General features: G+C 72.9%; 52 protein-coding genes and 1 tRNA gene (1 of these 53 only partly in view). 22 read left to right on the forward strand and 31 right to left on the reverse strand.

Annotated elements, in window-relative coordinates:
* Positions 1 to 158 precede the first annotated feature (158 nt).
* The 4 genes from mshC to ABZX75_RS27670 form a co-directional block, all read right to left on the reverse strand.
* Positions 159 to 1388 (reverse strand): cysteine--1-D-myo-inosityl 2-amino-2-deoxy-alpha-D-glucopyranoside ligase, encoded by a 1230-nt coding sequence (mshC, locus tag ABZX75_RS27655; RefSeq protein WP_355415157.1) that lies wholly within the window; start codon positions 1386 to 1388, stop codon positions 159 to 161.
* A gap of 110 nt (positions 1389 to 1498) precedes the next feature.
* Positions 1499 to 2347 (reverse strand): SCO1664 family protein, encoded by an 849-nt coding sequence (locus tag ABZX75_RS27660; RefSeq protein ID WP_355415159.1) that lies wholly within the window; start codon positions 2345 to 2347, stop codon positions 1499 to 1501.
* Positions 2311 to 2901 carry a DUF3090 domain-containing protein gene (locus ABZX75_RS27665; RefSeq protein ID WP_355415161.1) on the reverse strand — a complete coding sequence of 197 codons (591 nt, stop codon included), beginning with the start codon at positions 2899 to 2901 and terminating at the stop codon, positions 2311 to 2313. The genes ABZX75_RS27660 and ABZX75_RS27665 overlap by 37 nt, the downstream gene beginning before the upstream one ends.
* A 98-nt stretch (positions 2902 to 2999) precedes the next feature.
* On the reverse strand, positions 3000 to 3734 hold the full coding sequence (locus ABZX75_RS27670; RefSeq protein ID WP_355415163.1) for a histidine phosphatase family protein: 735 nt from the start codon (positions 3732 to 3734) through the stop codon (positions 3000 to 3002).
* Positions 3735 to 3835: 101 nt separating this feature from the next.
* Here ABZX75_RS27670 and ABZX75_RS27675 point away from each other — a divergent pair, with 101 nt between their 5' ends.
* Entirely contained in the window at positions 3836 to 4828 is a 993-nt protein-coding gene (locus ABZX75_RS27675; protein WP_355415258.1) for a magnesium and cobalt transport protein CorA, read from the forward strand.
* Here the strand turns inward: ABZX75_RS27675 and ABZX75_RS27680 are convergent.
* Positions 4825 to 5613 (reverse strand): ferritin-like domain-containing protein, encoded by a 789-nt coding sequence (locus ABZX75_RS27680; protein ID WP_355415165.1) that lies wholly within the window; start codon positions 5611 to 5613, stop codon positions 4825 to 4827. The two genes, ABZX75_RS27675 and ABZX75_RS27680, sit on opposite strands and share 4 nt — an antisense overlap.
* A gap of 288 nt (positions 5614 to 5901) precedes the next feature.
* Complete coding sequence (locus ABZX75_RS27685) at positions 5902 to 6951, reverse strand: LLM class F420-dependent oxidoreductase (RefSeq protein ID WP_355415167.1); 1050 nt, start codon at positions 6949 to 6951, stop codon at positions 5902 to 5904.
* Between the two features lie 100 nt (positions 6952 to 7051).
* Between ABZX75_RS27685 and ABZX75_RS27690 the strand changes: the two genes are divergently transcribed.
* Entirely contained in the window at positions 7052 to 8035 is a 984-nt protein-coding gene (locus ABZX75_RS27690; RefSeq protein ID WP_355415169.1) for an aldo/keto reductase, read from the forward strand.
* 128 nt (positions 8036 to 8163) lie between these two features.
* On the forward strand, positions 8164 to 10266 hold the full coding sequence (locus tag ABZX75_RS27695) for a helix-hairpin-helix domain-containing protein (RefSeq protein WP_355415260.1): 2103 nt from the start codon (positions 8164 to 8166) through the stop codon (positions 10264 to 10266).
* Positions 10267 to 10335: 69 nt separating this feature from the next.
* On the opposite strand, the gene ABZX75_RS27700 is transcribed toward ABZX75_RS27695, so the two are convergent.
* Positions 10336 to 11043 carry a hypothetical protein gene (locus tag ABZX75_RS27700; protein WP_355415171.1) on the reverse strand — a complete coding sequence of 236 codons (708 nt, stop codon included), beginning with the start codon at positions 11041 to 11043 and terminating at the stop codon, positions 10336 to 10338.
* Between the two features lie 47 nt (positions 11044 to 11090).
* On the opposite strand from ABZX75_RS27700, the gene ABZX75_RS27705 reads away from it, so the two are divergent.
* Positions 11091 to 11279, forward strand: a complete 189-nt coding sequence (locus ABZX75_RS27705; RefSeq protein ID WP_073774709.1) for a DUF5703 family protein — start codon at positions 11091 to 11093, stop codon at positions 11277 to 11279.
* A gap of 39 nt (positions 11280 to 11318) precedes the next feature.
* Here the strand turns inward: ABZX75_RS27705 and ABZX75_RS27710 are convergent, their stop codons facing one another.
* The 3 genes from ABZX75_RS27710 to ABZX75_RS27720 all read right to left on the reverse strand — a co-directional run bounded on the left by ABZX75_RS27710 (position 11319) and on the right by ABZX75_RS27720 (position 13975).
* Positions 11319 to 12086 carry a chaplin gene (locus ABZX75_RS27710; protein ID WP_355415175.1) on the reverse strand — a complete coding sequence of 256 codons (768 nt, stop codon included), beginning with the start codon at positions 12084 to 12086 and terminating at the stop codon, positions 11319 to 11321.
* Between the two features lie 200 nt (positions 12087 to 12286).
* Positions 12287 to 12520 (reverse strand): chaplin, encoded by a 234-nt coding sequence (locus tag ABZX75_RS27715; RefSeq protein ID WP_355415177.1) that lies wholly within the window; start codon positions 12518 to 12520, stop codon positions 12287 to 12289.
* Positions 12521 to 12649: 129 nt separating this feature from the next.
* Complete coding sequence (locus ABZX75_RS27720) at positions 12650 to 13975, reverse strand: M20/M25/M40 family metallo-hydrolase (RefSeq protein ID WP_355415179.1); 1326 nt, start codon at positions 13973 to 13975, stop codon at positions 12650 to 12652.
* Between the two features lie 164 nt (positions 13976 to 14139).
* Between ABZX75_RS27720 and ABZX75_RS27725 the strand changes: the two genes are divergently transcribed.
* Positions 14140 to 14227, forward strand: a tRNA-Leu gene (locus ABZX75_RS27725).
* Positions 14228 to 14336: 109 nt separating this feature from the next.
* Here ABZX75_RS27725 and ABZX75_RS27730 read toward each other — a convergent pair.
* From ABZX75_RS27730 to ABZX75_RS27740, 3 genes are all read right to left on the reverse strand, one after another.
* Positions 14337 to 15776, reverse strand: a complete 1440-nt coding sequence (locus ABZX75_RS27730) for an amino acid permease (RefSeq protein ID WP_355415181.1) — start codon at positions 15774 to 15776, stop codon at positions 14337 to 14339.
* A 216-nt stretch (positions 15777 to 15992) separates the two neighbouring features.
* Positions 15993 to 17537: an APC family permease gene (locus ABZX75_RS27735; protein ID WP_355415183.1), complete on the reverse strand. Its 1545-nt coding sequence runs from the start codon at positions 17535 to 17537 to the stop codon at positions 15993 to 15995.
* Positions 17538 to 17635: 98 nt separating this feature from the next.
* Complete coding sequence (locus ABZX75_RS27740) at positions 17636 to 18583, reverse strand: hypothetical protein (protein WP_355415185.1); 948 nt, start codon at positions 18581 to 18583, stop codon at positions 17636 to 17638.
* A 318-nt stretch (positions 18584 to 18901) separates the two neighbouring features.
* On the opposite strand from ABZX75_RS27740, the gene ABZX75_RS27745 reads away from it, so the two are divergent.
* On the forward strand, positions 18902 to 19333 hold the full coding sequence (locus ABZX75_RS27745; protein WP_355415187.1) for an ASCH domain-containing protein: 432 nt from the start codon (positions 18902 to 18904) through the stop codon (positions 19331 to 19333).
* Positions 19334 to 19402: 69 nt separating this feature from the next.
* On the opposite strand, the gene ABZX75_RS27750 is transcribed toward ABZX75_RS27745, so the two are convergent.
* A complete protein-coding gene (locus ABZX75_RS27750) occupies positions 19403 to 21058 on the reverse strand; it encodes an FAD-binding dehydrogenase (protein ID WP_355415190.1) in 1656 nt (551 codons plus the stop codon).
* 74 nt (positions 21059 to 21132) lie between these two features.
* Between ABZX75_RS27750 and ABZX75_RS27755 the strand changes: the two genes are divergently transcribed.
* The 7 genes from ABZX75_RS27755 (at position 21133) to ABZX75_RS27785 (ending at position 26430) form a co-directional block, all read left to right on the forward strand.
* A complete protein-coding gene (locus ABZX75_RS27755) occupies positions 21133 to 21663 on the forward strand; it encodes an NUDIX domain-containing protein (protein ID WP_355415192.1) in 531 nt (176 codons plus the stop codon).
* Positions 21664 to 21675: 12 nt separating this feature from the next.
* On the forward strand, positions 21676 to 22086 hold the full coding sequence (locus ABZX75_RS27760) for a DUF202 domain-containing protein (protein WP_355415262.1): 411 nt from the start codon (positions 21676 to 21678) through the stop codon (positions 22084 to 22086).
* Positions 22083 to 22418: a DUF202 domain-containing protein gene (locus tag ABZX75_RS27765; RefSeq protein WP_355415194.1), complete on the forward strand. Its 336-nt coding sequence runs from the start codon at positions 22083 to 22085 to the stop codon at positions 22416 to 22418. The genes ABZX75_RS27760 and ABZX75_RS27765 overlap by 4 nt, the downstream gene beginning before the upstream one ends.
* An 83-nt stretch (positions 22419 to 22501) precedes the next feature.
* Positions 22502 to 22795, forward strand: coding sequence for a hypothetical protein (locus ABZX75_RS27770; protein ID WP_355415195.1), 294 nt, complete (start codon positions 22502 to 22504; stop codon positions 22793 to 22795).
* Between the two features lie 266 nt (positions 22796 to 23061).
* Positions 23062 to 23973, forward strand: coding sequence for an MBL fold metallo-hydrolase (locus ABZX75_RS27775; protein WP_355415197.1), 912 nt, complete (start codon positions 23062 to 23064; stop codon positions 23971 to 23973).
* Positions 23974 to 24114: 141 nt separating this feature from the next.
* Positions 24115 to 25167 carry a phosphotransferase family protein gene (locus tag ABZX75_RS27780; RefSeq protein ID WP_355415199.1) on the forward strand — a complete coding sequence of 351 codons (1053 nt, stop codon included), beginning with the start codon at positions 24115 to 24117 and terminating at the stop codon, positions 25165 to 25167.
* 9 nt (positions 25168 to 25176) lie between these two features.
* A complete protein-coding gene (locus tag ABZX75_RS27785; RefSeq protein WP_355415201.1) occupies positions 25177 to 26430 on the forward strand; it encodes an acyl-CoA dehydrogenase family protein in 1254 nt (417 codons plus the stop codon).
* Between the two features lie 122 nt (positions 26431 to 26552).
* Here ABZX75_RS27785 and ABZX75_RS27790 read toward each other — a convergent pair whose 3' ends face one another.
* The 3 genes from ABZX75_RS27790 to ABZX75_RS27800 form a co-directional block, all read right to left on the reverse strand.
* A complete protein-coding gene (locus tag ABZX75_RS27790; RefSeq protein WP_355415264.1) occupies positions 26553 to 27158 on the reverse strand; it encodes a TetR/AcrR family transcriptional regulator in 606 nt (201 codons plus the stop codon).
* Positions 27159 to 27223: 65 nt separating this feature from the next.
* On the reverse strand, positions 27224 to 29062 hold the full coding sequence (locus ABZX75_RS27795) for an AMP-binding protein (protein WP_355415203.1): 1839 nt from the start codon (positions 29060 to 29062) through the stop codon (positions 27224 to 27226).
* A complete protein-coding gene (locus ABZX75_RS27800; RefSeq protein ID WP_355415205.1) occupies positions 29059 to 29832 on the reverse strand; it encodes an SDR family oxidoreductase in 774 nt (257 codons plus the stop codon). The genes ABZX75_RS27795 and ABZX75_RS27800 overlap by 4 nt, the downstream gene beginning before the upstream one ends.
* Positions 29833 to 30200: 368 nt before the next feature.
* Here ABZX75_RS27800 and ABZX75_RS27805 point away from each other — a divergent pair, with 368 nt between their 5' ends.
* From ABZX75_RS27805 to ABZX75_RS27815, 3 genes are all read left to right on the forward strand, one after another.
* Positions 30201 to 31487, forward strand: a complete 1287-nt coding sequence (locus ABZX75_RS27805; protein ID WP_355415207.1) for a serine-threonine protein kinase — start codon at positions 30201 to 30203, stop codon at positions 31485 to 31487.
* Positions 31488 to 31604: 117 nt separating this feature from the next.
* The gene (locus ABZX75_RS27810) at positions 31605 to 32270 is read left to right on the forward strand and encodes a hypothetical protein (RefSeq protein WP_355415209.1); all 666 of its coding nucleotides are present in this window, start codon (positions 31605 to 31607) and stop codon (positions 32268 to 32270) included.
* A 290-nt stretch (positions 32271 to 32560) separates the two neighbouring features.
* Complete coding sequence (locus ABZX75_RS27815; protein WP_355415211.1) at positions 32561 to 33307, forward strand: 3-keto-5-aminohexanoate cleavage protein; 747 nt, start codon at positions 32561 to 32563, stop codon at positions 33305 to 33307.
* A gap of 9 nt (positions 33308 to 33316) precedes the next feature.
* Here the strand turns inward: ABZX75_RS27815 and soxR are convergent, their stop codons facing one another.
* On the reverse strand, positions 33317 to 33760 hold the full coding sequence (gene soxR, locus ABZX75_RS27820; RefSeq protein ID WP_355415213.1) for a redox-sensitive transcriptional activator SoxR: 444 nt from the start codon (positions 33758 to 33760) through the stop codon (positions 33317 to 33319).
* A gap of 109 nt (positions 33761 to 33869) precedes the next feature.
* Here soxR and ABZX75_RS27825 point away from each other — a divergent pair, with 109 nt between their 5' ends.
* Complete coding sequence (locus ABZX75_RS27825; protein ID WP_355415215.1) at positions 33870 to 34331, forward strand: MaoC family dehydratase; 462 nt, start codon at positions 33870 to 33872, stop codon at positions 34329 to 34331.
* Here ABZX75_RS27825 and ABZX75_RS27830 read toward each other — a convergent pair.
* The 3 genes from ABZX75_RS27830 to ABZX75_RS27840 form a co-directional block, all read right to left on the reverse strand.
* On the reverse strand, positions 34322 to 34972 hold the full coding sequence (locus ABZX75_RS27830; RefSeq protein ID WP_355415218.1) for a TetR/AcrR family transcriptional regulator: 651 nt from the start codon (positions 34970 to 34972) through the stop codon (positions 34322 to 34324). The genes ABZX75_RS27825 and ABZX75_RS27830 overlap by 10 nt on opposite strands.
* 97 nt (positions 34973 to 35069) lie before the next feature.
* Positions 35070 to 35357 (reverse strand): YiaA/YiaB family inner membrane protein, encoded by a 288-nt coding sequence (locus ABZX75_RS27835; protein WP_355415220.1) that lies wholly within the window; start codon positions 35355 to 35357, stop codon positions 35070 to 35072.
* Positions 35358 to 35463: 106 nt separating this feature from the next.
* On the reverse strand, positions 35464 to 36615 hold the full coding sequence (locus tag ABZX75_RS27840) for an acyl-CoA dehydrogenase family protein (protein ID WP_355415222.1): 1152 nt from the start codon (positions 36613 to 36615) through the stop codon (positions 35464 to 35466).
* A 75-nt stretch (positions 36616 to 36690) separates the two neighbouring features.
* Between ABZX75_RS27840 and ABZX75_RS27845 the strand changes: the two genes are divergently transcribed.
* The gene (locus ABZX75_RS27845) at positions 36691 to 37332 is read left to right on the forward strand and encodes a TetR/AcrR family transcriptional regulator C-terminal domain-containing protein (RefSeq protein WP_355415224.1); all 642 of its coding nucleotides are present in this window, start codon (positions 36691 to 36693) and stop codon (positions 37330 to 37332) included.
* A gap of 258 nt (positions 37333 to 37590) precedes the next feature.
* Here ABZX75_RS27845 and ABZX75_RS27850 read toward each other — a convergent pair whose 3' ends face one another.
* The 8 genes from ABZX75_RS27850 to ABZX75_RS27885 form a co-directional block, all read right to left on the reverse strand.
* The gene (locus ABZX75_RS27850) at positions 37591 to 38673 is read right to left on the reverse strand and encodes a Zn-dependent alcohol dehydrogenase (protein ID WP_355415226.1); all 1083 of its coding nucleotides are present in this window, start codon (positions 38671 to 38673) and stop codon (positions 37591 to 37593) included.
* A 114-nt stretch (positions 38674 to 38787) separates the two neighbouring features.
* A complete protein-coding gene (locus tag ABZX75_RS27855) occupies positions 38788 to 40200 on the reverse strand; it encodes an aldehyde dehydrogenase family protein (RefSeq protein ID WP_355415228.1) in 1413 nt (470 codons plus the stop codon).
* A gap of 98 nt (positions 40201 to 40298) precedes the next feature.
* Positions 40299 to 41819 carry a citrate:proton symporter gene (locus tag ABZX75_RS27860; RefSeq protein WP_355415230.1) on the reverse strand — a complete coding sequence of 507 codons (1521 nt, stop codon included), beginning with the start codon at positions 41817 to 41819 and terminating at the stop codon, positions 40299 to 40301.
* Positions 41820 to 41892: 73 nt separating this feature from the next.
* Positions 41893 to 44196 (reverse strand): molybdopterin oxidoreductase family protein, encoded by a 2304-nt coding sequence (locus tag ABZX75_RS27865; protein WP_355415232.1) that lies wholly within the window; start codon positions 44194 to 44196, stop codon positions 41893 to 41895.
* Between the two features lie 223 nt (positions 44197 to 44419).
* Positions 44420 to 45040: a TetR/AcrR family transcriptional regulator gene (locus ABZX75_RS27870; protein ID WP_355415266.1), complete on the reverse strand. Its 621-nt coding sequence runs from the start codon at positions 45038 to 45040 to the stop codon at positions 44420 to 44422.
* Positions 45041 to 45074: 34 nt separating this feature from the next.
* Complete coding sequence (locus ABZX75_RS27875; protein WP_355415268.1) at positions 45075 to 46376, reverse strand: hypothetical protein; 1302 nt, start codon at positions 46374 to 46376, stop codon at positions 45075 to 45077.
* A gap of 223 nt (positions 46377 to 46599) precedes the next feature.
* Positions 46600 to 47421 (reverse strand): hypothetical protein, encoded by an 822-nt coding sequence (locus ABZX75_RS27880; protein ID WP_355415270.1) that lies wholly within the window; start codon positions 47419 to 47421, stop codon positions 46600 to 46602.
* A 361-nt stretch (positions 47422 to 47782) separates the two neighbouring features.
* A complete protein-coding gene (locus tag ABZX75_RS27885) occupies positions 47783 to 49903 on the reverse strand; it encodes a right-handed parallel beta-helix repeat-containing protein (protein WP_355415234.1) in 2121 nt (706 codons plus the stop codon).
* Positions 49904 to 50245: 342 nt separating this feature from the next.
* Between ABZX75_RS27885 and hmgA the strand changes: the two genes are divergently transcribed.
* Together hmgA and ABZX75_RS27895 are read left to right on the forward strand one after the other, a co-directional pair.
* Positions 50246 to 51574, forward strand: coding sequence for a homogentisate 1,2-dioxygenase (gene hmgA, locus ABZX75_RS27890; RefSeq protein ID WP_355415236.1), 1329 nt, complete (start codon positions 50246 to 50248; stop codon positions 51572 to 51574).
* A gap of 75 nt (positions 51575 to 51649) precedes the next feature.
* A complete protein-coding gene (locus tag ABZX75_RS27895; protein WP_355415238.1) occupies positions 51650 to 52399 on the forward strand; it encodes a GntR family transcriptional regulator in 750 nt (249 codons plus the stop codon).
* Between the two features lie 120 nt (positions 52400 to 52519).
* On the opposite strand, the gene ABZX75_RS27900 is transcribed toward ABZX75_RS27895, so the two are convergent.
* A complete protein-coding gene (locus tag ABZX75_RS27900; RefSeq protein WP_355415240.1) occupies positions 52520 to 52708 on the reverse strand; it encodes a hypothetical protein in 189 nt (62 codons plus the stop codon).
* 131 nt (positions 52709 to 52839) lie between these two features.
* On the opposite strand from ABZX75_RS27900, the gene ABZX75_RS27905 reads away from it, so the two are divergent.
* Positions 52840 to 53970, forward strand: coding sequence for a type ISP restriction/modification enzyme (locus ABZX75_RS27905; RefSeq protein WP_355415272.1), 1131 nt, complete (start codon positions 52840 to 52842; stop codon positions 53968 to 53970).
* A gap of 12 nt (positions 53971 to 53982) precedes the next feature.
* Here ABZX75_RS27905 and ABZX75_RS27910 read toward each other — a convergent pair whose 3' ends face one another.
* Positions 53983 to 54723, reverse strand: coding sequence for a TetR/AcrR family transcriptional regulator (locus ABZX75_RS27910; protein WP_355415242.1), 741 nt, complete (start codon positions 54721 to 54723; stop codon positions 53983 to 53985).
* A gap of 73 nt (positions 54724 to 54796) precedes the next feature.
* On the opposite strand from ABZX75_RS27910, the gene ABZX75_RS27915 reads away from it, so the two are divergent.
* Positions 54797 to 55023 carry the 5' portion of an ATP-binding cassette domain-containing protein gene (locus ABZX75_RS27915; protein WP_355415244.1) on the forward strand. Its footprint extends 754 nt past the window's final position, so only the first 227 of its 981 coding nucleotides appear in the window; it begins with the start codon at positions 54797 to 54799; the stop codon falls past the right edge of the window.

Raw genomic sequence — 55023 nt, forward strand, 5'->3', positions numbered from 1 at the left:
CGGGCGGGGCCGGTGCCGCCCTCCGGCCACCCCCCCCCGCCACCCAATCACGACCGCCCCGCCCGCCCCCCCGGCGGCCGCCCCGCCTTCCTAATTTGCGTCGCGCGGGGGCGCGGGGTGCGCGGGTCCGGGGCAGCGCCCGGACCCGGCGCCGCAGGCTACAGGGCCACGCCCAGGAGGGCGTCCACCGTCCGGGAGACCAGGCCGGGGGCCGACTCGTCGTCGCCCCCCGAGGCGAGCTGACGCTCCACCCAGCGGTCGACGGCCGCCAGCGCGGCGGGGGCGTCCAGGTCGTTCGCCAGGGCCTCGCGGACCTCCTCGACCAGGGCGTCGGCCTCCAGGCCGTCCGGCCGGGACACGGCCGCGCGCCAGCGCTCCAGGCGGGCCACCGCATCGGCGAGGACGGAGTCCGTCCACTCCCAGTCGTCCCGGTAGTGGTGCGACAGCAGGGCGAGGCGGATCGCCGCCGGGTCGACGCCGGCCCGGCGCAGCGCGGAGACGAAGACCAGGTTGCCCTTCGACTTCGACATCTTCGCGCCGTTCAGGGCGACCATGCCGGCGTGGACGTACGCCTTGGCCATCGGGAACTCGCCCGTCAGCACCTGGGCGTGCGAGGCGCCCATCTCGTGGTGCGGGAACGCCAGGTCCGAGCCGCCGCCCTGGATGTCGAAGCCCATGCCCAGGTGGTCCAGGGCGATCGCCACGCATTCGATGTGCCAGCCCGGCCGGCCCCGGCCCAGGGAGGCGCCGTCCCAGCTGGGCTCGCCCGGACGGGCGGCCATCCACAGCATCGGGTCCAGCGGGTTCTTCTTCCCCGGGCGGTCGGGGTCGCCGCCCCGCTCCGCGGAGAGCAGGCGCATCGCCTCGGCGTCGAGGTTCGAGACGCCGCCGAAGTGCGGGTCCGATTCGACCGAGAAGTAGACGTCGCCGTCGAGTTCGTACGCCGCGCCCGCGTCCCGCAGCCGCTCCACCAGCGGCACGATGCCGGGTATGGCTTCGACGGCTCCGATGTAGTGCTGCGGCGGCAGCATCCGCAGGGCGGTCATGTCCTCGCGGAAGAGGGCCGTCTCGCGTTGGGCGAGCTCGGTCCAGTCGTGGCCGTCGCGCAGTGCCCGCTCCAGGAGCGGGTCGTCCACGTCCGTGACGTTCTGGACGTAGTGGACCTGCCGCTTGGTGTCGAGCCACACGCGCTGTACGAGGTCGAACGCGTTGTAGGTCGCCGCGTGACCGATGTGGGTCGCGTCGTACGGGGTGATTCCACAGACGTAGATACGGGCGACGGGACCCGGGGCGAGGGTGATCGTCCCCCGGGTCGCGGTGTCGTGGATCTGGAGGTCGCGGCCCTTGCCGGGCAGGGCGGGGACCTCAGAAGCGGGCCAGGCATGCATGTCTCGAGACTAACCGGACGCATGTTCCGGGAACGAACCGGACCTGCACTGTTGGCTTGATCGACACTCTTGCGATCCGGCCGGTTCTGTGCTTGGCGCGGCGGGCGGGTTCAGACCGGCGGCCAGGGGATCGCCGGCCACTGCCCGGAGGGCTGCGGGTGCGTTCCGGTGCGCAGCAGCTGCGCCACCCGCTCCCGTACGGCGGCCAGCTCGACCGTGGTGATCAGTTCGGCCAGGCGGGTGGCGAGCGGTGCTCCCTCGGCCAGCTCGGCGGCGAGCGAGGCCAGCACCTCGCGTGCCTCGTCCGTCAGCGGCTCGCCCGCCCACCCCCACAGGAGGGTGCGCAGTTTGTCCTCGGCGTGGAAGGTCACGCCGTGGTCGATTCCGTAGAGCCGCCCGTCGGGGGCGGGCAGCAGGTGGCCGCCCTTGCGGTCGCCGTTGTTGATCACGGCGTCGAGCACGGAGAGCCGGCGCAGCCGCGGGTCGTCGGCGTGCACGAGCAGGGCGCTGCGGCCCTCCCCGACCTCGGCGAAGGCGACGGGCTTCCAGCCTTCCCCCGCCTCCTCGCCCTCGACGAGTGCGAGGAGGCCGCCGGCCGGGGAGTCGCCTTCGGGTTCCGCCGATGCGATCCACTGCTGGACCATGCCCTCGCCGTAGGGGCCCTCGCGCAGCACGGTGGTGGGGACCAGGCCCCATCCGGTGGCTTCGGAGACCAGGTAGGCGGCGACCTCGCGCCGGGCGAGGTTCCCGTCGGGGAAGTCCCACAGCGGCCGCTCGCCCTTGACCGGCTTGTACACGCAGTCGGCGCTCACGCCCTCGTACGTGACCGTGCACAGCAGGACGGCGTTGGAGGCCTCGCGGATCTGGCCGACGACGGTCAGCTCACCCTTGGTGAGCAGCTGTTCCCGTTCCCCCGTGGCGCTCACGCCTGGCGCCGGTAGCCGTTCTGGCGGGGGCACACATGGCCCTCGGGGTCCAGCGGCAGGCTGCAGAGCGGGCACGGCGGGCGGCCGGCGTTGACCACGTCCAGGGCCCGCTTGGCGAAGGCCCGGGCCTGGGCGCCGGTGAGGCGGACCCGCAGCATGGGCGGTCCGTTCTCCTCGTCCTGGAGCAGCCGCTCCTCCGCCTCGACGAGGTCCTCGTCCGAGTCGGCTTCGAGTTCCACGAGCGCCTGGGCCTCGACGATCATGCGCTGTTCCTCGCCGTCCCAGGCCAGGGCCATGGTGCCGACGCGGAACTCCTCCTCGACCGGCACGTCCAGGGGCGCGGTGTCGGTGGCTTCGGCGGGGGCGACGGCGGGCACCGGGGCATTGCCGCCGGTGCGCCGTACGACCTCGTCCAGCAGCTCGTCCATCCGCTCGGCCAGCGCCGCGACCTGGGTCTTCTCCAGGGAGACGCTGGTGACGCGGGGGCCGGAGGAGGCCTGCAGGAAGAACGTACGGCGTCCCGGCAGACCGACCGTGCCGGCCACGAAACGGTCCGGCGGGTCGTAGAGGAACACCTGACGGGGCACGTCCAGTCTCCAAGTCTCGGCGGCAGAGGCGGGGGCAGAGCTGCGCGCGTGTGGCTGTTGGTGTCTTTGGGGCCAGTCCACCCTACTGCGCCGTTCGATCACGCCGCTCCCGCGCCGCCCCCCACAACGGCGTTCCCGGCGTCTTCGGCCATTCTTTCCGATGTCACGGCCTCCGCGGCCACCGCGTCGGGCGCCGGCGGGCTCGGAATGAGCGAGCCGAAGTCCCCGGTGTCGCCGAGCCGGAACAGGAACGGCCGGGTGGGCGTGTAGCGGATGGCGGTGACCGAGCAGGGGTCGACATGGATCCGCTGGAAGAGGTCCAGGTGCATTCCGAGTGCGTCCGCGACGAGGGACTTGATGATGTCCCCGTGCGAGCACATCAGGAAGACGGCGTCGCTCCCGTGCTCTTCCTCGATCCGCGCGTTCCACTCCCGTACGGCGTCCACGGCGCGCGCCTGCATGGCGCGCATGGACTCGCCGCCGGGGAAGGCGGCGGCCGACGGATGCTGCTGGACGATCTTCATCAGCGGCTCGTCGGACAGCTCGGAGAGTTTGCGGCCCGACCAGTCGCCGTAGTGGCACTCGCCGATCCGCTCGTCGGTGTGCAGCGCCAACTCCGGCCGGGCGGCCAGCAGCGGCGCGAGGGTCTCCCGGCAGCGTTGCAGCGGGCTGGTGACGGCGGCGGCGAGCGGCACCCCCACCAGCCGCCCGGGCAGCGCGGCCGCCTGCTCGGCGCCGCGGTCGTCGAGGGCCACTCCCGGGGTCCATCCGGCGAGCAGTCCAGCGGTGTTGGCGGTGGACCGCCCGTGTCGTACGAGGATCAGCGTGGCCATGGGGTACAGCCTAGGCCCGTCCCTTTCGGATCATGCCCGGCCTGCCGGGAAAGGCCCTCGGCGCGCTCGCCGACGTGTGGGCGGGCGGTGGGCAGGGAAGAATGCCCCGGGTGATTGTGGACTGCGCGATGTACAAGTCCGGCGCCCGGGCCGAGGGGCCCCGGGACTTCTCGGACGCCCTCGACGAGGCACGAGCGACCGGCGACGCCTTCGTCTGGGTCGGGATGCACGAGCCGTCGGAGAAGGAATTCGACCACGTCAGACGGGAGTTCGGCCTGCACGCGCTGGCGGTGGAGGACGCACTGACCGCGCATCAGCGCCCGAAGCTGGAGGTGTACGACGATTCCCTGTTCGTCGTGCTCAAGCCGGTGCTGTACGACGACGCCACGGACACGGTGACCACCGGCGAGCTGATGGTGTTCATCGGGGACTCGTTCGTGGTCACGGTCCGGCACGGCGAGGGCGCCCCGCTGGCCGCCGTACGGCGCCGGCTGGAGCAGGAGCCGGACGTCCTTCGGCACGGCCCGACGGCGGTGCTGTACGCGGTGTCCGACGCGGTGGTGGACCACTACATCGAGGTGGCGGCCGAACTCCAGGCGGACCTGGAGGAGCTGGAGGCCGACGTCTTCGCCCCGAACGCCTCGGACACCAAGAACACCGCCGCCCGGATCTACGGATTCAAGCGGCAGGTGCTGGAATTCCGCCGGGCGACGAGCCCGCTGCTCCAGCCGATGGACCGCCTCGCCTTCGGAAGCGTGCCTTTCGTGCACGAGCACGCCCGGCCGTTCTTCCGCGATGTCGCCGACCACCTGACGAAGGCGAACGAGTACGTCGAGGGCCTGGACCGGCTGCTGTCGGACGCGCTGGCCGCGCATCTCGCGCAGATGGGGGTCCGGCAGAACGACGACATGCGCAAGATCTCCGCGTGGGCGGCGATGGCGGCCGTCCCCACCATGGTGGCGGGGATCTACGGGATGAACTTCGAGCACATGCCGGAGCTCCGGCAGGGCTGGGGCTATCCGGCGGTGGTGGCGGTCATGGCGGGCATGTGCCTGGGCCTGTACCGGCTGTTCAAGCGCCGGGGCTGGCTCTAGGCGTACTCGGGTTCCGCCGTCGGTGCGCCGCCCAGCGCGTCGCGCCGCTCCGGCATGCGCAGGCCGGCCATCCGGTGCCAGCCGCTGAACCGCTCGTACGCGTACATCCCGCGGATGCCGGCGGCGAGCACGGCGGACTTGGGCGCGGGCCAGTGGAGCAACCGTCCCATGTGGCCCATGACGGCCAGGCTCACGTCCCGGTAGACGGCGATCTCCGCGAGCGCGCTCTCGCGCAGCACCCGGTGGATGGTCCGGCCGTGGCCCGCACGGGCCAGGCGCAGCAACTCCTCGTGGCAGTACGAGAGGTGGTTGTCCTCGTCATGGCTGATCAGGCGGATCGCCCTGCCCACCTCGGGGTGGTCCCCGAAGTGGGTGACCAGCATGTTCATCTGGTCGGCGGCGCGCTGTTCGGTGACCCGGCTGTGCGCCAGGTAAGTGACGATGTCGTCCTCCGTCAGCGACTCCTCCCGACGCAGCTTCTCGTGCGCGAGGCCGATGCCGTTTCGCTCCAGCAGCATCGTGTAGTCGGTCTCGGGAGGTACGGGGACGAGCGGCAGGCCGCGCTTGCGGAGCAGGGCGTTGAAGATCCGCCCGTGCTTGTCCTCGTCGGCGCCGTGCCGGGTGATCTTGGGGGCGAGATCGCGCAGGGAGTCGGGCACCAGGGCCGCGATCCGGGCGTTCTCCCAGCCGCCCTGGGACTCCCCGCCGGCGGCGATGGAGCAGAACAGCTGGAAGGAGTCGTCGTTCTCGATGATCTCCTGGAACAGGCTGCTGGCAGAGAGCATGCACCGAGTCAAACGCCGGTCTGCGGTGCGGGCAACCGATAGGTCGCATTACTCGTCCGAATGAACGAAACCCGACGAGGGCCCCGGGCGCGTAACCCGGCAGGTGTCCGGGGCGTTGTTGGCTGTGTCGGCCGTGGCGGGGAAGACCCCCCGAGCCCCCACCACGGCCGCAGAACCCTTTCCCGGCATCTGACGCCCGGCGTCCGTCGCCCGGCGTCCGTCGCCCGGCGTCCATCGTTTGACGCCCGGCGTCCGGCTTCGCTGGCGGGCGCCGGCCCCGCCGGGGCCTTAGGCCAGTCCGGCGCGGTCCAGGGCCTCGGTGCCGGTGCGCAGGGCGGTCAGCCTCTCCTCCAGCGTGAATCCGGCAGGGGCCAGCGTCAGCGTGGTGACTCCGGCGTCCGCGTAGGCCCGCATCCCGTCCGCAATGCGCTCCACGGAGCCGAGCAGCGTGGTCGAGTCGATCAGCGAGTGCGGGACGGCCGCGGCCGCGCCGGTCTTGTCGCCCGCCAGGTACTTGTCCTGGATCTCGGCGGCTTCCTTCTCGTAGCCCATGCGCTGGGCCAGCTGGTTGTAGAAGTTCTGCTTCCGGCTGCCCATGCCGCCCACGTACAGGGCGGTGTAGGGGCGGAACATGTCGGCGAGCCCGGTCACGTCCTCGCCGACGGCCAGCGGCACGGTGGGGCAGACGTCAAAGCCTTCCATGGTCAGCCCGGCCTTCTCCCGGCCCGCTCGGATGTGGGTGAGGGCGGTGGCCTCCAGGTGCTCGGCCGCCGGGAAGATCAGCAGGGCGCCGTCGGCGATCTCGCCGGTCTGCTCCAGGTTCTTCGGCCCGATGGCCGCGATGTAGAGCGGGATGTGCTCGCGCTCCGGGTGGACGGTCAGCTTGAGCGGCTTGCCGGGGCCGCCCGGCAGCGGCAGGGTCCAGTGCTCGCCCTCGTACGAGAGGCGCTCGCGGCTCATCGCCTTGCGGACGATCTCCACGTACTCCCGGGTCCGGGCGAGCGGCTTGTCGAACTTCACGCCGTACCAGCCCTCGGAGACCTGGGGGCCGGAGACGCCGAGGCCGAGCCGGAACCGGCCCTTGGTGAGCGAGTCGAGGGTGGCCGCCGTCATGGCGGTCATCGTGGGCTGGCGGGCCGGGATCTGGAGGATGGCCGAGCCGACGTCGATGCGCTCGGTCTGGGCGGCGACCCAGGCGAGCACGGTCGGGGCGTCGGAGCCGTAGGCTTCCGCGGCCCAGCAGACGTCGTAGCCGAGGCGGTCGGCCTCCTGGGCGACGGCGAGGTTGTCGGCGTCCATGCCCGCGCCCCAGTAGCCGAGATTGATGCCGAGCCGCATGTGTCGTCCCCTTACCGGTTTACCGATCAGTAACGTCCGTCTGCGGGGACTGTAGCGCGCCAGGGTCCTCCGCGTCAGTGCCCCAGTAGTCTCAGCGCTCATGGAGCAGAGGCATCTCGGCCGCACCGGACTGCGCGTCTCCCGGATCGGCCTCGGCACCCTCACCTGGGGCCGTGACACCGGCGAGGAAGCCACCGCCGAGCAGGTCAAGACGTTCTGGGAGGCGGGCGGCACGCTCGTCGACACCGCCGACGTGTACGGGGGCGGTGAGGCGGAGTACCTCCTCGGGCGGCTGCTCGGCGGGCTCGTCCCGCGCCGCGACCTGGTCGTCGCGACCAAGGCGGGCAGCGTGCCCGATCCGGACCGGCGGTTCGACGGCTCGCGCGGGCACCTGCTCGGCGCGCTGGACGCCTCGCTGGAGCGGCTCGGCACGGACTACGTGGACCTCTGGCAGGTGCACGCCTTCGACCCCGGGACCCCGCTGGAGGAGACCCTGCAGGCGCTGGACCTGGCCGTGAGCAGCGGCCGGGCCCGGTACGCGGGCGTGTCGAACTTCTGCGGCTGGCAGCTGGCGAAGGCGGCGACCTGGCAGCTCGCGGCCCCGGGGGTCCGGACCCGTCTCGCCTCGACCCAGATGGAGTACTCCCTCCTCCAGCGGGGCGTGGAGCGGGAGGTGCTGCCGGCCGCGCTGGACCTCGGAGTCGGCCTGCTGCCGTCCTCGCCGCTGGGCCGCGGGGTGCTGACGGGCAAGTACCGCGACGGGACCCCGGCGGACTCACGGGGCGCGTCGCAGACCCTGGCGCCGTTCGTGGACCCGTACCTCGACGAGGCGGCGGGCCGGATCGTGGACGCGGTGGTGACGGCGGCTCAAGGGCTGGCCGTGACCCCGCTGGAGGTCGCGTTGGCCTGGATCCGGGACCGGCCGGGCGTGGTCGCGCCGATCGTCGGCGCGCGGACGTCGGCGCAGCTCGCGGCGGCTCTGTCGGTGGAGGCCCTTACTCTTCCGGAGGAGATCTGCCGGGCGCTGGACGATGTTTCGGCGCCCGTCCACCGCTACCCCGACCAGGACTGGAGCACGCTGTGAGTACGGACCGCCGGCCCGCCGATACCGCTGCCACGGAGCAAGCGGAAGAACTGGCCGCCGCCGAGTCGGCCCCGACCGCACCGAGCACCACGGAGCCCGCGCCCGCCCGGGCGCCCGCCGCCCCAGGCGTGGAGCCGCCGGGGGCGGCCGAGCCGGGGGCGGCCGGCGCCGAAGGGGCGGAAGGGGCGGAAGGGGCCGAAGGGACGGAGGCGGAGCCCGAGGCCAGCACGGCGGGCACGGGCGACGCCGCGGCCGACGCCGGCGGGACGGCGCCCGCGCTCAGTGAAGCCGCCGCCGAGTTGGCCGCGCAGAAGGTGGAGCGGGAGCGGATCGCCCGGCGCAAGGCCGAGCGGGAGGGCCCCGTCGAGGCCGGCGCGAAGCTCAGCGGGAAGGCCGCCGATCTGCTGGCCGCCGTACGGGCCGTGGAGAGCGGGGAGAAGCCCCCCGCCGTCTACTTCGACGAGGCCCCGGCCGCGCCGCGCAAGACGGCGGCCCCCCCTCCCGCGCCGCCCCGCATGCCGGCTCCCGCTGCCGCCCCCGCGGCGGTCCCGGCGGCGGCCGTCGAGGACGTACGGGCCGTCCTGGCCCGCGGTGGCGCCCCCGAGGCGCTCGCCGGCGCGGCCGCGGCGGCCCTGGGCGAGGGCGCCGCCGAGCTCCTCGCCCAGGACCCCTGGCGGCTGCTGTCGGTCGCCGGAGTCCGCCCCACCCAGGCGGACGGCTTCGCGCGCGCCCTGCTGGGCCCCGAGGCGGGTCCGGGGGACGAGCGGCGCACCGGCGCCCTGGTGAGCTGGCTGCTCGCCCAGGCCGCGCTCAAGGGACACACCGCGCTGGAGGCTCCCGTCCTCCGGTCGGCGCTGGCGCAGTACGCCGTGCCGGATCCGGCCGCGGCACTGGAGCAGGCCATCGGCGAGGGCGCGGTGCTGGTGTTCCCCGAGCCGCTGGGCCCGCCGGTCGCGGAATCCGAGGAAGGCGAGCAGCCGGTACGTCTTCTGGTGGGCCTGGAGGGATACGCGATGGCCGAGGAGAGCCTGGCCGACGGCCTGGCCCGCCTCGCCAACACCTTCGACAGCCCGGCGGACTGGGAGAAGGCCGCCGCGGCCGCGCCGAATCCGTCCGCCGGCGAGCTGATCCGCGCGGTCGCGCGCCACGGCCTGGTCACCCACACCGGCGGCGAGGCAGCCCGCGCCGAGCCGTTCGCCCTGCTGGCGGCCGCCCGGGAGCTGGGCCTGCGGGCCTGCCTGGCCGCGCACGCGCCCGGCGGGCCGGATTCCGTGACCGTGGCGGGCCTGCTGTCGGGGGCGGAGGGGCCCGGACGGGATGCGGACGGGCAGTTCGCGCTGGACCTCCTGGTGGTCCTGGACGCGCCGCAGCTGGACGTGGAGACCGCGGCCGCGCTGGTGGAGTCCGTCCCGGACGGCGCCAGGCTGGTGCTGTCCGGGGACCCGGGGGTGCTCGGGTCCGCCGGGCCGGGCCGGGTGTTCGCCGATGTGCTGGCGGCCCGCATCTGCCCCGGGCTGGTCTCCCGCACTCCCGACCCGGGTCCGCTCGGCGAGCTGGTCTCGGGGGTGGGCGTCGGGGAGCTGAACCAGGTCGACGCCCCGGGCAAGGAGGTCGTCATCGTCCCGGTGCGCGACGCCGGGGAGGCCGTGCACCGCGCCGTGCAGCTGGTGGCCGAGTCGGTGCCGCGGGCGTTCGGCATCCCGGCGGACAGCGTGCAGGTGATCACCCCGGGCCATGGCGGCTCCGCGGGGACCCGCGCGCTGAACGCCGCCCTCAAGGAGCGGCTGAATCCCGGCCCCGGCCGGTTCGGCGGCTTCGACCCCGGCGACCGCGTCGTCCACGTGCCCTCCCCGGGGCGGGCGCTGCCGGCCCGGGTGGTGTCCGCCGACGCGGAGGGGTTGCACCTGGACCGCGCGGGCGCACGGGTCGTCGTACCGAAGGAGCAGGTCGAGTCGCGGGTGCGGCACGGCTGGGCCGTCACGGCGCACCAGGCCGTGGGCGTGCGCTGGCCCGCGGTGGTCGTCGTCCTGCCGGGAGACGCGGCGCAGGCCCTCTCGCGGGACTGGGTGTACACCGCGTTCGGGCGCGCCGAGCGGCATCTGTCGGTGGTGCACGGCGTCGACCAGGCGCTGCCGGTCGCGGTGGCGGAGGTGCTCCCGAAGCCGCGGACGACCCGGCTGACGGGCCTGCTGTCGGCCCTCACGGCGGCGGCGCGGGAGCAGGCCGAGTGACACGCGGCCCCCGCCCGGTGGGGCGGGGGCCGCGCTGTCCGGCGGGGATCCCGCCTGGTCAGGCCGGGGTCAGGCCGGGGTCAGCCCCGGCTTCGCATCCTCGTCCGCTTCATCCGCTCCATCCGCTCCATCCGCTTCTTCCTCGTCCGCTTCTTCCTCGGCTTCTTCGGCTTCTTCGTCCTCGTCGAAGACGGAGCTGACGTCGAAGCGGTGCAGCACATCCTCGGGGTCCGTGTGCTCGAAGGGTGAGTCGAGCCACTCCCCCGGTTCCGCCGCCTCCTCCGAGGCCGCGATCCACAGCGTGGAATCGCCCTCCTCCAGACCGAACTCCCGGTAGCGGGATGCGATCTCGTCGGGCTCGTACTCCCCGAAGAGCACGCCCAGCGCACCGGCGGTGCCACCGTCCAAGGCGAGTTCGGCGTCCCGGTCGTGCGCGGCGACGCGCTCGGCCTGGGCGATCAGCCGTGCCGGCTCGACCACGGCGTAGTCGCGGCGGATGAGCACGCTGAAGGCGGCGGGCTCGGCCGGGCCGGTGTACGGGGCACCGTCCTCGGGGGGCGTGGGGATCTCGAACGGGGTGACCTCGTCGTACCGGTCGTAGAGGAGTTCGTCGTACTCCTCGGCCGCGGCGGCGAGTTCGTTGAAGGCGGCGTAGACGTTGGGGTCCTCGTCCCCGATCCGGCTCTCGACCGCGGCGAGGTGACGGTCGAGCGCGGCCTTGACCGCCTCGGCGGCGGCGCGTACCTCGGCAACAGTGGGCAGAGCGGCATCAGACATAGAGCAGACGCTATCCGTAGCAGGGGTCTGCCCGCACAATAGATGCGATGCCGGAATACGAATTTGTCGACGTGTATGTGCCCCGCGGCGTTCCCCGCAAGGAGGCGACGCGCCTGTTGACCGATCATGCCGAATACGGGAACTGGGAGCTCGACCGACTGAGTCTGCACCGGGACGGCAGCCGCCGCGTACGTCTGCGCCGCCGGATCATCCGCCAGGTCCGTGCGACGTGGTGACGCGGGCCCCGGGGGCGGGGCCCGCGTGGTGAACAGCCCTCAGGCGGCGGTGCGGCCGCGCCGGTAGAGCACCGCGCCTGCCAGCAGCAGACCGCCGGCGAGCGGGACACCCACCGTCAGGGCGTCTCCGCCGCCGGTGGCGGCGAGTTCGATCTCCTCGCGGGGGGTACCGGTTCCCGTGGCGGGGTGGGTGACCGGGGTGACGGACCCCGAGGCCGGGCTGATCGAGGTGCCCGGCTTGGCGGGCTTGCCCGGCGTACTGGGCTTCCCGGGGTGGTTGTCCGGGTTCTCGACCCCCGGCTTGCCGGGCTTACCGGGGTGGTCGTCGTCGCACGGCTCTTCGCCGCCGCCGCCCGGCTTACCGGGCTGACCCGGCTGGCCCGGCTGGCCCGGCTCTCCCGGGCCCCCCGGGTGACCCGGGTGGCCCGGCTGCCCGGGGTGGCCGGGGTGGCCCGGATTCCCCGGCTCTCCCGGGTTACCGGGGTGGCCCGGCTGGCCCGGACCCCCGGGGTGGCCGGGGTTCCCCGGCTGGCCCGGCTGGCCCGGCTGGCCCGGCTGGCCCGGCTGGCCCGGGTTCCCCGGACGGCCGCCGTGGTCCGAGGAGTTGGAACAGTGGTTTCCGAAGGCCGGGTTCAGCAGGCCGATGACGGAGACCGTGTTGCCGCAGGCATTCACGGGCACGTCCACGGGCGCTTGGACGTTGTTCCCGGAGAGCACGCCCGGGGAGTTCACGGCATGCCCTGAGGCGTCGGAACCCGCGTGTGCGTAGCCCCCGCCCATCGCGAGGACACCCCCCGCGGCAGCCATGGTGATCAGAGTCTTCCTGGTGACCTGTGCCGGTCGTCGCATGTGCATTCGTCCCCTGTGTATACGTTTTCGGCGATGGTTTCGACGTACTGGCCGTACAGGCTCCCCCCGCCCCGTACGTCGAAGGGTGAGGAGTCGGGCCGGAAAGCCAGCAGCCCCGGAGCGCTGAAATGCGCTCCGGGGCCAAAACTTCAGAGGCGTCAGCCGTTGACGCAGGTGTTGCCGAAGGCCGGGTTCAGCAGGCCGATGATGTTGACCGTGTTACCGCACACGTTCACCGGAATGTGGATGGGAACCTGGATGACATTGCCGGACGCGACACCGGGGGAGCCGATGGCCGCACCGTGGGCACCGGCATCGGCGACAGCCAGGCCCGCACCCGCGAGAACCAGGCCACCGGTAGCAGCCGCAGCGGCGACAACCTTCTTGATCATTGTTCCTCCTAGTAGGCAAATGCGGTCCCAGCCGCGGACCGCATCACCTGTAACGAGGAGGGATCACCGGGGCTACGAGCGTATGAGTGCATTCACTCTTCTCAGTGGAATGCGCACGCCCGTCCGATTTCAGGCGTGGTCGATGAACCGGTCGAGCACCCGTGCGCCGAACTTGAGCCCGTCCACCGGCACCCGTTCGTCCACGCCGTGGAACATCCCGGCGAAGTCCAGCTCCGGAGGCAGCCGCAACGGCGCGAAGCCGAAGCAGCGGATGCCGAGGTCGTCGAAGGACTTGGCGTCGGTACCGCCCGAGAGCATGTACGGGACCGCCCGCGCGATCGGGTCCTCCGCCTTGAGGGCGATCTGCATGGCGTCGACGAGCTTCCCGTCGAAGTCCGTCTCCAGGGCCTTGTCCCCGTGCACGTCCTCCCGCTTCACGCGCGGGCCGAGGATCCGGTCGAGGTCGGCGAAGAACTCGTCCTCGTAGCCCGGCAGGAAGCGGCCGTCTACGTGGGCGGTGGCCTGCCCCGGGATGACGTTGACCTTGTAGCCGGCGCCGAGCATCGTCGGGGCGGCCGAATTCCGCAGGGTCGCGCCGACCATCTTGGCGATGCCGCCGAGCTTGGCGAGGGTGGCGTCCATGTCGTCCGGGTCGAGCGGCGTCCCCAGCGCGTCCGAGAGCTCGTCCAGGAAGGACCGTACGGTCTTGGTCACCCGCACCGGCCACGTGTGGCGGCCGAGGCGCCCCACGGCCTCGCACAGCTCCGTGATGGCGTTGTCGTTGTTGGTCATGGAGCCGTGGCCCGCGGTGCCCTCCACCGTGAGCCGCATCCAGTGCATGCCCTTCTGCGCGGTCTCGACGAGGTAGAGCCGCAGGTTCTCGTTGACCGTGAAGGAGAAGCCGCCGACCTCGCCGATCGCCTCGGTCACGCCCTCGAAAAGACCCGGGTGCTTGTCCACCAGGTGCCGCGCCCCGTACACGCCTCCCGCTTCCTCGTCGGCGAGGAAGGCCAGCACGATGTCCCGCGGGGGCTTGCGCCCGCTGCGCATGCGGTCGCGTACGACGGCCAGCGTCATCGCGTCCATGTCCTTCATGTCGACGGCGCCCCGGCCCCACAGGCACCCGTCGGCGATCTCCCCCGCGAAGGGGTCGTAGGTCCAGTCGGCCGCGTTGGCCGGAACCACGTCGGTGTGCCCGTGGATCAGCAGCGCCGGCCGCGACGGGTCCTCGCCCTCGATCCGCGCGACGGTCGAGGCGCGCCCCTTGTGCGACTCGAAGATCTGCGGCTCCAGCCCGACCTCGGCGAGTTTCTCGGCGACCCACTCCGCCGCCTTGCGCTCGCCGGGGCCGGAGTGGTCTCCGTAGTTGCTGGTGTCGATCCGGATGAGATCCCGGCAGAGGTCGACGACCTCGTCCTCGCCGGAGACGGCCTTGCCCGCGCTCGACTCGCTCACGCTGCTTCCTCCCACTGCTCAGTACCGAACTGCTCCCATCCTCCCGCTCCGGGCCGTTCTCCCCAAGGGCGGTCCCGGCCGACGGGGGGTGTGATCGGGGCCGCCGGAATGTTTGGTAATGTTTTCCACGTCGGAACGGCCCAGCGCCGCGAGACAGACACCTTGTCCGGGTGGCGGAATGGCAGACGCGCTAGCTTGAGGTGCTAGTGCCCTTTATCGGGCGTGGGGGTTCAAGTCCCCCCTCGGACACCAGAGAAGGACCCCGCTTCGGCGGGGTCCTTTTTCGTTGTCCGCTTTCTCGTCCGCGTGTGTGCCGGTACGAGGCCCCCGCGCGCGGGGGCCTCGTGGGCGGGCGGGGCCGTCAGCGGCGGGCCGCGGCGATTTCGGCCACGCGGCCGCGGACCAGGAACCAGCCGCCGACCAGGGCCGCGCCGATGACCGGGACGAACATGACGGTCGTACGGCCGACGCCGCCGTCACACCACATCAGGACGAGGACCGTGAGGAGGAAGCCCAGCGTGATGATCTGGGTGTACGGGGCCCAGGGCAGGCGGTAGGCCGGGCGTTCGAGCTTGCCGTCGCGTGCGTTGCGCCAGAAGTGGAGCGAGCAGAGCATGACCATCGCCCACGTGCCGAGGATGCCGAGGGAGGCGAAGTTCAGGACGATCTCGAAGGCGTCCTTGGGCATGAACCAGTTGAGGCCGACGCCCGCGATGCCGAAGGCCGCCGTGAAGAGCACTCCGCCGTAGGGGACCTTGCCCTTGTTCATGCGGGCGGTGAACTTCGGCGCGGAGCCGGACATGGCCATCGAGCGCAGGATGCGGCCGGTGGAGTAGAGGCCGGAGTTCAGGCTGGAGAGCGCCGCGGTCAGGACGACGAGGTTCATGATGCCGGCGGTGCCGGGGATGCCCAGCTTGTCGAAGACCGTGACGAACGGGCTCTGGCCGGAGGAGTACGCGGTGTACGGCAGCAGCAGGGCGAGCAGGACGACGGAGCCGACGTAGAAGATACCGACGCGCCACATGATCGAGTTGATCGCCTTCGGCATGATCTTCTCGGGGTTCTCGGTCTCACCGGCCGCGACTCCACAGAGCTCGACGGAGGCGTACGCGAAGACCACGCCCTGGACGACGAGGAGCATCGGGAGCACGCCGGCGGGGAAGAGGCCGCCGTTGTCGGTGATCGTGGCGAGGCCGGGGGTGTGGCCGCCGATCTCGTGGCTGGTGGCCACGAGGTAGATGCCGACGAGCAGGAAGATGACCAGGGCGCCGACCTTGACGATGGAGAACCAGAACTCCATCTCGCCGAAGTACTTCACCGAGATCAGGTTCGCGGTGAGGACGACGGCGAGGGCGATCAGGGCCAGGACCCACTGCGGGACGCTGGTGAACATCGACCAGAAGTGCGCGTAGGTGGCGGCGGCGGTGATGTCGGCGACGGTCGTCGTGGACCAGTTCAGGAAGTACAGCCAGCCGGCGGTGTAGGCGCCCTTCTCCCCCATGAACTCGCGCGCGTAGGAGACGAAGGCGCCGGAGGAGGGCCGGTAGAGGACGAGCTCGCCGAGGGCCCTGACGACGAAGAAGGCGAAGACACCGCACACCGCGTAGGCGATCGCGAGGGAGGGGCCGGCGCCCGCGAGGCGGCCGCCCGCGCCGAGGAACAGGCCGGTGCCTATCGCCCCGCCGATCGCGATCATGTTGATGTGGCGGGACTTGAGGTCCTTGCTGTAGCCCTCGTCACCGGCGTCGAGATGGCGGGGCGACGCCGGGGCGGGAGCCTCGGTCAAGGTGCGGTCACTCATGTACGGGTTCGCCTTCGTGGGGGTCGGACAGCAGGTCCGGGCCGCCGCGCGAGGAGGCTGGGTGGTGTCCCCTCTGCGGCGGGTCCGGTGATTTTGTCGACCCAGGAGACCATGAGCTTCCGCCACCCTCCAAAATCTGCCTGTGCACAGAAGCCCCCGACGACCTTGGAAACAGGTGTCGGGGGCTTCGTGGGTGATGGAAAGCGAGGCGGCCACTCAGTCGGCCGGGGTGGCCTCCGCTGCCTGGTCGAGGCGGAAGGCCTCGTTCCCCAGGCCGATGCGGGCGTGAACCTCGGGGCGCCGGCTGCGCAGCACCACTCCGTAGAGCAGGCCGGTCACGACGGCGGCGCCGATGATGCCCGGCAGGGCCCAGCTGAGGGCCGAACCTTCCTCGGCGCCGACCAGGACGCCGAAGTCCTTGACGGTGTAGACGGCGATGGCGAGCAGGGCGAGACCGGCTGCGCCGGCCGCGAGGAGCCGCCAGACCTGGGCGCCGGCGGTGCCGCGGCGGACGAAGAAGGCGATGACGGCGAAGGAGGCGGTGGCCATCAGGAGGGTCACTCCGAGGGCGCCGACGCTGCCCATCCAGGTGAACAGGTGCAGGACGGGAGCGGTGGGGTCGCCGGCCGGCATGTCGTCGGTGACGGCGAAGGCGACGACGATGAGGGTGGCGACCACGGTCTGCAGGAGGGAGCCGGTGCCGGGGGCGCCGGTGCCGGCGTTGGTCCGGCCGAAGGCGGCCGGGAGCAGGCCCTCGCGGCCCATGGCGAAGGCGTAGCGGGCGACCACGTTGTGGAAGCTGAGCATGGCGGCGAACATGCCGCTCACGAAGAGGACGTGCAGGACGTCGGTGAAGGTGCCGCCGAGGCGGTCGGCGGTGAGCTGGAAGAGCAGGCCGGGACCTGCCTCGGCGGAGGTCTTGACGACTTCGGCGGGGCCGGTGGCGACGGTCAGGGCCCAGGCGCTGAACGCGAAGAAGAGGGCGACGAAGCCGACGGCGAGGAACATCACGCGGGAGACGACGATGTGCGGCTTGCTGGTCTCCTCCGCGTAGACCGGGGACTGCTCGAAGCCGACGAAGGCGGCGATGCAGAAGCAGAGCGCCGTGCCGAGGCCGGCTCCGCTGAGGGTCTCGGGGTTGAAGGCGTGGAGCGAGAGGCCTTCGGGGCCGGGGTCGGCGAGCGCGGCGACGTCGAAGACGACGACGAGGGCGCACTCGATGAGGAGCAGCACACCGAGGACCTTGGCGTTGAGGTCGATCTTGAGCCAGCCGAGCGCTCCGGTGGCGGCGACCGCGGCGAGGGCCGGTATCCACCAGGCCAGTTCGATCTTCAGGTAGGTCGCGAAGAGACCGGAGATCTCGAAGCCGAGGATTCCGTAGACGCCGACCTGCATGGCGCTGTACGCGACGAGGGCGACGAGCGAGGCACCGGCGCCCGCGGTGGGGCCGAGGCCGCGGGCGATGTACGCGTAGAAGGCGCCGGCGTTGTGGACGTGCCGGCTCATCTCGGCGTAGCCGATGCTGAAGAGCGCGAGGACGATGCCGAGGATGACGAACAGCAGCGGCTGGCCGACGATGCCCATGACGCCGAAGGTCGTGGGCATCACCCCGGCGACGACCATCAGGGGCGCGCTGGCGGCGAGCACGGAGAGCAGCAGGCCGGCCGTGCCGAGGCGGTCGGCGCGCAGGGCCCGGTCCTGGCCCTTGTACGTACGGATCTCGGCCGGGTCTTTGAGCGTGGTGGAGCTGCCCGTCGGCATGGCGGCGTCCTTTCCGGGTGGAGGTCTTTCGGGGCTGGGGGTGCGGTGGAGGGGGGTGGCGCGGAGCGTGATGCGGGAGGGGAGGGTGGCGAGGGGGGTCAAGCGGTGCCGAGTGCGGCGCTGCGCGCGGCGAGGAAGGCCTTGTGCGGGTCGAGGTCCGGGTAGGACCAGGGGGCCCGGGTGGCGTGGCTGCCGATGCGGTGGAAGAGGGCGGCGGCCTCGGCCGGGCGGCCTTCGCAGAGCTTGGCGTGTGCGAGGAAGTTGAGGTCGACCCGGTTGCGGGGGTGGTCCTCGCGCTCCCACTCCAGCCACCAGTCGAAGGCGGCGCGCAGGACCTGGCGGGCGCGGCGGCCGGACCAGTGCTGGGTGGCGCTGTCGAAGGTGTGGCCGTGGGTGGCGGCCAGCACCCGGTAGCGCTCGGCGTGCGCGATGACGGGGAGCACGGCTAGCGGCGAGTCGGCCGGGGACTCCTCGGCGGCCCAGGCGGCGAAGTCGTAGACCTCGTGGAGCGGGTCGTGGCCGGAGGCGGGGGTGCGCTCGGCCAGCTTGGCGACCATCAGGTGGTGGGCGTGGTGGTGCTCGCGGTGGCGGGCCCGCACCTGGTCGAAGTGGCGGCTGAACTCCTCCTCGGTACCGAAGGCGCGGGAGAGGAGGAGCAGGCCGAGCCAGGGGGTCGGGTCCGCGGGGAGCAGGGCGGCGGCGCGGCGGCAGGCTTCCTCGGCGGCGTCGGGTGTGCCCTTGCGGCGCAGGGCGGTGAAGACGGCGGCGCAGGCGAGGAGGGTGGCGGCGTCGGCGCTCTCCGGTTCGGCGAGCAGCCATTCGCGGGCCCAGGCGCCGGCCGCCGGGGTCTCGGCGAGGACCACGACGCGATGGCCGCGGCGGTCCCAGTCGTCGCCGGTGCCGACGAGGAGGGAGCGGGCCTTGGACCAGCGGCCCTGGGTGAACTGGGCGCGCACGTCGACCAGTTCGGCGTCACAGAGGGCCGGGTCGAAGAGCTGTGCGTCCCGCTTGCGGGCGCGGCCGAGGGGCGGCGGAGGCGGGGACATCCGCGGTTTTCCCTCCAGAACGCGGGCGGTCGAGCGTGAGCGGACGAGCAGGAGCGGCGAGCATGAACGGACGGGCAGAACGGGCGGGCACCAGCGTGACCGAATCGCGTGCAGGATGCACGCGAGCGGTGCGGCCGGTGGCGCGAGGACCATACCGGTGAGCGATCCGGATGATCACGCACAGCAAACCGGCAGGCACAGCTCCGCGTCAAGGTCCAGTCCACTGCGTGGCGGGTTTCAACTGCTCGGGTCGAGGGGAGAGTTGGTCCATTCGTTCCGGTTCGCGACATCGGCCCGACTCCGCCTTAGGCTGGGCGCATGACCGCGTACCACGACCTCCCCCCGTACCTGCTGGGCTTCCCCGGGCCGCTGCGCGACCAGCTGGTGGCGGCCGTGCTGAGCGGGGCGAAGACGACGACCACCGGGCTGCTCGCGGCCTATGAGGCAGAGGACGAACCGCTCCCCGAGGCGGGGCGGCGGACGGCGCTGATGGACTCCGAGGACCGCCCGGTGGCCGTCCTGGAGGTGACGGACGTACGGGTCCTGCCGCTCGGCGCGGTGGAGTTGCGGCACGTACAGGACGAGGGCGAAGGGTATGCGTCAGTGGCCGAATGGCGATCCTCGCACGAGAGCTTCTGGCACGGGGCGCAGCTGCGCGAGCTCCTCGGCGACCCGGGCTTCACGGTCGACGACGACACCCTGGTCGTCGCGGAACGCTTCCGGATCGCCGAGATCCTGCGCCGGCCCTGAGCGGCGAGGCGCCCGGCGGTCGGCGGTCGCCCGCGTCGGCAGCCGGCCGCGTCGGCAGCCGCCCGCGGGTCAGCCGACCGCCTTCGCCGCCGCGCGGCCCGCCGCCCGGCCCGAGAAGATGCACCCGCCGAGGAAGGTGCCCTCCAGCGCGCGGTAGCCGTGGACGCCGCCGCCGCCGAAGCCCGCGGCCTCGCCCGCCGCGTAGACGCCGGGCAGCGCTTCGCCGGCCCCGGTGAGGACGCGCGAGGAGAGGTCGGTCTCCAGGCCGCCCAGTGACTTGCGGGTCAGGATCGAGAGCCGGACCGCGATGAGCGGGCCCGCCTCGGGGTCCAGGATCCGGTGCGGGGCGGCCGTCCGGATCAGTTTGTCGCCGAGGTACTTGCGCGCGCCGTGGATGGCCGTCACCTGAAGGTCCTTGGTGAAGGGGTTGGCGATCTCCCGGTCCCGGGACGTGATCACGCCGCGCAGCGCGGCCTCGTCAATCAGGTCCTCCTTCGTCACGGCGTTCATCCCGCGCACCAGGGCGGACAGGTCACGCTCGACGACGAAGTCGGCCCCGTTGTCCATGAACGCCTGGACGGGCCCCGGTACGGCCTGCCGCGCGCGGTCGATGACACCCCGGACCGACCTGCCCGTGAGGTCCGGGTTCTGCTCGGAGCCGGAGAGGCCGAACTCCTTGCCGATGATGCGCCGGTTGAGCACGAACCAGGTGTGGTCGTGGCCGGTCTTCATGATGTGGTCGAGGGTGCCGAGGGTGTCGAAGCCCGGGAAGAGCGGCACGGGCAGCCGCTTGCCGGTCGCGTCCAGCCACAGGGAGGACGGGCCGGGCAGGATGCGGATGCCGTGCTTGCCCCAGATCGGGTTCCAGTTCTGGATGCCCTCGGTGTAGTGCCACATCCGGTCCTTGTTGATGTGGCGCGCGCCCGCCGCCTCCGCGATGCCCAGCATCAGGCCGTCCACGTGCGCCGGGACCCCGGAGAGCATCCGCTCCGGCGGGGTGCCCAGCCGCGCCGGCCACTGCTCGCGCACGAGGTCGTGGTTGCCGCCGATGCCGCCCGAGGTGACGATCACGGCCTGGGCCCGGAGGGAGAAGGCCCCGGCGCTCTCGCGGCTGCTCGCGGTGCCCCGTACGGCGTCGGACGGTTCCAGGATCTCGCCCGTCACCGTGTCCACCGCACCGGCCGTACGGGAGAGCCCGGTGACCCGGTGGCGGAACTTCAGCTGGACCAGGCCCCGGGCCACCCCCGCCCGGACGCGCCGCTCGAAGGGCTCCACCAGGCCGGGGCCCGTGCCCCAGGTGATGTGGAAGCGGGGGACGGAGTTCCCGTGTCCGTCGGCGTCGTAGCCGCCGCGCTCGGCCCAGCCGACCACGGGGAAGAAGCGGACGCCCTGCGCGTGCAGCCAGGACCGCTTCTCGCCGGACGCGAAGTCGACGTAGGCCTCGGCCCAGCGGCGCGGCCAGGCGTCCTCCTCGCGGTCGAAACCGGCCGTGCCGAACCAGTCCTGGAGGGCGAGGTCGCGGCTGTCCTTGATCCGCATCCGGCGCTGCTCGGGCGAGTCCACGAAGAACAGTCCGCCGAAGGACCAGTGCGCCTGGCCGCCGAGGGACTGCTCCGGCTCCTGGTCGAGCAGGATGACCTTGCGCCCCGCGTCGATGAGTTCGGCGGTGGCCGCGAGGCCCGCCAGGCCGGCCCCGATCACGATCACGTCTGCGTCGTACGTCATGCGTCAACCGTCCTCCGTGGTGGGTGGGGCGATCCTTGGCTACGGAGCGGTAACCAGTCAACAGCGGTGGTTGGATGAGTCCTGTGAGTGCCGCTGATGAAGTGCTGGACGTGGTGGACCGGGACGACCGGGTGACGGGGCAGGCCCCGCGCGGCGAGGTGTACGGCCGCGGACTGATCCACCGGTGTGTGTTCGTGCGGGCCAGGGATGCGCGGGGGCGGATCTTCGTACACCGGCGGACGGCGTCGAAGCTGGTGTTCCCCTCGCACTACGACATGTTCGTGGGCGGGGTGGTCGGCGCCGGCGAAACGTACGCGGAGGCCGCCCTGCGGGAGGCCGGGGAAGAGCTCGGGGTGCGGGGGCTGCCCCAACCCGTGCCGCTGTTCAAGTTCCTGTACGAGGGTCCGGGCGGGGCCTGGTGGTCGTACGTGCACGAGGTGCGGTGCGAGCTGCCGGTGCGGCCGCAGACGTCGGAGGTGGCCTGGTACGACTTCGTCGGCGAGGACGAGCTGGCCCGGCTGGTCGCGAGCGGGGATCGGGCGTGGGTGCCGGACGGGCTGGAGGCGTACCGGCGGCTGCGGGAGTTCCGCGCACCGGACGCGTAAATTGCGGGGGTGATCGATTCCCCGAAGGGCGGCTTCCTGCGCGATGTGCGCCTCTGGTTCGCGCCGGAGCGGCTGAAGGGCGAGGGCCAGACCCCCGACTACCGTTTCTCGCTGGCCAACGAGCGGACCTTCCTGGCCTGGATCCGGACGGCGCTGGCCCTGGTGGGCGGCGGATTCGCGGTCGACCAGTTCCTGCCGGACCTGCGGTGGGCGGTGCGCGCCGGGATGGCCTTCGCGCTGCTCGCGGTGGGCGCGGCCTGCGCGCTGCGGGCGGTGAACCACTGGGTGCGGTGCGAGCGGGCGATGCGCCGCGGTGAGGACCTGCCGCTGTCCCGGTTCCCGGTGGTGCTGAGCGCGGGGGTGGGGCTGGTCGCGGTGACGATGGTGGTGCTCGTGATCCTGGGCTGGACGACGGGGCGGTGAGCGGGCCCGCGCCGGAAGCGAGCGGTCCCGCTCCGCGGGATGCCGGGCTGCAGCCGGAGCGGACCCGGCTCGCGTGGCGGCGTACGACGCTGGCGTGCTCCGTCGTCGCGGTGCTGGCGCTGCGGCAGGCGCTGCGCGGGTCCGGTTCGCCGGTGGAGGTGGCCGGGGCGGCGGTCATCGCGCTGATCTGGCTGGCGTTCCTGGCGGTGGCGCACCGCCGGGTGCGGGCGCTGGCGGCGGTCCGGCCGCCGGGGCTGGCGCCGCGGGCCGCGCTGGCGGTGGTGGCCTGCACGGTGGCGCTGGCGATGCTCGCGGTGGCGATGATCATCTGAACTGCCGGTCCGATGATCCGGCTTCTCCGCGCCACCGGGGACATAACGGTCTATCGACGACTCTTCGGACTAGCCTCGGCGGCATGACGACCCACCTCGAACACCCCACGCACGAGCACGCGCACGGCGCGGACTGCGGCCACCGCGCGGTTCCGCACGGCGACCACGTCGACTACGCGCACGACGGCCATCTGCACCGGGCGCACTCGGGGCACTGGGACGAGTGCGAGAGCATGGGACACACCGCCCACGACGGCCACGAGCACGCGCACGACGCGGACTGCGGCCACGACTCCGTGCCGCACGGCGACCACGTCGACTACCTGCACGACGGTCACCGGCACGCCGCGCACGACGGCCACTACGACGATCACTGACCGGGATCGACGCGGTCGCCGACTCGAACCAGCGACTCGACCGCGACTCGACCACCGAGCCGGCCGGGAGCCGAGCCGGCCGCCACGGATCCTCCGCGCGCTGCCCGCCCTGACCCTCTCTGCCCCTCTCTGCTCCTCCCAGCCCCACCCCTTGCCCACGCGTCGACGACCGGCCATCCGGCCACATTCCACCCCGCCCTCCCCCACCGCCCCGACGGGCTGGCAGGATGCTGACCGCCCGTCACGCCCGCCCGGGGGGAGCACAGATGACCGTCGCAGAGCCGTATCTCGTCCAGCCCGCGACCGGGGTGTACGCCTACGTCCAGCCGGACGGCGGCTGGTGCCTCAACAACGCCGGCTTCGTGACCGACGGCGGACGGACCCTGCTCATCGACACGGCCGCGACGCAGCGGCGGGCGCTGGCCCTGCGTGAGGCGGTCGCGGCGACCGGGGCGCCGCTCCCCCGCACGGTGGTGAACACCCACCACCACGGCGACCACACCTACGGCAACAGCCTGTTCGCCCCCGAGGCGCTGATCCTCGCGCACGAGAGCTCGCGGGCCGAGCAGCTCGCGGCCGGGCGCCAGCTGGAGATGATCTGGCCGGCGACGGACTTCGGCGCGATGGAGATCACCGCGCCCGATCTCACATACAGCGAACGGATGACCCTGCACGTGGGCGATACGGAGGTGCGGGTCATCCACCCCGGCGTGGCGCACACCACCGGGGACTCGATCGTGTGGCTGCCCCGGCAGCGGGTCGTCTTCACCGGCGACCTGGTCTTCGCCGAGGGGACGCCGTTCCTGGCGATGGGCTCGCTGTCCGGCTCGCTGCGGGCGCTGGAGCTGCTGCGCTCGCTGGGCGCGCGGACGGTCGTGCCGGGCCACGGGCCCCTGACCGATTCCTCGGCCTACGACACCACCGAGCGCTATCTGCGGTACGTGGCCGAACTCGCCCGGGAAGGCCGGGCGAAGGGGCTGACCCCGCTGGAAACGGCCCGGCAGGCCGATCTCGGCGAGTTCGCGGCCTGGCGGGAGAGCGAGCGGCTGGTGGCGAACCTGCACCGCGCCTACGCGGAACTCGCCGGGGAGCCGGAGGGGGCGCCCCTGGACATCCTGGCGGTCCTGAAGGACATGACGGTGATGAACGGGGGCACGCCGATCCTCTGCCACGCGTGACATTGCGGGCATGCGGTGCACTTTCCGCCCGCGCTCTGGACGGCATACCGACTGGTCGGCATGATGAGGTGCGGCAGTGCCGCGTTCTCCCGGCCCCGCCTCTCCTCGTCCCGTGTCCCGCCCCCTCGGAGGTGCCCCACCATGACCCCAGCCCCAGACTCGGCTTCAGCCGGCCCCCGGGGCCTCGATCTGCAGCGGCTGCGCGGTCATCTCGACCGGGCACGGCCCGGACTCCTGGCCGGGCCGCTGCGCGGCCGGCTGATCGAAGGCGGCCGGTCGAACCTCACGTACGAGATCACCGACGGGACCGCCCGCTGGGTGGTGCGCCGGCCGCCGCTCGGGCACGTGCTGGCCACCGCGCACGACATGCGGCGTGAGCACCGGGTCATCGAGGCGCTGCACGGCACGGCCGTACCGGTGCCCGAACCGCTGCTGCTGTGCGAGGACGACTCCGTGCTCGGGGCGCCGTTCTACGTCATGGAGTACGTGGACGGGGTGCCGTACCGGACGGCCGGCCAGCTCGCCGCGATCGGCCCCGAACGCACCCGGCAGGCGGTGCTGGCCCTGGTGGACACCCTGGTCGAGCTGCACGCGGTGGAGCCGCAGGCGGCGGGGCTGGGCGATTTCGGCCGGCCGGAGGGCTTCCTCGACCGGCAGCTGCGCCGCTGGGGCAAGCAGCTCGCCGCATCCCGGGGCCGGGACCTCGCCGGGATCGACGAGCTGCACGGCGCGCTCGGCCGGACCCTGCCCGACTCCCCCGCTCCGACCGTCGTGCACGGGGACTTCCGGCTCGACAACGTCCTCATCGGCGGCCCGGACGACACGATCCGAGCGGTGCTGGACTGGGAGATGTCCACGCTCGGCGATCCGCTGACCGACCTCGGACTGCTGGTGATGTACAGCTCGGACCTGGGCCTGACCTCGTCTCCGGTCAGTACGACGAGCGGGGCGCCGGGGCATCCCACGCCCGCCGAGCTGATCGCGCGGTACGCGGCCCGCTCCGGCCGGGACACCGGCGCCATCGCCTGGTACACGGCCTTCGCCTGGTTCAAGCTCGCGGTGATCCTCGAAGGCATCCACTACCGGTTCACGCTCGGGCAGACCGTCGGCGCGGGCTTCGACCGGATCGGCGAGCTGGTCCCGGTCTTCATCGAGCACGGTCTGACCACCCTCCAGGAACTCCAGGAAGGCTGAGGCACACTCATGGACTTCGCATTCGACGCCCGGACCGAGGAACTCCGCGAGCGGCTGCTCGCGTTCATGGAGGAGTACGTCTACCCGGCGGAACCGGTCGCCGCCGAGCAGCGCGCGCGGCTGGCCTCGCCCTGGGACACCCCGGCCGTCTTCGGGGACCTGAAGGCCGAGGCACGCCGTCAGGGACTCTGGAACCTGTTCTTCGTCGACCAGCACGGCTCGCCCGGTGCCGAGTACGGCGCCGGCCTGACCAACCTCCAGTACGCACCGCTCGCCGAGATCACGGGGCGCAGCCCGCACCTGGCGCCGATGGCCACCAACTGCGCGGCCCCCGACACCGGAAACATGGAGCTGCTCGCGCAGTTCGGGAACGAGCAGCAGAAGAAGCAGTGGCTGGAGCCGCTGCTGGCCGGGGAGATCCGCTCCGCCTTCGCGATGACTGAGCCGGAGGTGGCCTCCTCGGACGCGACGAACATCGAGACCCGGATCGAGCGGTCCACGAGCGGCGACGGTGACGGTGACGAGTACGTGGTCACCGGTCGCAAGTGGTTCATCTCCGGGGCCATGAACCCGGACTGCAAGGTCTTCATCGTGATGGGCAAGACCGACCCGGACGGCTCCGATCCGCGCCGCCAGCAGTCGATGATCCTCGTTCCACGGGACACGCCCGGGGTCGAGGTGCGCCGGGCGATGACCGTGTACGGGTACGCGGACCACGACCACGGCGGTCACGCCGAGGTCGTCTTCGACGGGGCGCGGGTCCCCGCGGCGAACCTCATCGGCGAGGAGGGCAGCGGCTTCGCCATCGCCCAGGCCCGGCTCGGGCCGGGCCGGATCCATCACTGCATGCGGCTGATCGGCATGGCGGAGCGGGCCATCGAGCTGATGTGCCGGCGCGCCGTGGGACGTACGGCTTTCGGCAAGGAACTGGCCGCGCAGGGGGTCGTGCAGAACTGGATCGCGGACGCCCGGGTCACGGTGGAACAGCTGCGGCTGCTGGTGCTGAAGACGGCCTGGCTGATGGACACGGTCGGGAACCGGGGCGCGCACACCGAGATCCAGGCCATCAAGATCGCGACCCCGCGGGCGGTCGTGGGGATCCTGGACCAGGCGGTGCAGTTGCACGGCGCGGGCGGCGTGAGCCAGGACTTCCCGCTGGCGGAGCTGTGGGCGGCGGCGCGGACGCTGCGGCTGGCCGACGGGCCGGACGAGGTGCACCAGCGCTCGCTGGCGCGGCGGGAACTGAAGCAGTACCGGGGCTGAACCTCGGCGGCCCGGGCGGGCGCGGGCCGCGCCCGGTGCCCCCGGGCAGGCTGGACGGACGGGAAGCCGGCCCGCCCCGAGTCCGTCCCGAGCCCGCCCGAGTACGCCAGGACACCCGCCGCCTACGGGCGCAGCGCGCGCAGCAGCAGGTCCGCGAGGTGGTCGGCGACCTGCTGCGGCGTGAGCGGGCCGTCCTCGCGGTACCAGGTGGACAGGTGGTGGACGGACCCGAAGTGGTAGTCCACCACCAGGTCCGCGGGTGTGGCGGTGGAGAACACCCCGGTGCGCTGGCCCTCCTCGATCAGCGCCCGGAAGCGCTCGTGGTAGCGCCGGCGCTCCGCCCGTACCTGCTTGAACTTCTCCGGGCTGAGCTGGTGCATCGACCGGAAGAAGATCATCGCGTCGTCGAGGTTCTCGATGGTGGTGACGACCACGTCGGCCGCCGCCGCGCGCAGCCGCTCCTCGACGGGTGCGTCGGATGCGGCGACCGCGTCGAGCCGCTGCTGCTGGAGGCGCAGCATGCGCGCGTACACCTCGTGCAGCAGATCGTCCTTGGACCCGAAGTAGTGGTAGAGCGCACCCTTGGTGACCCCGGCCGCCTCGACGATCTCCTGAACGGAGGTGCGGTCGTAGCCGCGTTCGGCGAACAGCCGGGTGGCGACGGCCAGCAGCCGCTGCGGTACCGGGGCTTCGTGCGTGCCTTCGGGCTCCGTGGTCCTGGCCGCCATGGCGCTGACCTTCCCTTCCATGTCCTTCGTCTTCCCCCGCCGTCCGTACGACCGTCCGACTGTTTTCAGCCGCGGTCGCGCAGCTCCCGTCGGAGGATCTTGCCACTGGTCGTCTTCGGAAGGACAGGCAGGATCTCCACCTGGCGCGGGTATTTGTACGCGGCGATGCGCTCGGCGCAGTGGGCGGAGAGCTCCGCCGGTTCGGCCGAGGTGCCGGGGCGGAGACTGACGTACGCCTTCACGCTCTCCCCGCGGTAGGTGTCCGGGACGCCGACCACGGCCGCCTCGCGCACGGCGGGGTGGGTGTAGAGCACGTCCTCGACCTCCCGCGGCCAGACCTTGAAGCCGGATGCGTTGATCATGTCCTTCTTGCGGTCGACGACGTAGAGCCAGCCGTCCGCGTCCATGAAACCGACGTCGCCGGTACGCAGTTCTCCGTCCGGGAAGGCCTGGGCGGTGTCGGCGGGCAGGCCCCAGTAGCCGGGTACGACCTGGGGGCCGCGCACCGCTATCTCGCCGGTCTCGCCGAAGGGGACCTCCGCGCCGTGTTCGTCGAGGATGCGGACGACCGTGTCGGCGCCGGGGACGCCGACCGAGAGGGTGCCGGAGGCGGGGTCGACGGGGGCTTCGCGGTGCGCGGGGACCGAGGCGCAGGGGGCGGTGCACTCGGTGAGGCCGTACCCGTTGCGGAGGTAGAAGCCGAAGGCGGCGCGCAGGCGTTCGACGAGCGCGGGCGGCAGCGGGGCGCCGCCCGAGGAGATCACCTGGAACGAGGCGAAGTGGTCCGGGGTGACGTCGGGGTGGGCGGCGAGGGCCATGAAGGCGGTGGCAGGACCGACGGTGTAGGCGGGCCGGTGTTCGAGGAAGGCGTCGAGGACGACGCCCGCGTCGAAGCGGTGGGCGAGGACGAGGGTGCCCGCGTTGGTGAAGCAGGCGGCGAGCTCGCAGACCATGCCGGTGATGTGGAAGAGGGGCGCGAGGGCGAAGTAGGCGGCGCCCTCGGGGAGGGGGTGACCGGTGACCTGTCGTATGGCGTTGTACGTGAGCGCGCCGTGCGGGTTCACGGCCCCCTTGGGGGTGCCGCTGGTGCCGGAGGTGTAGCTGATGAGGGCCGTGTCGGCGGCGGTGAGCCGCGGGTCGTCCGGGGCGGGGTGGCCCCGGCCGGCCACGGAGGTGAGGTCGGCTGCCTCTGCGACGGACCGGGCGGCGGGGGCGGGCGGAGCGGCCGGAGCGGTCCGAGCGGGCGGGGCCGTCGGCTGCGGGTCCCGCGCGGGGGTGAACAGGCGCGGGTCGTCGCGGGTCTGGAAGTCCCGGTCGCGGGCGGTCAGGGCGATCCGTACGGCACTGTCCCGCGCGGCTTCGCGCAGGTACGCCGTCCACGCCCGGCCGTCGCAGACCAGCGCGGCGGCCCCGGAGTCGCGCAGGATGTGCCCGACCTCGCCGGACTTGTACATCGGATTGAGCGGGACGACGACCGCCCCGGCCTTCCAGGCGGCCAGGACGGCGAGCACGAAGTGCGGGGTGTTCTGGAGCATGACGGCGACGCGGTCCCCGCGACGGATGCCGTGTGCCGCCAGGTGACCGGCGACGGAGTCGGAGAGCGCGTCGGCCTCGGCGTAGCCGATCCGGCCGTCGAAGTAGGCCAGGGCGGTGCGTTCGGGGGCCCGGGCGACGGCGTCGCGGAAGGCGTGCAGGACGGTGGGCCGCGGTGCGACGGGTGCCCGCTGGGCCGGGCTGAGCAGCCCGAGCCAGGGCTGGGCGGCGTACCGGGATCCTTGACCGCGACCGACGGCGGTGGGGACGGCGTCGGCTACGGCGGCGGCCGGAACCGTGTCGGGGGCCGGAGCCGTGTCGGGGGCCGGAGCCGAGGCGAGGCCCAGGCCGGGGGCCGCGTCGGGCGTCATGGGGTCTCCCACTTCTGCTGGAGGTGGTTCATGCCGCTCAGCCAGCGGTCCGGCTCGGTGGCACGCGCGGCGTAGAAGTCCGCGACCTCGGGGTGCGGAAGGATCAAGAACCGGCCCTTCTCCATGCCGTCGAACAACGCGTCCGCGACCGCTTCCGGCTCGATCGCGGTCGGCTCCAGGACGAGTTCGCCCGCCGAGCCCGCGGCGGTCAGCATGTCGGTGCGCACGCCCTGCGGGCAGATGGCGTGGACCTGCACACCGCGGTGGCGGTAGGTCAGCGAGAGCCATTCGGCGAAGGCGAGTGCACCGTGCTTGGTGACACTGTACGGCGCCGCTCCGATCATGGTCAGCAGTCCGGCGGCGGAGACGGTCGACAAGAAGCGGCCGCTCTCCCGCTCCAGCCAGTCCGGCAGGAGCAGCCTGGCCGCGCGGACGTGGGCCATGACATTGACGTCCCAGGCCGCCTCCCAGACGGCCTCGTCGGCGAACGCGTCCCCGCCCGAGGCGAGTCCGGCGTTGGCGCAGTAGATGTCGATCGTTCCGCCGAGGGCTTCGCGGGCGTCGGGCACGATCGCGGACGCGTCGCCCGGCACCGGGATGGCACGTGACCCGATCCCGCCCGCGACCGCGGCGGCCTTGGCGGCGTCGAGGTCGTTGACCACCACCGTGGCGCCCTCGGCGGCGAAGCGCCGGGCGAGGGCGGCGCCGATGCCACCGCCCGCGCCGGTGACGACGACTCGCTGGTCCTGGTACTCGCTCACGGGGATCACCTTTCATGGCCGACTGCCGGTTGCCGGACACCGGATTCCCGGCAGACTAACCAGTCGGTATGTACCGGCGGAAGGGGGCGGGGGCGCGCAGCGTCGGCGGGGCAGGTCCGCAGCGGGGCCGAGCGGCTCGCCGTGGAGGAGGTGCCTCGTACGGGCCGGACCGGTACCGCAGCGGCGTACGCGGTTGGCCGGGCCGGGAAGGCGACCGCGCTCGCGCCCGCCCGGACGGTGTGCGAGGAGCAGTACGGGTGAGCCGGGCCCGCCCGGGCACGAGCCTGGGGCAGGCAGAATCTGGCGGACGGCATCTGGCCGCGCGGGCCCGGCAGCAGGATGCTGGTTTCCCGGGGCGCGGCGCGAAGGGGGAAGTCATGGCAGGTGGAACGGGCATCGGGGTGGGTCCGTACGCGGAGCTGACCTTCGACTCCGAGGGGGACGTGAACCAGGCCACGCGCCGCGCGGTGGAGCAGTTGGAGGCCACGGACCTGCTGGTCTTCGCGCACGGCTGGAACAGTGACCGGTCCACCGCCACCCGGCTGTACGACCGGTTCTTCGCGCCCTTCCCGGGGCTGGTGGGGCCGGACGTACGGCTGGGGTACGTGGGAGTCGTATGGCCCTCCATGCGGTTCTCGGACGAGCCGATCCCGGACTTCGACCCGCCCGGCCTGCTCACGGCACCCGGCTCGGGGACGGCACTGGACGGCGCCACCCGGGACGCGCTCGGGGAGTTCTGGCCGGGGCGGCGGTCGGAGCTGGACCGGGTGGCCCAACTGCTGGAGGAGCAGCCGGAGTCGGAGGCCGCCTTCATCGAGTTCGGTGCGCTCGTACGGGAGCTGGCCGGGGTGGACGCCGTGCACACCGTGACCGCGCCGGCGGTGCCCGCCATCTTCGTCGCGGACGTGCTGGAGGTGTGCCGGGCCCTCACCCTCGGGCTGGTCGAGGCGGGCGCGCTGCCCCCGGACGCGGGCGGGCGCGCCCTCGCGGTCGGCGGCGGGCTGCGCACGCTGTGGAGCGGAGCCAAGGAGTTGCTGCGGCAGGCGACGTACTACCGGATGAAGAAGCGGGCCGGGGTGGTCGGCGAGCGCGGCCTGGGTCCGGTGCTGGCGGAGCTGGCCGGCCGCCGCCCGGCGCTGCGGATCCATCTGGTCGGGCACAGTTTCGGGGCGCGTTTGGTGTCCTTCTCGCTGCGCGCGGTGCCGGACGGGGCGCGGTACATCGCCTCGCTGACCCTGCTTCAAGGCTCCTTCTCCCACTACGCGTTCGCCGACCGCCTGCCGCACGACAAGGGCCGCGGCGGCGCCCTGCGCGGCCTCCAGCGGAGGGTCGCGGGGCCCGTGGTGGCCTGCCACTCCCCGCATGACTCGGCCCTCCGGGTGTTCTATCCGCTGGCCTCCCGGACGGCAGGGGATTCGGCCGGTCTCCTGGGCTTCGACGAGCGGTGGGGCGCGATCGGGTACGACGGGGTGCACGCGGTTCCGGGCACGCCGCGGCTGAGCCTCGACGCGGTGCTGCGCGAAGGCGTGCCGACGGCCGGGTGCGTCAGCGTGGACGCGGGATCCGTCGTCCGGCGCGGCGGCGCCCCCTCGGGGGCGCACAGCGACATCTGCCACGAGGAACTGGCCCGGGTCGTGGTCGCCGCGGGGCGTATGGGGCGCTGACTTCCGGCCATGTGCCACCCGCACGCCTCGACCGCCCCCGCATGCGCCCACGTCCGGCCGGGCATGTTGGGCACATCGTGTGGTGCCGGCGTGGCGCGCGGCGGAGGTGAAGGTGTGATGGCGGGATTCCGGAGTCTGGCCTACCAGGTGCGCGACGCGCGCAACGACCGGGCCTTGCGGCGCCATTCGCTGCGCCGCTGCCTGGAGCGGTTCGCGCCCTACGGGCACCGGGCGACCTGGTGGCATCTGTGCGACCGGCACGGCATCGCACCGGAGGACAGGGCGGCCGATCCGCGGCGGCTGGTCGCCGCGCTGGAGGAGTTGGAGGAGGCGCGGGCGGTCTGGCTGGAGTACGAGCGGCACTTCGCGGAGCGGCGGCGACGGGAGAAGCACCACGGATTGCGCCGCCCGGAGTGGGCGTGGGGCGGGAGCGGGGACGCGGTGGTGCGGTGTGCGGATCCGGGGGTGCGGCCGGAGGGGACGCTGGGCGAGGTGCTGCGGCGGCTGGTGAAGGCGCTGGAATCGGAGCCGGGGACGGTGTGCCCGGTGTGCGGGGACGGGGAACTGCGCTGGCAGGCGCCGGTTCCGGAGCAGCGTACGGGAGCGACGCGGCCGGGTCACGAGCCCCGGCCAGGGCCCGGGCAGGGGCACGGGCAGGGGCAGGGGCACGGGCACGGGCCTTGGGAGGGAGCCTGGGCGTGGGACGGGCCGGTGTGCGCGGGCTGCGGGATCGTGGTGCCGAGACCGGCGCTGGCGGATACGCCGTCGGCGGGCGCGGCGTGAACTCGGGGCCGGGCGGCGCGTGAACTCCGCGTCAGAGGGCGCGGCGTGAACTCGGGGCCGGGCGGCGCGTGAACTCCGCGTCAGAGGGCGGTGCGGGGGCCGGGGTCGCGCCAGAGGGCGGTGCGGGGGCCGGGGTCGCGCCAGAGGGCGGTGCGGGGGCCGGGGTCGCGTCAGAGGGCGGTGCGGGGGCCGGGGTCGCGCCAGAGGGCGGTGCGGGGGCCGGGGTCGCGTCAGAGGGAGAGCCGCAGGGGTCGGTACGGGCACCCGCGTCGGTGCCGCTGCCCGGGCCCATGCCGGTACCGGTGCAGGCCTCGTTGAACGGATCCCGGTCTGCCGCCGACGGCCCGGCCGTGCCGTTGTCCCCCGGCGATCTGGTGGCTGCCGCGCTGGGGGCGGTCGCCGCCGGGGCCCGGGAGGTGCTGGTGCACGCGCGGACCCCGTGCGGGCGGGAGAGCCTCTCGCCGCGGGTGGTCGGCCCGCTGCTGGAGGCGGTGCGCCGCGCGGGAACCGGCGTACCGCTGGCGGTGTCCGCGAGCATCGGGGCCGAGCCCGACCCCGCGGGGCGGCGGGAGCGGGTGCGGTCCTGGACGGTGCTCCCGGACCGGGCGGCGGTGCACTTCGCGGAGCCGGGGGCACGGGAGCTGGCGGAGGTCCTGCTGGCGCGCGGGATCGCGGTGGACGCCGTGGTACCGCTCGGCGGATCGGCCGGGCCGGAGCCGATGGCGCGGTTCCTGGCGTGGCCGGTGCGGGAGCCCGGGCGGGTCCGGCTCGTGGCCGAACTCGCGTCGGCCGGTCCGGTCCTGGTGGCAGGGCTGCGCCGGCTGCCGCCCGTGGCGCTGTTGCTGTACGGGCGGGAAGCCGCCGCTTGGCCGGTGCTGCGGCTGGCCGCGCGGTGCGGTACCGCCGCGCGGATCGGCGTAGGAGACGTACTGCACCTGCCGGACGGGCGGGCGGCGCGGTCGAATGCCGAGTTGGTGGCGGCGGCGCGGGTGGCATGGACGGAGTCGGCGCGGGCCCGGCTGACGCAGGCGGAGTGACGCGGGGCGCTACAGCCGCGAGCCGGTGAGCCGTTCACCGAAGACGTCGTCCGGGTTGGACAGCGCGCAGTTCTCCAGCGAAAGGCAGCCGCAGCCGATGCAGTCGGTCAAGTGGTCCCGCAGTCGCCCGAGTTGACTGATCCGGTGGTCGAGTTCGGCACGCCAGGCCTCGGAGAGGCGGGCCCAGTCCTCCCGGTTGGGCGTGCGTTCCTCGGGGAGCTGGGAGAGTGCCTCGCGGATGCTGGCCAGCGGGATGCCCACGCGCTGGGCGGCGCGTACGAAGGCCACGCGGCGCAGCGCGTCGCGGGTGTAGCGGCGCTGGTTGCCGGAGGTACGGCGGCTGCTGATCAGGCCCTTGGACTCGTAGAAGTGGAGCGCGGAGACGGCTGCGCCACTGCGGGCGGACAGCTGGCCGACGGTGAGCTCGTGGATTTTCTCGGGAATCTGCGGCACCAGGCCGAGGGTAGTCGGAGGTCCGTTGACATACACATGAGGTCCCAGCATGCTGAGCAAGCGCTTATTCAACCAGCGCTGACGTGTCAGCGAGAGGCAGGAGCAGGGCATGGCCGAGCCGAGGGTCTTCACATCCGCCGAGGAGCTGCGCGCCGGGATCGGCGCGCCGCTCGGCCCCAGCGGATGGCTCGAGGTGGACCAGAAGCGGATCGACCTCTTCGCGGATGCCACCGGCGACCACCAGTGGATCCACGTGGACCCCGAGCGGGCGGCCGCCGGACCCTTCGGTGGCACCATCGCGCACGGCTATCTGACGCTCTCGCTGCTGCCGAGCCTGGTGCCGCAGATCATGCGGGTCGAGGGCATGAAGATGGGCATCAACTACGGTGCGAACAAGGTCCGTTTCCCGGCGCCGGTGCCGGTCGGGTCACGGCTGCGCTCCACCGCCGTGATCACCGAGGTGGTGGAGGCGGGTGGCGGCGTACAGGTCACCGCCACGGTCACGGTCGAGCGCGAGGGCGGCGACAAGCCGGTGTGTGTGGCGGAGTCGGTGTCCCGCTACTACTTCTGAGGCTGCCGAGGCCCGTCGGCGGGCCGGGATCCCACCATGCGCAGGACGAGGTCGGCGTAGAGCGCGCCGACCTCGTCGGGAGTGCGCCGCCCGGCCACGCTGAACCAGCGGGCCACGTCGATGCAGAGCGACAGCACGGCGAGGGTGGTGCCGGGGACGTCCGGGACGTCGAACTCCCCCGCCGCCACGCCGTCGGCGAGGATGCGGCGTACGGCCGCGTCGCTCTGCCGGCGCAGGGCCACGATCTCGGAGCGGTGCTCCGGGGCGAGCGCGTCGAGCTCGTACTGGACCACTCGCGCGGTGGTGTGGTGCGCCGCGTGCCACCGTACGAAGGACCGTACGGCGGCGTCGAGCCGCTCGGCCGCCGAGCCGGACCGGTCGGCGGCCGTCGTCAGGATCTCCAGCGCCTTGTCGTGACCGATCCTGCTGATCCGGTGGAGCAGCTCTTCCTTGGTCTTGTAGTGGATGTAGAGGGCGGCCGGGCTCATGCCGGCCCGTCCTGCGATGTCACGTGTGGTGGTGGCGTGATAGCCGCGTTCCGCGAAGGCCTCGACGGCGGCGATGAGCAGCCGCCGCGCCGCGTCGGGGGTGACCTCGGACCACGGCTGGTAGCCGCCGGCCGTCTCCGCCGCGCTGTCCATCGCTCACTCACCCTCTTCGCCGTGTAGGAAGGAACACCCTACCGGAGGGTGAGCAAGCGCTTAGCTCTGGTGGACCGTCTCCCGGGACGAGAACCGGCTACTTGGGCGAGAAGGGGTCGAACTCGGCCATCATCTTCTCCATCCGGGCCTGGTCGACCCGGCTGACGATGCGGGTGGCCTCCTGGCGGTCGCGGATGACCTTGGCGAGGGTGAAGGCCGAGGTGGTGAGGTAGAGGACGGCGATGCCGAGGAAGGCGCGGACCCAGCCGTTCGCGTCCAGGTGGTAGATGCCCAGGCCGACCGCGCTCATGGCGATACCGAAGGAGGCAACGGCCTGGCCGTAGTACGCCCCCGTGTTCTGCTGCTTGACCGGCGTCTCGTTCATGGGTCCAGCATCGGGCTCGCGCGGTCGGGGCACATCCGCACGCCTACTCATGCGCGTACTCAGCCCGCAACGGCCCGACGGCCAAGGCCAGCTTGGGCGCATGGCATCAGAACGCGGAGACTCCGGTGAGAGCGCGGCCGATGAGCAGCTTCTGGATCTGGCTGGTCCCCTCGTACAGGGTCATCACGCGGGCGTCGCGCAGCAGCTTGCCCGCCGGATACTCGTCGATGTACCCGTAACCGCCGTGGACTTGGAGGGCGTTGCCCGCGGCGCGGACGGCGGCCTCGGAGGCGAAGAGCTTGGCGGTGGAGGACTCGGTGGCGAAGGGCCGCCCGCGGTCGATGAGGTCGGCGACCCGCCAGGTCAGCATCCGGGCCGCGTCCACGTCGACGGAGATGTCGGCGATCAGCTCCTGGACCAGCTGGTGATGGGCGATCGGCCGGCCGAACTGCTCGCGCTGGGTGGCGTACGAGACGGCCGCGTCCAGCGCCGCCTGCGCGATGCCGACACAGCCCGCGGCGACCGACATCCGGCCCTTGGCCAGCGCCGCCATGGCGACCGAGAAGCCCTTGCCCTCGGGGCCGAGCATCGCGGACGCGGGCACGGGCACGTCCTCGAAGGCGAGTTCGGCGGTGGCCTGGCCGCGCAGGCCGAGCTTGCCGTGGATCTCCCGGCGGGTGAGGCCGGGCGCGTCGGTGGGGACGAGGAAGGCGGAGACCCCGCGGTGGCCGGGCGCGTCGTTGGTACGGGCGAAGAGCAGCACCACGTCGGCCCAGGTGCCGTTGGTGATGAACGTCTTGGTGCCGCTGACGACGTACGAGTCCCCCGCGCGCACGGCGCGGGTGGTGAGGCTGCCCGCGTCGGAGCCGGTGCCGGGCTCGGTGAGTCCGAAGCAGCCGAGCGCGTCGCCGGAGCAGAGGCGGGGCAGCCAGGCGTGCTTCTGCTCCTCGGTCCCCCAGGCCGCGACGGACTTGGCGACCAGGCCGAGGGAGACGGAGACGATGCCGCGCACGGCGGAGTCGCCGCGGCCGAGCTCCTCGGTGACCAGGACGTAGGCGAGGTGGTCGCCGCCGGAGCCGCCGTACTCCTCGGGGACGGTGAGGCCGAGGAAGCCGAGCGCGCCGAGCTTCTTCACGATGGCCCGGTCGACGCTCTCGGCGCGGTCCCACGCGGCGGCGTACGGGACGACCTCGCGCTCGGTGAACTCGCGGGCGAGCCGGCGTACGGCGGCCTGTTCCTCGCTCAGCTCCAGATTCACCGGGCACCTCCGGGCGGGTCCGGCGCGTTAACTAGCACCGGTAGTTTATGGCGGGCAGGCCCTACTATGTGGCGCATGGCCAGACCGCGCAAGCCCCTCCTCAGCAGAGCCCTCATCGTCGAGGCGGCCGGGGCGCTGGTGGACGCGGAGGGACTGGAGGCGGTGTCGACGCGGCGGCTGGCGGCCGCCCTGGGGGTCAGCGGGCCGTCGCTGTACAACCACTTCCGTACGAAGGACGAGATCCTGGACGCGGTGGCGGACGCGGTGAGCGCGCGGGTCGACTTGTCGATGTTCGAGGACGGCCGGGAGTGGCGCGGGGCCTTGTACGAGTGGGCGCACTCGTACCGGGGCGCCCTGTTGGACCATCCGAACATCGTGCCGGTGCTCGCGCGGGGGCCGGGCCGTCGGCCTGCGGGGCTGCGGCTGGCGGACGCGGTGTTCGGCGCGATGACGGCGGCGGGCTGGCCGGCGGCGCACGCGACGCGGATCGGCGCCCTGATGCGGTACTTCATCCTGGGCTCGGCGGTGGGTTCCTTCGCCCGGGGTTTCGTGGACGACGAGACGGCGTACGACCCGGCGGACTACCCGCACTTGGGCCAGGCCCATCTGCTGGCCGAGCGGCAGCGCGCGGTGGACGAGGGCGCCTTCGAGACGGGCCTGGCGGCCCTGCTGGACGGGCTGGCCCTCCAGTACGAGGCACTGCGCGAGAAGGCGTGAGGGGCGACGGGCGCTGACGGGGACGGCCCGCCGCGCGGGCGCGGAGCGCACACACGGTGGGCCGCCACCCTGACGCCCCGCTCGGGCGGCGCCACCCGGCTTCGGGACTGGCGCCGCCACCCGGCCGGGCCGGGTGGCAGCGCCCGGCCCGGTCCCGGCACTGCTACCGGGCCCGGGACTGGCACTGCCACCCGGCCCGGGACTGGCGCCAGCGCCCGGCTTCGGGCTGGGAAGACCTTCGGTACGGGAAGACCGTCGCTACGAGAAGACGACGAGCGAGCGGCCGCCCTTCCCCGCCAGCATCGCGTCGAAGGCGGCCGGGATGCCGTCCAGGGTGATGCGGTCGGTCACCATCGCGCCGAGGTCGAGGCGGCCCGCGCGGACGTGCTCGGCGATCAGCGGGAGATCCCGGGCGGGGTCGCTGTTGCCGTAGACGCAGCCGGTGAGCGTGCGGGCGAAGTGGAAGATCTCCAGGGCGTGGAAGGTGACCTGCTGCTCCTTGCCGCCGATGCCGACGACCGTCGTGCGTCCGCCGCGGCGGGTGGACTCCCACGCTCCGCGGATGGTCTCCGCCCTGCCCACGCATTCGACGGCGACGTCCACGCCCTGGCCGGCGGTGAGGGCCCGGATCTGCTTGGCGGTGGTGTCGCAGGCGAGCACGAAGTGGGTGGCCCCGGCCGCGCGCGCCAGTTCCTCCTTGGCCGGGGAGACGTCGACGGCCACGATCGGCCCGGCTTGCGCGATCCGGGCGGCCTGGAGGGCCGCCAGGCCGACCCCGCCGACGCCGAAGACGGCGACGGACTCGCCCGGACGGACCTGGGCGCTGTGGTGGACGGCGCCGTAGCCGGTGAGGACGGCGCAGCCGAGCAGGGCGGCCTCGGCGAGCGGAATCCCGGCGGGCGCGGGCAGCACGCAGTTGGCCGCTACGACCGTCTCCTCGGCGAAGGCGGCCACATTCAGTCCGGGGTGCAGCTCGGTGCCTTGCGCGTCATGCGCGTAGACGGCGCCGACCCCGGCGAGCGCCTTGGCGCAGAGCCAGACCTCGCCGATGGTGCAGTGGTGGCACTCCCCGCAGGAGGGGGCCCAGTTGAGCACGACGCCGTCGCCGGGGGCGACATGGTTCACGCCCTCCCCGACGGCGAGGACCGTGCCCGCGCCCTCGTGGCCGAGGACGGCGGGAAGGGGCACCCGCATGGTGCCGTTGGTGAGGGAGAGGTCCGAGTGGCAGACCCCGGCTGCGGCGAGCCGCACCCGGACCTGCCCGGGGCCGGGATCGGGCAGCACGATCTCCCGTATCTCCAGCGGGGCTCCGACGGCGGGCAGGATGGCGGCGCGGACCATGGTCGTCGTCTCCGTCTTTCCGGTGCTGAGGGCGGTGAGCTGCTCAGGGCTGCGGGCTGAGCGGCCGTGAGCTGTTAAGGGCTGCTGAGGGCTCTGGGGACTGCGGGGGACGGCTCAGAACTGCAGGGACTTGGTCTGCAGGTACTCGGCCAGACCGTGCCGGCCCAGCTCGCGGCCGACACCCGACTGCTTGTAGCCGCCGAAGGGCGCGAGCACGTTGAAGCGGCCGCCGTTGATGTCCACCTGCCCGGTGTCCATGCGGCGTGCGAAGGCCACGGCCGTCTCCTCGTCCGCCGCCCAGACCGCGCCGCCCAGGCCGTAGACGGTGCCGTTGGCGATGCGCAGGGCCTCCTCCTCGTCCTCGTAGGGGAGGATCGACAGCACGGGGCCGAAGATCTCCTCCTGGGCGATGGTCATCTCGGGTGTGACATCGGCGAACACCGTCGGGGCGACGAAGTACCCGGTCTCGTGCGGGGCGTCGGGTCCGCCGGCGACGAGGCGCGCGCCCTCCTCGATGCCCTTGGCGATGTATCCCCGGACGCGCTCGTGCTGCTTGGCGTTGACGACCGGGCCCAGGCGGGTGCCCGCGTCGCGGGGGTCGCCCGTGGGGTACTTGGCGACGGCTGCGGCCGCGAGGGAGACGGCCTCTTCGTACTGGTCACGGTGGACCAGCATGCGGGTGAGCGCGTTGCAGCTCTGGCCGGAGTTGTTCATGACGTGGCCGACACCTGTCGCGACGGCCTTGGCCAGGTCGGCTCCGGGCAGGATGACATTGGCCGATTTGCCGCCCAGTTCGAGGGCGACCCGCTTGACGGCGGCGCCGGCCGTGGCGCCGATCTGCCGGCCGACCGCGGTCGAGCCGGTGAAGGAGACGAGGTCGACACCTTCGTGCGCGGCCAGCGCCTGCCCGGCGACCGGGCCGGTCCCGGTCACCAGGTTGAAGACTCCGGCCGGGATTCCCGCCTCGTGCACGGCTTCGGCGAAGAGCTGTGCGGTCAGCGGGGTGTCCTCGGCCGGCTTGAGGACGAGGGTGCAGCCGGCGGCGAGAGCGGGCGCCACCTTTGCAACGACTTGGTGCAGCGGGTAGTTCCAGGGCGTGATGGCTCCGACGACACCGACCGGCTCCAGCAGCACGGTGGACGTCCCGATCCGCTCCTCGAAGGCGTACGAGGCCCCGAGCTCGGCGAACGAGGAGGCCACCGCGATCGGCGCCCCGACGTGGACCATCTCCGTGAATCCCAGCGGGGAGCCGAGTTCGGCGGTGATGGTCTCGGCGATCTCGCTCTTACGGGCGATCAGCACATCGCGGAGCGCCCCGATCAGGGCCGCCCGCTCGGCCGGAGCCGTGGCCGCCCAGCCGGGAAGGGCGGCGCGGGCCGCGCGTACGGCCGCGTCCACGTCCTCGGCGGTGCCGGCCGGTACCCCGGCGATGACCTGTTCGTCGGCCGGATTGACGACCTCTATCCGGTCGCGTCCGGCGGCGGGCCGCCATTCCCCGCCGATGTACATCCCGTCGTGGGCCTTCATGGCATTCCTCCCGAGCACGCACCAGCGCGTAGACCTGACCTCGCGAACACCCTACAAACTAGCGCCGGTAGTTTTCGGCGCGCCAGGGGCGATGGGGATCAGATGATGCCGAAAAGCATCCCTGCCGCGAGGACGACCAGGGAGGTCAGGGCGGCCCATTTCACGGTGAAACGGGTGTGGTCGGCGAATTCGACCTTGGCCATGCCGACGAGGACGTAGACGGCCGGAACCAGTGGGCTGGACATGTGCAGGGCCTGGCCGACGAGGGAGGCGCGGGCGATTTCGAGCGGGGAGACCCCGTGCGCCGCGCCGGCCTCGGCCAGGACGGGCAGGACGCCGAAGTAGAAGCCGTCGTTGGACATGAAGTAGGTCAGCGGCAGGCTCAGCAGGCCGGTGACCAGGGCCATGTGCGGGCCCATGCCCTCGGGGATGGCGCCCACGAGCCAGTCGGCCATGTGCTTGACCATCCCGGTGCCGGTGAGGACCCCGGTGAAGACGGCGGCGGCGAAGACCATGCCGGCGACGTTCAGGACGTTGTCCGCGTGGGCGGCGATCCGGGCCCTCTGGTCGGGCATGTGGGGGAAGTTGACGGTCAGGGCGAGGGCGGCGCCGAGCAGGAACAGCACCGGGATGGGGAGCAGCTCCGTGATCATCGCGGTGAGGAGGGCGATGGTGAGGCCGGCATTGAACCAGTAGAGGCGCGGACGCAGGGTGGCGCGGTCGGGGTCGAGCCCCTGGAAGCCGTCCGCCTGCGGGGTGGCGGGGGACCCCTGCCAGGCGGTGGCGGTCCCCGGGGTGGTCGCGGATCCGGCGCGGCCCGGGTCAGCGGGGGACTCGGCCGGGCCGGCGCCGACACGGGCAGCGCAGGAGCCGGTGTCCACGGCGCCGTCACCGGTGGCGGCGTGCTCGCCGGAGGTGCCCGCACCCGCGCCCGGCGCGGCCGCGACCAAGTGCGCCTTCGCACCATCCGCTTCCGGCAGCTCCTCCTGGCCGGGCAGCACCAGGACACCGACCCGGCGCCGCTCCTTGAGGCCGAGGACGTAGGCGAGGACGAAGACGAAGAGCAGGCCCACCGCGAGGGCCGGGATCATCGGGACGAAGATGTCGGCGGCGTCGAGCTTGAGGGCGGTGGCGGCCCGAGCCGTGGGACCGCCCCAGGGCAGCGTGTTCATGACGCCGTTGGCCGTGGCGGCGACACCCGTCATCACCACGAGGCTCAGGCCGAGCCGCTTGTACAGCGGATACATGGCAGAAACGGTGATCATGAAGGTGGTGGATCCGTCCCCGTCGAGCGAGACGATCGCGGCGAGGACGGCGGTACCGACCACGACCCGCATGGGGTCGGCTTTGCAGAAGCGCAGGATGCCGCGCACGATCGGGTCGAAGAGGCCGGCGTCGATCATCACGCCGAAGTAGACGATGGCGAACATGAGCATGGCGGCGGTCGGCGCGAGTTTGCCGACCCCGTCGATGACGTAGTCACCCAGCTGCGCGCCCTGTCCGGCGAACACGCAGAAGAGCGCGGGGATGAGGACGAGGGCCGCGATGGGCGACATTTTCTTCATCATGATCAGGACCAGGAAGGTCGCGATCATTGCGAAGCCGAGGAAGGTCAGCATGGAGGGAACGTAGGCGCCGCCTCCTTATGCCAACAAGACGTCTACGCGTGAGCAATACGAGCAAAACCCCAGCTCAGGGCAGGGGTACTAGCTCGACGGGGAAACCGTTGAGCACCGCCGTGCCGGACAGCGGGTCGAGTCGGCTGCCGTCGAGAAGCTGATTGACGTTGACGCCGGGCTCCCCCGAGGCCACCGAGAGCCGGGTCCCCGCACGGTCGTGGCCCCAGCCGTGCGGAAGGCTCACCACGCCGGTGCGGACGGCATCGGTGACCTCGACGGGAACCTCCAGGCTTCCGCCGTCGGCCGTGATCCGGGCTCTGCCGCCGTCGACGAGGCCCAGCCGGTCGGCGTCCTGCGGGTGGATGTGGAGAGTGCATCGGTTGGAACCTCCGACGAGGGCCGGAACGTTGTGCAACCAGCTGTTGTTGGACCGCAGATGGCGGCGGCCCACGAGCACCAGGGCGGCGGGGCGGTCGGCGAGCGCCTCGCGCAGCCTGGGGAGCTCGGCCGCGATCGGGTCCGGGAACAGCTCGATCCTGCCGCTGCGCGTCCTCAGCACGCCCGGGAGCCGGGGCCGCAGCGGGCCCAGGTCGATGCCGTGCGGGTGCGCGAGCAGCCGCTCCAGGCTGAGCTGCCCCTCGGGCTCGGCCCCGACCCCGGCGCCCCCGCCGGAGCCGAGGTCGGTGCTGTCGTGGGCGCTGAGCTCGGCGCTGCCGTAGGCGCCGAACCGGTCTCCGTACGGCCCGAGTCGGAGCATCAGGTCGAGACGGCGTCCGGGCCCGCTCTCCCCGGTCAGCAGTCCGGCCAGGCGCGCCGTGCTCTGGCCGTGCAGCGGGGATCGCGGATCGGCGGCCTCCTTGGCCAGGGTGGCCTGGATGGCCAGTTCGTCGACGGCGTCCGGGCCGGCCGAACCGTGCATGCCGGAGACGGCGAGGATAAGGCGCGCCTGGATCTCGCACTCGTCCATCCGTCCTTCCTCCAGCGGGATGGCGGCAGGGGTCCAGCGGACCTGGTTGCGCACGGCGAAACCATTGAACGCGAAGTCGAAGTGCGCGCTCTGCGAGGGCGGCGGCGGTGGCAGTACGACGTGGGCGTGGCGTGAGGTCTCGTTCAGGTACGGGTCGACGGACACCATGAAGTCGAGGCCGGTCAGCGCCCGGTCGAGCCGGTCGCCGTCGGGCGCGGACAGCACCGGGTTCGCGGCGATGACGATCAGGGCGCGGATCCGCCCCTCCCCCGGTGTGTCCATCTCCTCCGCGAGGGCGGCGGTGGGGAGTTCCCCCTTGGCCTCGGGATGGCCGGACACCCGGCTCGACCAGCGGCCGAGGGTGAAGCCCTTGCCGGGACCGGCCGGCTGGGGCGCGCGAGCGGTCGCGGAGAGCGGGAAGAGGGCCCCGCCCGGTCGGTCGAGGTTGCCGGTGAGGATGTTGAGTACGTCCACCAGCCAGCTGGCGAGCGTGCCGTACTCGGCGGTGCAACTGCCCATCCGCCCGTAGACGGCGGCGGTGGGCGCGGCCGCGAGCTCGCGGGCGAGGACGCGGATCTCGGCGGCCGGGAGGTCGCAGGCGGGGGCTACGGCCTCAGGAGTGAAACTCCCGAGGGCGGCGGCGAGTTCCCCGAGGCCTTCGATCTGCTCCTCCAGCGCACCGGGGGCGGCCAGCTTCTCGGCGAGCAGCGTGTTCGCGAGGGCGGCGAGGAGCAGCGCGTCGCTTCCGGGGCGCGGCGCGAGGTGCCGGTCGGCGAGCCGGGCGGTACGGGTGCGGCGGGGGTCGACGACGACCAGGGTCCCGCCGCGGGCGCGCAGGGCCTTGAGCCGGCCGGGGAAGTCGGGCGCGGTGCACAGGGAGCCGTTGGACTCGACCGGGTTGGCACCCAGGAGCAGCAGGAAGTCGGTGCGGTCGAGATCGGGGACCGGGATCGCGAAGGGGTCACCGAAGAGCAGTCCGCTGGAGACGTGCTTGGGCATCTGGTCGAGCGTGCTGGCGGTGAAGAGGTTCCGGGTGCCGAGGGCCTTGAGGAGCAGCGGCGGATAGAGGGCGCCGGCCATGGTGTGGACGTTCGGGTTCCCCAGGACGACGCCGACCGACTGGGGCCCGTACTCGCGCACGAGGGCGGGGACCGCCTCGGCGATGGCGTCGTAGGCCTCCTCCCAGGTGGCTTCCTGGAGTCGGCCGTCGCGGCGCACGAGGGGCGTGCGCAGACGGTCGGGGTCGGCGTCGAGTGCGCCGAATGCGGCGCCCTTGGGGCAGATGAAGCCGCTGCTGAAGACGTCGTCGCGATCACCGCGGGCGCCGGTGACGGCCGAGCCCTCGATGGTGAGGGTGAGGCCGCAGGTGGCCTCACAGAGGGGGCAGATGCGCAGGGCGGTGCGGGGCATGGGCGCTCCAGGGCGACAGGCTGCGGCACGGACACGCGGGCGGACCGAGCATACCGACCGGTAGGGACGGAGGGGAGGGTCTGCACGGACCGGACCGATGGCCGAGGCGGCGACGTGGCGGTGCACTGAGGCGGGGGTGGGGCGGGGCGGGCGAGGCGGGGCGAGGGCGGGGCGAGGGCGGGGGCGGCGAGAGGGCGGCGGGGCGGGCTGAGAGGGCGCGGGGTCAGTCGAGAACGCGTGCGAGGTAGGCCTGCATCATGGCCCGGGTTTCGGCGACGATGCCGGGATCCCCCGCCGGATCGGCCCGGAAGGCCAGCTGGATCAGCGCGTCGGTGGCCTCGACGGCGACCAGGACCGCCCGGCGCAGGGTGGCGTCGGGCGTCAGGCCGAGGTGTGCGCAGAGCAGTTCGGTGAGGCGGACGGCGACTTGGTGGTTGGGGTCGGCCGCCGGACCTTCGGGCGGCGGCGCGGGCACGCCGAAGTCGACGAGCGCGAAGCCGGGGGCGTCGCGCTTCATCGCCAGGTACTCGTCCAGCACGGCGTCCACGACGGGCCGCCAGTCGGTGACCGGCAGCTCGGCGAGCCGGTCCGCGATGCCGTCGGCGTACCGGTCGAGGTTGCGGTGGGCGAGGGCGATGGCCATGGCCCGCTTGTTTCCGAAGAAGCGGTAGACCGAGCCGATCGGCACGCCCGCGCGCAGGGCGACGGCGCGGGTGCTCAGGTTCTCGTATCCGGTTTCGTCCAGGAGTTCGGCGCAGGCGTCCAGGATCCGGGCGAGCCGGTCGGCGCTGCGCTGCTGGACGGGCGTACGGCGCATGGGGTGGGCGGGAGGCACGGGGTCCATCATGCCGCTCCTCGCTTCTCGGTCGGCAGGGGCCTCAGTTCAGCAGGAGGCTCAGCCCGCCGATGGTGTACGTGATCATCAGCGCGAGCAGCGGGAGTTGGCCGGCCACCGCTTTCGCGGGTGGGAAGAGGCGTACGGAACGGTCGTGGGCTGCCACGACGCCGAGCACATGGCCCGTGACGACGGCGATGACCTGGAGGGCGGCGAGGGCCCCGGAACCCAGTGGTGGAGCGGATTCCGGGGCCTTGTCAGTGCCGAGTGCCATGCTTACTGTGCGTGGTCCTTCGGTTACGAGGAGGGAGAAGTAGTGGGCGATGAGATAGCCGAGTGCGATCGGTACGAGTGAGTGCGCGAAGGCGGTCAGCGGGCCGGGGTGCGGGCCGCAGACAAGGCGGGTGGCCGCCGCGCAGAGGCAGTAGAGAGTGGCGACGAGGGCGACGGAGCAGAGAAGTCCGAGTGTGGCCGTGGGGGTGCGGCCGAGGGGGGAGGTCTGTATCGCGTTGATCCATGAGGGGTTGTCGGAGAAGCCGTCGTAGGCGGTGGAGCCGAGCAGGACGCAGACGGTGGCGACGAGTCCGGGCCGCTCGGGCGTCGCGTCGAGTCCGTGGAAGGGGTTGCGCACAACCAGACGGCCGTCGCTGCGACGGCCGAAGGGGGAGAGCCTGGCCAGGAGGTCGGAGTACGCCTCGAAGGCGTCTCCGTCGGCGAACCAGCGCTCGCCGAAGCGGGCGGCGAGCAGCAGCTGGACCGTGGTGTAGGCGGTGAGGGCGAGGAGAAGGGTGGTGGTTGATGCGGGGTCGGGAGCGACGAGTTCCAGCCAGGTGAAGGCGAACAGCCCGGCGGCGGCGGGCCATTGGCCCAGCCGGGCGGGAAGGGGGCGGTCGGGGTCGCGTCGGCGCAGCCCCCGGCAGAGCAGGCGGTGCAGGGTGCGGAGCGGGTTGAGCAGGCGCCAGATGGGGCCGAGGAGGAGGGAGGCGGGGACGAGTCCGACCCAGAGCAGGACGTAGACGGCGCCGGGAGCGGGGTTGCGCGCGGGGTCGTCGGGACCGAGGAGGAGGTGAAGGAGGACCGCCAGCGCGGCGGCGAGCGCGAGCCCGCGCAGAGCGGTGCGGGTGGCCGGAGCGTCGGCGGCCCGCTGGAGGGCGGCGGGCAGGGCGAGCCCCGAGCGGTCGCCGCGGAAACGGGAGGTGGACCAGAGCAGGCCGAGCGCGAGAAAGGAGACGAACAGCGCGGTGAACGCACCGGCGAAGGCGTAGAAGGGAGAGATCGGCAGATCGTGCTGGGACCCGATCCCGTGTGCGAGAGCGGTAAGCGGATCAGCCAGGTACGGGACCATGCCCTGGCCGTCCCCGCCACCGCGGGTGCCACCTCCGGCGCCACCGCCACCGCCACCGTCGGCGCCCGGCGCGGGCCATTGCGCGATGAGGCTCACCACTGGCCCGCCAAGGTCGGTACTCCGCCGCGGTCTTGACCCGGCGTCCCGGACTGGGGCCCGAGTCCGGGGGGCCGGCGGCTCACGGCGGCCGGCCGGGCCGTTGCGGTGGCGAGTGCGGGCGGGGTCATCGGACGAGGAGCTGGGTCAGGACTAGGGCGGACTCGTGGGTCTCGACCTCGAAGAGACCGGTGCGGTCGACCGTCAGGATCAGGGTGGCCTCCTGGCCCGGCGGCAGGGCGAGTTCCTTGTCGTAACCGTGGACGTGCAGGGTGTCCGCGCGGTCACTCGTGACGCGCAGGGCGACGCGTTCGCCGCGCTTGAGCTCGGTGCGGGCGGGTGGCGGGCTGACCTTGCCGTCCCGGACGGTCATGGTGACCGTCCGGTCGGGTTGATCCGGCTGCTGCGCTTGCGGTCCGGGCGAGGGCGGCGGGGTGTGGCTGTGGCCGCTGCCGGCTTGGCCCGGGGCGGCGGCGGTGAGCTGGGCGGTGGCCTCGACCGGCTTGCCGGATACCGCCCAGGCGGTGTGGTCGTCCGCGTAGAGGCGGACGGTCAGGGTGTGCGCGCCCTCGGGGACCTGCGCGGCGGGCAGGTGGAACCAGGGGCCGTACAGCCGGGCCAGTTTGCGGCCGTCCAGCTCCAGGTGGGCGTGGCCGGCGCCCGGGAGGGCGGCGCCGCCGGCGCTGTCGGGGGTGAAGCGGAAGTTGGTCACCGCCAGCTGGAGGTTCCAGCCGTCCTCGGAGTCCGGGCGGGCGGTGAGCTGCACCCGCGGCGCGCCGTCGCCCGGGACTTCGCGGAGCCGGTGGCCGGAGCCGTCGTCGGTGGTGAGCAGGGTGCCCGGACTGCCGGTGGCCTGTTCGTGGGTGGTGCCGGGCTTGTGGTGGGTGGTGGCCCGCCCCCCGCAGCCCGTCGCCGCGCCGCCCACGAGGAGCAGGACGAGGGCGAGCAGGGCCGCGGCGCGAGCGGTGGGGCGGGCGGTGGGGCGGGCGGTGGGGCGGGGTGCGCGGAGCCTGCGGCCCGCGGGGGGCGGCGGGGCGCAGCCATCGCACCGGGCGCGGTCGTCGGGCCGATCGGTCACAGCGTGCCTCCTGTGGTCGGTACGCCCTGACGGGCCGGCCGGGACGGCCCGTCAGGGCGGGTTCGGATGCCGCACGGCCGGTGCGGTACGCCCTCCCTTCCGGCGCGGGGGTCGGGGCCTGCCGCGTCCCGGCGGCTTCCGGGCAGGGGCGCGGCGGCGATCCCGCACGCGGGAGGTGTCGCCGCGCCGGGGCAGCGGCTCGGGCTGGCGGCGCAGGAGTGGCGGCCGGGGGTCATGCCGGGGTGCCGGGGGTCGGCGGGGGCTGCGGGGCCGTGGTGCTCAGGGCCGGGGAGGGGCCGGCTGGGACCGGGGCGCGGTCGGGTGCCGGGTCGCCGCCCGGCGGGACGGGGCGGGCCGAGGCGACGACTGCCCAGAGGATCCAGAACACGGCCACCAAAGCCCGTACCCAGGCGGGGCTCACGGGGGTCCACGGGATCATCAGGACCGCCTTGTCGAAGGCGTCCAGCAGGGTCAGCCCGGCCAGCAGCAGGGTGAGGCGCGCCAGCCACGGGCGGGTGGGGCGCAGGACCAGGCCGACGCCCGTCCACCACAGCCCGAGGAGCAGGAGCGAGAGCGCCGGCACGAAGGAGGCGACCAGTCCCGTCGTGGAGCCCGCCACGTCCAGGGCCAGACCGGCCAGGCCCAGGAGCGAGGCGGCCGCGCCCAGGCGCGAGCCGCGCAGGCGGCGCCACCACAGCACGCCGCCGACCAGGAGCAGAACCCCCGCGACGGCCAGCGCGATCTGGGTCTCCACCCGTTCCAGGCCGCGCGCGCCGTACCAGTCGCAGCCCGCCGGAAGCTTGCGGGCCTGGACGCTGTAGTCCGCGCAGACGAGGAGCTGGACCAGCTTGACCGGTTCGCCGACCAGGCGGGCGGAGGCGCCCGAGACCGCGCCGCGCGCGTCACCGCACCGCGGGACCGTGCCGGGGGTGGAGCCGTCGGGGCCGTCCTGCCAGCAGTTGCCGCGCCCCTGCCCGTCCCACCACACGTCCATCCCGTTGGGGCGGGGGGCGCCGGACGGGTCCTTGCCCATGATGTTTCCGGCGTACCGGTTGTGGTGGGAGGTGTCTGCCTGCTTGGACCACCTCTCCTCGCCCCGGATGAAGGCGGGGACGGCGCTGAGGAAGAAGCCCGCGCGCTCGTGCCCGTACACCCAGTTGTTCTCGTACAGGTTCCAGTTGCCGCCCGCGGTGATGATGCCGGTGCCCGGCGGCATGGAGATCTGCGGGCAGACCACGCCCCGCTCGTAGCCCCGTTCGACGGGCGGCTTGGCGCAGGTGCCGTCGGCGACGTAGTGGTAATAGTCCTGGTTGTTGTCGTGGATCAGGTTCCGCTCGAACTTGGCGTGGTTCTGCGGGAGTCCGGGGTGGCCCGGGAAGGCGCTGTCCATGGAGGCGCCGCCCATGTTGCGGTCGAACTCGTTGTCGTGGACCCATACGGAGTCACCGGCGGTGCCGGAGTAGCCGACCATGTTGTGGTGGCTGCGGCAGCCGGTGATCTCGATGGAGTAGCGCGGGACCTCGTAGCCGCGGCCGTTGTTGATGTCGGAGGCGCTGCCGGGGTAGATGCCGGAGTCGCCGTTCCCGTACGACTCGCAGTTCTTGTAGAGCCCGTGATCGCTGGCGAAGGTCAGGAAGCCGTACTCGTCGTTCCACCGGGTCAGCACGTCGTCGATGACGAAGCCGTCGGCCGCCAGCACGTACAGCGAGTTGAAGGTGGTGCGCTGGGCGGTGAAGTTGCGGAAGTAGACGCCGTTGGACTGGTCGGCCCGGATTCCGTTCAGCTTCTGGTACTTGGCGTCGATGATCACGTCCAGCCGCGAGGCTCCCGTGCCTTCGATCTGCAGGTTCGTCTTGCCGAGGATCGCGACGAGGTTCTGGTTGTGACGGCACCGCACCTGCTGCTCGTAGTCGAGGATCTGGTAGCCGAGCGAGGAAGTGGGTGCCTTCAGGGCCGCGCATTCCCCCGTCGGGACGGGCAGCGAGGGCTCCTCCTCGTACAGGCCGGGGAGGATCGCGATGTTCATTCCGGGCCGGTCGACGGCGTCGACGGCTTCCTGGAGGTGCCGGTAGCCGCTCTTCTCGCACCGTTCGTACAGGGCGAGGTTGCGCTGCCTGAGGTCGTTCGGGAAGCCGGATATCCGGCGCTCGAAGTCGGGCCGGTCGGTCTTGCAGACCACCAGATCGGGCTCGGCGTTGCGGTACTCGGGCACGGATCCGGAGCCGTCCGGGAAGGTGACGGGGCGCTCCTCGTGGGCGCGGGCGGCGGGGGCGGCGGCGAGGAGGGACAGGAGGGCGAGGAGGGCGGCGAGGAGCGCCGCCGGCACGGCAGGGAACCTGCGGGTCCACGACATGCGCGAGAGAGTAGAGCATTGTTCATCTTTCCGGATCCCCCTCTGCGCCCATGCGTCCGCACGCCCCAATCCGTCACGCCGTAACCCCGTGACGGCCGTGATTGCGCGGGACGCCCGTGACGCGCGGGACGCCCGTGACGCGAATCGGGCGAGCCTGAACGGGCCCCCGGCCCCGGCACCCCCAGGATCCCGGCACCTCCGCGACCTCCGCCCGCCCCGCGACCCCGGCAATCCCGGCGAATCGACCGAACGGCGGCCAGGTGACCGAGAGCCACCGTTGACGCGCGGGCCTCGGAATCCTACTGTCGACCATAGGATTCCTTCGACCGATCGGGAGCAGCCATGAGTGAGCAGGCCGGCAGCGAGCAGGCCAGGAAGACGGCAGAGGCGTTGGAGTACCTCACCGGCTTCGCCAACGAGCACAGCTCGGAGGCCGTCCCCGGCGCCCTGCCCCTCGGCCGGAACTCGCCCCAGCGCGCACCCCTCGGTCTCTACGCCGAGCAGCTCAGCGGCAGCGCCTTCACCGAGCCGCGCAGCCACAACCGCCGCTCGTGGCTCTACCGGATCCGGCCCTCCGCCGCGCACCCGCCCTTCACCCGGACCGACAACGGCCGGCTGCGCAGCGCGCCCTTCACCGAGGCCTCCGCCGACCCCAACCGGCTGCGCTGGAACCCGCTGCCCGACCCGGCCCCCGGCACGGACTTCCTTGACGGCCTTTGGACGCTCGGCGGCAACGGCGACGCCACCCAGCGCACCGGCATGGCCATCCACCTCTACTCGGCCAACTCCCCCATGGTGGACCGGGTGTTCAGCGACTCCGACGGCGAGCTGCTGATCGTCCCCGAGCGCGGCGGACTGCTCCTGCGCACGGAGCTCGGCCTGCTCGCCGCCCGCCCGGGCGAGGTGGCCCTCATCCCGCGCGGCGTCCGCTTCCGCGTCGAGCTGCTCGACGCCGACGCCCGCGGCTACGTCTGCGAGAACTACGGCCGGCCCTTCGAGCTGCCGGACCTGGGCCCGATCGGCGCCAACGGCCTCGCCGCCGCGCGGGACTTCAGGGCCCCGGTCGCGGCGTACGAGGACAGCGAGCGCCCGACCGAGGTGGTCAACAAGTTCTGCGGCAACCTCTGGTCGGCCACCTACGACCACTCCCCGCTCGATGTCGTCGCCTGGCACGGCAACCACGTCCCGTACGTCTACGACCTGCGCCGCTTCAACGTCCTGGGCTCCATCAGCTACGACCACCCCGACCCGTCCATCTTCACGGTCCTGACCTCGCCCTCGGACACCCCGGGGCTGGCGGGCGTGGATTTCGTGGTCTTCGCCCCCCGCTGGCTGGTCGGCGAGGACACCTTCCGCCCGCCGTACTTCCACCGCAACGTGATGAGCGAGTACATGGGCCTGATCGAGGGCGCCTACGACGCCAAGGCCGAAGGCTTCGTCCCCGGCGGCGGCTCGCTGCACAACATGATGTCCGCGCACGGCCCGGACCGGGAGACCTTCGACCGGGCGAGCGCCGCCGAGTTGAAGCCTCAGAAGATCGCGGACGGCCTGGCCTTCATGTTCGAGACCCGCTGGCCGATCACGGCCACCGCCCAGGCCGCGGGTGCGGGTCACCTCCAGGCCGGCTACGACGACGTATGGCAGGGTCTGCAGCGCCACTTCCGCGCCTGACCTGGGCTGCATACCCTGCACAGGCCGCACCCGTCGCACGCCGCCACCCCTGTCCAGCCGTTCGGAGAACCGACCGTGACCGCCTTCGCCCCCGATTCGCTGGTACTGAACCGGAAGCTGCCACTCTGGTACCAGGTGTCACAGTCGCTCCGCGCCTCCATACTCGGGCGCACCCCGGACGCCTCTCTGCGCCTGCCCACCGAGGAGCAGCTCGCCGAGCACTACGGGGTGAGCGTGCTGACCATGCGGCAGGCGCTGAAGGAGCTGGAGGGCGAAGGCCTGATCAGCCGGCACCGGCGGCGCGGCACCTTCATCGAACCGGGCGCCCTGCGCGGGGCCCCCGTCCGGCTGCTGGGCTCCGTGGACGCCATCGTGGCCCAGCAGTCGGGCGACCGTACGACGATTCTCGGCCACGCGCGGACGGCCGTGTCCGGGGAGCTGCTGGAGCACTTCCCGGACACGGCCGAGGTGGTCACGTACCGCCGGCTGCGCCACGATCGCGAAAGCGGCGAGCCGACGAACTGGGCCGAGAACGCGATCCTTCCGGAGCTCGCCACGGCGGTGGACCTGGCCGATCTCGAACGCTGGCCGATGACCAAGGTGCTGCGGGACATCGCGGGCGTGCGCATCAGCCGGATCACGGACACCGTCGAGGCCCGCCTCGCCGACCCGGAGACGGCCGAGCTGCTCCGGGTTCCGCTGCTGAGTCCGATCCTGCACTACACGGGCGTGACGTACGACGAGGGCGGCCGTGTGGTGGACGTGGCGCGGATCCGCTATCGCGGGGACCGGTTCTCCTTCACCGTGACGGTCGACGCGCACTGATCACGGCGGTTTCCCGGCGTTTCGACCGCCGGCCGGACGGCGGGACGAACGGGGACAGACAGCTACAGACGGCGACAGACGGGGGGACGGGGGGCGGGCGGGCCGGCCGACGGCCGGGTTCTACTTCTTCTCGTTCTTCTGGTTCTTCTGGTTCTTATCGTCCTCTGTGCCGCGCTCACCCTCCGCCTGGGACGGCGTGGTACGCATCGTCTCGGCGTGCCGCTGCCTCTTCTGGATCTCGTCCATGTCCTCTTCGAGCCGCTCACCCTCCGCCTGCGACGGCGTCGAGTATTCGTCGTATTGACTCATGGCCCTCTCCTCAGCCGGTACGTATCCGTACATAAGGAGCGTAGCGCTTCGGCCTGGACGCAGCCCGGCCGCCGGGTCCCGTCGCTACCATCTGCCGGGTGAGCGAAGACGTACCCCTGCTGGACGACCTGATGCCCTGGTCCGTGGGCAGCCTGCGCCTGGGCCGGGACTGGGTGGCCGCGCCCGATGCCGCCACCCTGCGCGTCCGCTGGGCGGCCCTGACCGGCGCCGAAGGAGCCGAGCGGGAGCGGCTGTTCCGCCCGAGCCGGAACCGGTCGCCCGCCGCCGGGGCGGCCGCGCTGCCCGGCCAGCGCTCGGGTACCGCCCGGTTCTCCGAGGCCCCCGGCCCCTGCCCCGATCCCGTACGGGTCCTGCGCGACCCCTTCGACGAGCAGTGGCTCCTCCCGGACCAGCGACTCATCGACATGGCCCGCCCGGAGCTGTGGCGTGTCCGGGACGAGCACCAGCTGTTCACGGTCGAGGCCCCGGACCTCCTGGTCACCGCGCACCTCCCGGCCGGCCGGCTCGGCCCGGTCCGCCCCCTGCACCGGCGTCCGGGCGGCGCCGAGCCGAATCTCGCTCCCGGCCTGCCGGCACTGCTGGGCGAGCGCTACGGCGGCCGGGTCTCCCCCGAGGACGTGCTGTGCTGGATCCTCGCGGCGGGCCGCCCCGGGCCGCGGGGGTACGAGGTGCCGCTCGCCGCCGACCCCGGGCGCTGGCGGGCCGGCCTGGAGCTGGGGCACCGCCTCCTCGCCGTCCAGCTGCGCGGGGCCCGCGGCGCCGAGGCGCCCCGGCTGCCCGGCGGGCGCCGCCCCTACGTGCGCTCGGCGGTCCCGGCCTGGCCGCACGAGCTGGCGTACGACAGCGAGACGCTGAGCCTGCGCACGCCCGGCTTCGGGAGCGGGACCGTGTCGCCCGTGCCGCCGGGCGCCTGGGAGTACGAGGTGCGGGGCGCGCGGGTACTGGAGGCCTGGTTCGCCGCCCGTACCGCCCACCGCGGCCCGGACGCCGACGGGCTGGAGGCGCTGGGCCCGGCCGAGTGGCCGCAGAGCTGGACCTCGGAACTGCTGGCCCTGGTCACGACCTTGGCGCTGCTGGCCGGCCTGGCCCCCGAGCGGGCGGCGTTCGAGCCGGGCCCGGGGCTGTCCGCGACGGAGCTCCGGGCGGCCGGTGTGCTGCCGCCGCCCCGCTGGGCCCGGCGCCCGGCCTCGGTGCTGGACCACCAGGAGGAGGGCCCCGGCGGGCAGTTCGCCCTGCTCTGAGGTCCGGGGGGCCTACGGGCCCCACGCCGCCAGCAGCCGGGACACCGTGCGGTCGAACACCGCCGCCATGTCCGGCACCGCGTGGCGGGTCGCGCCGGGCGCCGGGTCGGCGCCGCCCGTGAGGGCCGCCGTCAGCCGCGGGTACTGTCCGGTGGCGAGCCGCGAGCCGAGGTAGGCATTGCGTGCGGCCTGTTCCGCGGCCTCGGTCCAGGGCAGGGAGCGGGCCCGCTCGGCCAGCGCGAGTTCGCCGGCGACGTACGTCGCCGTCGTGCCGTTGACGGCGGCGACGAGCTCCAGCTTCTCGCCGTCCGGTACGTCCAGCGGCGCCAGGCAGTCCAGGCTGTGTTCCAGGTAGCGCAGGGCGTTCGGACTGAAGCCGTAGACCGGGGTCAGCAGGCGGGGCAGCCAGGGATGGCGGTGCATCAGGGCGCGTGTCTGGCGGGCCAGCGCCAGCAGGTCGGCCCGCCAGTCCCCGGTCGGCGGGGTCAGCTCGTACTCCCCGCCGACGGCGTCGACCATCAGCTCGTACAGGTCCTCCTTGCGCGGCACGTAGTTGTACAGGGACATCGTCCCGGCGCCGATCCCGGCCGCCACCCGCCGCATGGAGACGGCCTCGATCCCCTCCGCGTCGGCGATGCGCACGGCCTCGGCCGCGATCGACTCGCGGCTGTGCGCGGGCCGCGGGCCGCGGCCGGCCCGCTGCGGGCGGGCCCAGATCACTTCGGGTTCAGCGGGGTGCCCGCTGGGTGTCATCGCTCATCACCTCGTCCGTCTCATCCCCCATCCTAGTTACGTACGCCGTACGTAGTGGGGTAGGGTGCCACCCATGACGACTACGTACGCTGTACTTAGTGAAGGTCTGGAGAAGGGCTACGGGGAGGTCCATGCCCTGCGCGGGCTCGATCTCGCTGTCCCCGAGGGCACGGTCTGCGGGCTCCTCGGCCCCAACGGCGCGGGCAAGACCACCGCCGTCCGGGTCTTCACCACCCTCACCGCGCCCACCGGCGGCCGCGCCCTCGTCGCGGGCCACGACGTCGCCCGCGCCCCCGCCCT

The sequence above is a fragment of the Streptomyces sp. NPDC003038 genome (assembly GCF_040611115.1).
GTDB lineage: Bacteria > Actinomycetota > Actinomycetes > Streptomycetales > Streptomycetaceae > Streptomyces.

What these genes read in the sequence shown, in the direction of transcription:
- mshC (WP_355415157.1), bottom strand. Translation starts at nt 1,388, where the DNA reads ATGCATGCCTGGCCCGCTTCTGAGGTCCCCGCCCTGCCCGGCAAGGGC.
- ABZX75_RS27670 (WP_355415163.1), bottom strand. Translation starts at nt 3,734, where the DNA reads ATGGCCACGCTGATCCTCGTACGACACGGGCGGTCCACCGCCAACACC.
- ABZX75_RS27675 (WP_355415258.1), top strand. Translation starts at nt 3,836, where the DNA reads ATGCCCCGGGTGATTGTGGACTGCGCGATGTACAAGTCCGGCGCCCGG.
- ABZX75_RS27680 (WP_355415165.1), bottom strand. Translation starts at nt 5,613, where the DNA reads ATGCTCTCTGCCAGCAGCCTGTTCCAGGAGATCATCGAGAACGACGAC.
- ABZX75_RS27685 (WP_355415167.1), bottom strand. Translation starts at nt 6,951, where the DNA reads ATGCGGCTCGGCATCAATCTCGGCTACTGGGGCGCGGGCATGGACGCC.
- ABZX75_RS27690 (WP_355415169.1), top strand. Translation starts at nt 7,052, where the DNA reads ATGGAGCAGAGGCATCTCGGCCGCACCGGACTGCGCGTCTCCCGGATC.
- ABZX75_RS27700 (WP_355415171.1), bottom strand. Translation starts at nt 11,043, where the DNA reads ATGTCTGATGCCGCTCTGCCCACTGTTGCCGAGGTACGCGCCGCCGCC.
- ABZX75_RS27705 (WP_073774709.1), top strand. Translation starts at nt 11,091, where the DNA reads ATGCCGGAATACGAATTTGTCGACGTGTATGTGCCCCGCGGCGTTCCC.
- ABZX75_RS27710 (WP_355415175.1), bottom strand. Translation starts at nt 12,086, where the DNA reads ATGGCTGCCGCGGGGGGTGTCCTCGCGATGGGCGGGGGCTACGCACAC.
- ABZX75_RS27715 (WP_355415177.1), bottom strand. Translation starts at nt 12,520, where the DNA reads ATGATCAAGAAGGTTGTCGCCGCTGCGGCTGCTACCGGTGGCCTGGTT.
- ABZX75_RS27730 (WP_355415181.1), bottom strand. Translation starts at nt 15,776, where the DNA reads ATGAGTGACCGCACCTTGACCGAGGCTCCCGCCCCGGCGTCGCCCCGC.
- ABZX75_RS27735 (WP_355415183.1), bottom strand. Translation starts at nt 17,537, where the DNA reads ATGCCGACGGGCAGCTCCACCACGCTCAAAGACCCGGCCGAGATCCGT.
- ABZX75_RS27740 (WP_355415185.1), bottom strand. Translation starts at nt 18,583, where the DNA reads ATGTCCCCGCCTCCGCCGCCCCTCGGCCGCGCCCGCAAGCGGGACGCA.
- ABZX75_RS27745 (WP_355415187.1), top strand. Translation starts at nt 18,902, where the DNA reads ATGACCGCGTACCACGACCTCCCCCCGTACCTGCTGGGCTTCCCCGGG.
- ABZX75_RS27750 (WP_355415190.1), bottom strand. Translation starts at nt 21,058, where the DNA reads ATGACGTACGACGCAGACGTGATCGTGATCGGGGCCGGCCTGGCGGGC.
- ABZX75_RS27755 (WP_355415192.1), top strand. Translation starts at nt 21,133, where the DNA reads ATGAGTCCTGTGAGTGCCGCTGATGAAGTGCTGGACGTGGTGGACCGG.
- ABZX75_RS27770 (WP_355415195.1), top strand. Translation starts at nt 22,502, where the DNA reads ATGACGACCCACCTCGAACACCCCACGCACGAGCACGCGCACGGCGCG.
- ABZX75_RS27775 (WP_355415197.1), top strand. Translation starts at nt 23,062, where the DNA reads ATGACCGTCGCAGAGCCGTATCTCGTCCAGCCCGCGACCGGGGTGTAC.
- ABZX75_RS27780 (WP_355415199.1), top strand. Translation starts at nt 24,115, where the DNA reads ATGACCCCAGCCCCAGACTCGGCTTCAGCCGGCCCCCGGGGCCTCGAT.
- ABZX75_RS27785 (WP_355415201.1), top strand. Translation starts at nt 25,177, where the DNA reads ATGGACTTCGCATTCGACGCCCGGACCGAGGAACTCCGCGAGCGGCTG.
- ABZX75_RS27790 (WP_355415264.1), bottom strand. Translation starts at nt 27,158, where the DNA reads ATGGCGGCCAGGACCACGGAGCCCGAAGGCACGCACGAAGCCCCGGTA.
- ABZX75_RS27795 (WP_355415203.1), bottom strand. Translation starts at nt 29,062, where the DNA reads ATGACGCCCGACGCGGCCCCCGGCCTGGGCCTCGCCTCGGCTCCGGCC.
- ABZX75_RS27805 (WP_355415207.1), top strand. Translation starts at nt 30,201, where the DNA reads ATGGCAGGTGGAACGGGCATCGGGGTGGGTCCGTACGCGGAGCTGACC.
- ABZX75_RS27810 (WP_355415209.1), top strand. Translation starts at nt 31,605, where the DNA reads ATGGCGGGATTCCGGAGTCTGGCCTACCAGGTGCGCGACGCGCGCAAC.
- ABZX75_RS27815 (WP_355415211.1), top strand. Translation starts at nt 32,561, where the DNA reads ATGCCGGTACCGGTGCAGGCCTCGTTGAACGGATCCCGGTCTGCCGCC.
- ABZX75_RS27825 (WP_355415215.1), top strand. Translation starts at nt 33,870, where the DNA reads ATGGCCGAGCCGAGGGTCTTCACATCCGCCGAGGAGCTGCGCGCCGGG.
- ABZX75_RS27830 (WP_355415218.1), bottom strand. Translation starts at nt 34,972, where the DNA reads ATGGACAGCGCGGCGGAGACGGCCGGCGGCTACCAGCCGTGGTCCGAG.
- ABZX75_RS27835 (WP_355415220.1), bottom strand. Translation starts at nt 35,357, where the DNA reads ATGAACGAGACGCCGGTCAAGCAGCAGAACACGGGGGCGTACTACGGC.
- ABZX75_RS27845 (WP_355415224.1), top strand. Translation starts at nt 36,691, where the DNA reads ATGGCCAGACCGCGCAAGCCCCTCCTCAGCAGAGCCCTCATCGTCGAG.
- ABZX75_RS27850 (WP_355415226.1), bottom strand. Translation starts at nt 38,673, where the DNA reads ATGGTCCGCGCCGCCATCCTGCCCGCCGTCGGAGCCCCGCTGGAGATA.
- ABZX75_RS27855 (WP_355415228.1), bottom strand. Translation starts at nt 40,200, where the DNA reads ATGAAGGCCCACGACGGGATGTACATCGGCGGGGAATGGCGGCCCGCC.
- ABZX75_RS27860 (WP_355415230.1), bottom strand. Translation starts at nt 41,819, where the DNA reads ATGCTGACCTTCCTCGGCTTCGCAATGATCGCGACCTTCCTGGTCCTG.
- ABZX75_RS27865 (WP_355415232.1), bottom strand. Translation starts at nt 44,196, where the DNA reads ATGCCCCGCACCGCCCTGCGCATCTGCCCCCTCTGTGAGGCCACCTGC.
- ABZX75_RS27870 (WP_355415266.1), bottom strand. Translation starts at nt 45,040, where the DNA reads ATGGACCCCGTGCCTCCCGCCCACCCCATGCGCCGTACGCCCGTCCAG.
- ABZX75_RS27875 (WP_355415268.1), bottom strand. Translation starts at nt 46,376, where the DNA reads ATGGTCCCGTACCTGGCTGATCCGCTTACCGCTCTCGCACACGGGATC.
- ABZX75_RS27885 (WP_355415234.1), bottom strand. Translation starts at nt 49,903, where the DNA reads ATGTCGTGGACCCGCAGGTTCCCTGCCGTGCCGGCGGCGCTCCTCGCC.
- hmgA (WP_355415236.1), top strand. Translation starts at nt 50,246, where the DNA reads ATGAGTGAGCAGGCCGGCAGCGAGCAGGCCAGGAAGACGGCAGAGGCG.
- ABZX75_RS27900 (WP_355415240.1), bottom strand. Translation starts at nt 52,708, where the DNA reads ATGAGTCAATACGACGAATACTCGACGCCGTCGCAGGCGGAGGGTGAG.
- ABZX75_RS27905 (WP_355415272.1), top strand. Translation starts at nt 52,840, where the DNA reads ATGCCCTGGTCCGTGGGCAGCCTGCGCCTGGGCCGGGACTGGGTGGCC.
- ABZX75_RS27910 (WP_355415242.1), bottom strand. Translation starts at nt 54,723, where the DNA reads ATGACACCCAGCGGGCACCCCGCTGAACCCGAAGTGATCTGGGCCCGC.